The organism is Treponema sp. UBA6852 (assembly GCA_002449305.1).
Classification (GTDB): Bacteria; Spirochaetota; Spirochaetia; order Treponematales; family Treponemataceae; genus Treponema_D.
Window position 1 is genome coordinate 1 of the sequence record DKDI01000010.1, and the last position, 40643, is coordinate 40643.

35 protein-coding genes and 1 tRNA gene are annotated in these 40643 nt (G+C 38.6%); 22 read left to right on the forward strand and 14 right to left on the reverse strand.

The annotated features are described in order from the left end of the window. Window positions 1–350 precede the first annotated feature (350 nt). Together proB and proC are read left to right on the forward strand one after the other, a co-directional pair. The gene (gene proB, locus B3209_RS02665; protein ID WP_296689752.1) at window positions 351–1184 is read left to right on the forward strand and encodes a glutamate 5-kinase; all 834 of its coding nucleotides are present in this window, start codon (window positions 351–353) and stop codon (window positions 1182–1184) included. After that, window positions 1181–1960, forward strand: coding sequence for a pyrroline-5-carboxylate reductase (proC, locus tag B3209_RS02670; protein WP_296662264.1), 780 nt, complete (start codon window positions 1181–1183; stop codon window positions 1958–1960). Before proB ends, proC begins: the two co-directional genes overlap by 4 nt. 2 nt (window positions 1961–1962) lie before the next feature. On the opposite strand, the gene B3209_RS02675 is transcribed toward proC, so the two are convergent. Together B3209_RS02675 and B3209_RS02680 are read right to left on the reverse strand one after the other, a co-directional pair. Next, window positions 1963–2784, reverse strand: a complete 822-nt coding sequence (locus tag B3209_RS02675) for a GNAT family N-acetyltransferase (protein WP_296689755.1) — start codon at window positions 2782–2784, stop codon at window positions 1963–1965. A gap of 2 nt (window positions 2785–2786) precedes the next feature. Beyond that, window positions 2787–4169, reverse strand: a complete 1383-nt coding sequence (locus B3209_RS02680; RefSeq protein WP_296010750.1) for an MATE family efflux transporter — start codon at window positions 4167–4169, stop codon at window positions 2787–2789. A 55-nt stretch (window positions 4170–4224) separates the two neighbouring features. On the opposite strand from B3209_RS02680, the gene B3209_RS02685 reads away from it, so the two are divergent. The 6 genes from B3209_RS02685 to pdxT all read left to right on the forward strand — a co-directional run bounded on the left by B3209_RS02685 (window position 4225) and on the right by pdxT (window position 10184). After that, window positions 4225–5724 (forward strand): OmpA family protein, encoded by a 1500-nt coding sequence (locus B3209_RS02685; RefSeq protein WP_296662262.1) that lies wholly within the window; start codon window positions 4225–4227, stop codon window positions 5722–5724. A 5-nt stretch (window positions 5725–5729) separates the two neighbouring features. Next, complete coding sequence (locus B3209_RS02690) at window positions 5730–6200, forward strand: low molecular weight protein-tyrosine-phosphatase (protein WP_296662261.1); 471 nt, start codon at window positions 5730–5732, stop codon at window positions 6198–6200. A 78-nt stretch (window positions 6201–6278) separates the two neighbouring features. Further along, window positions 6279–7196, forward strand: coding sequence for a LysR family transcriptional regulator (locus tag B3209_RS02695; RefSeq protein WP_296662260.1), 918 nt, complete (start codon window positions 6279–6281; stop codon window positions 7194–7196). A 108-nt stretch (window positions 7197–7304) separates the two neighbouring features. Then, the gene (locus B3209_RS02700; RefSeq protein WP_296662259.1) at window positions 7305–8585 is read left to right on the forward strand and encodes an O-acetylhomoserine aminocarboxypropyltransferase/cysteine synthase family protein; all 1281 of its coding nucleotides are present in this window, start codon (window positions 7305–7307) and stop codon (window positions 8583–8585) included. 166 nt (window positions 8586–8751) lie between these two features. Beyond that, on the forward strand, window positions 8752–9630 hold the full coding sequence (gene pdxS, locus B3209_RS02705; protein WP_296662258.1) for a pyridoxal 5'-phosphate synthase lyase subunit PdxS: 879 nt from the start codon (window positions 8752–8754) through the stop codon (window positions 9628–9630). After that, a complete protein-coding gene (gene pdxT, locus B3209_RS02710) occupies window positions 9627–10184 on the forward strand; it encodes a pyridoxal 5'-phosphate synthase glutaminase subunit PdxT (RefSeq protein ID WP_296662257.1) in 558 nt (185 codons plus the stop codon). Before pdxS ends, pdxT begins: the two co-directional genes overlap by 4 nt. A 9-nt stretch (window positions 10185–10193) precedes the next feature. On the opposite strand, the gene B3209_RS02715 is transcribed toward pdxT, so the two are convergent. Next, window positions 10194–11738 (reverse strand): phospholipase D-like domain-containing protein, encoded by a 1545-nt coding sequence (locus B3209_RS02715; RefSeq protein ID WP_296662256.1) that lies wholly within the window; start codon window positions 11736–11738, stop codon window positions 10194–10196. Window positions 11739–11859: 121 nt separating this feature from the next. Here B3209_RS02715 and B3209_RS02720 point away from each other — a divergent pair, with 121 nt between their 5' ends. From B3209_RS02720 to B3209_RS02735, 4 genes are read left to right on the forward strand one after another with little or no spacing between them, the layout of a single operon-like run. Further along, on the forward strand, window positions 11860–15795 hold the full coding sequence (locus B3209_RS02720) for a phosphoribosylformylglycinamidine synthase (protein ID WP_296662255.1): 3936 nt from the start codon (window positions 11860–11862) through the stop codon (window positions 15793–15795). A gap of 15 nt (window positions 15796–15810) precedes the next feature. Next, complete coding sequence (locus tag B3209_RS02725; RefSeq protein WP_296662254.1) at window positions 15811–16794, forward strand: thioredoxin family protein; 984 nt, start codon at window positions 15811–15813, stop codon at window positions 16792–16794. After that, on the forward strand, window positions 16794–18068 hold the full coding sequence (locus tag B3209_RS02730; protein WP_296662253.1) for a hemolysin family protein: 1275 nt from the start codon (window positions 16794–16796) through the stop codon (window positions 18066–18068). Before B3209_RS02725 ends, B3209_RS02730 begins: the two co-directional genes overlap by 1 nt. Beyond that, complete coding sequence (locus B3209_RS02735; protein WP_296662252.1) at window positions 18065–19330, forward strand: hemolysin family protein; 1266 nt, start codon at window positions 18065–18067, stop codon at window positions 19328–19330. Before B3209_RS02730 ends, B3209_RS02735 begins: the two co-directional genes overlap by 4 nt. On the opposite strand, the gene B3209_RS02740 is transcribed toward B3209_RS02735, so the two are convergent. From B3209_RS02740 to B3209_RS02770, 7 genes are all read right to left on the reverse strand, one after another. After that, window positions 19325–19975, reverse strand: coding sequence for an AAA family ATPase (locus B3209_RS02740; protein ID WP_296662251.1), 651 nt, complete (start codon window positions 19973–19975; stop codon window positions 19325–19327). The two genes, B3209_RS02735 and B3209_RS02740, sit on opposite strands and share 6 nt — an antisense overlap. Before the next feature lie 70 nt (window positions 19976–20045). After that, window positions 20046–20792 carry an RluA family pseudouridine synthase gene (locus B3209_RS02745; protein ID WP_296662250.1) on the reverse strand — a complete coding sequence of 249 codons (747 nt, stop codon included), beginning with the start codon at window positions 20790–20792 and terminating at the stop codon, window positions 20046–20048. Between the two features lie 45 nt (window positions 20793–20837). Continuing rightward, window positions 20838–21608 carry an ABC transporter ATP-binding protein gene (locus tag B3209_RS02750; RefSeq protein ID WP_296662249.1) on the reverse strand — a complete coding sequence of 257 codons (771 nt, stop codon included), beginning with the start codon at window positions 21606–21608 and terminating at the stop codon, window positions 20838–20840. Further along, window positions 21596–22564, reverse strand: coding sequence for a FecCD family ABC transporter permease (locus B3209_RS02755; protein ID WP_296662248.1), 969 nt, complete (start codon window positions 22562–22564; stop codon window positions 21596–21598). The genes B3209_RS02750 and B3209_RS02755 overlap by 13 nt, the downstream gene beginning before the upstream one ends. A gap of 8 nt (window positions 22565–22572) precedes the next feature. Next, window positions 22573–23415: an ABC transporter substrate-binding protein gene (locus B3209_RS02760; RefSeq protein WP_296662247.1), complete on the reverse strand. Its 843-nt coding sequence runs from the start codon at window positions 23413–23415 to the stop codon at window positions 22573–22575. Further along, on the reverse strand, window positions 23412–24101 hold the full coding sequence (gene pyrE / locus B3209_RS02765; RefSeq protein ID WP_296662246.1) for an orotate phosphoribosyltransferase: 690 nt from the start codon (window positions 24099–24101) through the stop codon (window positions 23412–23414). Before pyrE ends, B3209_RS02760 begins: the two co-directional genes overlap by 4 nt. 85 nt (window positions 24102–24186) lie before the next feature. Next, entirely contained in the window at window positions 24187–26613 is a 2427-nt protein-coding gene (locus B3209_RS02770; protein ID WP_296662245.1) for a GH36-type glycosyl hydrolase domain-containing protein, read from the reverse strand. A 282-nt stretch (window positions 26614–26895) separates the two neighbouring features. On the opposite strand from B3209_RS02770, the gene B3209_RS02775 reads away from it, so the two are divergent. From B3209_RS02775 to B3209_RS02820, 10 genes are all read left to right on the forward strand, one after another. Then, window positions 26896–28200, forward strand: coding sequence for an ABC transporter substrate-binding protein (locus B3209_RS02775; RefSeq protein ID WP_295798647.1), 1305 nt, complete (start codon window positions 26896–26898; stop codon window positions 28198–28200). Window positions 28201–28357: 157 nt separating this feature from the next. Next, entirely contained in the window at window positions 28358–29317 is a 960-nt protein-coding gene (locus B3209_RS02780) for a carbohydrate ABC transporter permease (RefSeq protein WP_295798645.1), read from the forward strand. 15 nt (window positions 29318–29332) lie between these two features. After that, window positions 29333–30172, forward strand: coding sequence for a carbohydrate ABC transporter permease (locus B3209_RS02785; RefSeq protein ID WP_295798643.1), 840 nt, complete (start codon window positions 29333–29335; stop codon window positions 30170–30172). A gap of 24 nt (window positions 30173–30196) precedes the next feature. Beyond that, entirely contained in the window at window positions 30197–31792 is a 1596-nt protein-coding gene (locus B3209_RS02790; protein WP_296662243.1) for a glycoside hydrolase family 43 protein, read from the forward strand. A gap of 116 nt (window positions 31793–31908) precedes the next feature. Then, window positions 31909–32922, forward strand: a complete 1014-nt coding sequence (locus tag B3209_RS02795) for a LacI family DNA-binding transcriptional regulator (protein WP_296662242.1) — start codon at window positions 31909–31911, stop codon at window positions 32920–32922. Window positions 32923–32974: 52 nt separating this feature from the next. Beyond that, window positions 32975–33045 (forward strand) — tRNA-Gly (locus B3209_RS02800). A gap of 39 nt (window positions 33046–33084) precedes the next feature. Next, the gene (locus B3209_RS02805; protein ID WP_295798630.1) at window positions 33085–33396 is read left to right on the forward strand and encodes a YbaB/EbfC family nucleoid-associated protein; all 312 of its coding nucleotides are present in this window, start codon (window positions 33085–33087) and stop codon (window positions 33394–33396) included. Window positions 33397–33399: 3 nt separating this feature from the next. Next, the gene (recR, locus tag B3209_RS02810) at window positions 33400–33987 is read left to right on the forward strand and encodes a recombination mediator RecR (RefSeq protein ID WP_013700337.1); all 588 of its coding nucleotides are present in this window, start codon (window positions 33400–33402) and stop codon (window positions 33985–33987) included. A gap of 57 nt (window positions 33988–34044) precedes the next feature. Beyond that, on the forward strand, window positions 34045–35013 hold the full coding sequence (locus B3209_RS02815; protein ID WP_296662241.1) for a hypothetical protein: 969 nt from the start codon (window positions 34045–34047) through the stop codon (window positions 35011–35013). Then, window positions 35010–36914: a hypothetical protein gene (locus tag B3209_RS02820; protein ID WP_296662240.1), complete on the forward strand. Its 1905-nt coding sequence runs from the start codon at window positions 35010–35012 to the stop codon at window positions 36912–36914. Before B3209_RS02815 ends, B3209_RS02820 begins: the two co-directional genes overlap by 4 nt. Here the strand turns inward: B3209_RS02820 and B3209_RS02825 are convergent. Genes B3209_RS02825 through B3209_RS02840 form a run of 4 tightly spaced genes read right to left on the reverse strand, consistent with a single transcriptional unit; the run spans window position 36911 to window position 40527 of the window. Then, window positions 36911–38179 carry a M48 family metallopeptidase gene (locus B3209_RS02825; RefSeq protein ID WP_296662239.1) on the reverse strand — a complete coding sequence of 423 codons (1269 nt, stop codon included), beginning with the start codon at window positions 38177–38179 and terminating at the stop codon, window positions 36911–36913. The two genes, B3209_RS02820 and B3209_RS02825, sit on opposite strands and share 4 nt — an antisense overlap. Next, on the reverse strand, window positions 38176–38838 hold the full coding sequence (gene rsmG, locus B3209_RS02830) for a 16S rRNA (guanine(527)-N(7))-methyltransferase RsmG (RefSeq protein WP_296662238.1): 663 nt from the start codon (window positions 38836–38838) through the stop codon (window positions 38176–38178). The genes B3209_RS02825 and rsmG overlap by 4 nt, the downstream gene beginning before the upstream one ends. Before the next feature lie 2 nt (window positions 38839–38840). Further along, window positions 38841–39731, reverse strand: a complete 891-nt coding sequence (locus tag B3209_RS02835) for a hypothetical protein (protein WP_296662237.1) — start codon at window positions 39729–39731, stop codon at window positions 38841–38843. Further along, entirely contained in the window at window positions 39718–40527 is an 810-nt protein-coding gene (locus tag B3209_RS02840; RefSeq protein ID WP_295799510.1) for a hypothetical protein, read from the reverse strand. The genes B3209_RS02835 and B3209_RS02840 overlap by 14 nt, the downstream gene beginning before the upstream one ends. Window positions 40528–40643 lie beyond the last annotated feature (116 nt).

The window sequence follows — 40643 nt, forward strand, 5'->3', positions numbered from 1 at the left end:
CCAAGTGGAAAATACAATATTCTTGAGTTTTTTAACAAATTCCAGAAGAAAATCAAATATTCCTGAAGTTTTTAAAGGATTCCAGACAAAAATAAAATTTTCCTTAAAGAATTTTTCCCTTCTTTTATAAAATTCCCCGATGTGATATAAATTCTGTAAGATTGAATATTGAATTTGTTTTGTAAAAAGTAAATTGAATATGCGGAAAGAAAAAGAAAGCGGCAACCGAGCCGTTTTGAGCAATGTTGGCTGGTCCGATTCCATTTACGCTCAACTTGGCGAATTGACGTGCTTTTTCTTGCCGCATTTCAGTTTTTTTGTAATTCTTTAATCAATTTTAAGGAAGTTTTATGACACCGCAGGAAGTTATCGACAAGGCTAGGAAAATCGTAATAAAAATTGGAAGCAACACGCTTGCAAAGAACGACGGAACAATCAATGTGGATTTTATGGAAACATTTGCGTCGGAATGCGCGGCTTTGATTTCAAAGGGAAAGCAGATTATTGTTGTTTCTTCCGGGGCGCAGGTTGCAGGACTTTCCACGATAAGCGGCTGGGCGCATAAGGGCGACATTCATTACAGGCAGGCTTTGTGCGCGATTGGTCAGGTTGAGCTTATGGACAAGTGGCGTGAATCGTTCGGCAAGCAGAATCTTCATGCGGCTCAGCTTCTTCTTACAAAAGAGGACTTCATGGATTCTCACCGCACTTTGAATATAAGGAATACTTTGTTCACGCTTGTTGACGAAGGCGTTGTTCCGGTTATAAATGAAAATGACTCTGTCGCCACGGACGAGTTCTGCATTGGAGACAACGACAATCTTAGCGCGCTTACTGCTGTTCTTTGGAGCGCGGACTTGCTAATTCTTTTTAGCGACATCGACGGAATCTACACGGATAACCCAAAGACAAATGAAAACGCCGTTCTTGTTGAAACTGTTGAAAATATCAATGAGCTAAAAAATCAGATTACAATCAACGGAAAAAGCTCTTTTGGAACTGGCGGAATTTCTACAAAGATTGAGGCGGCAAAAAAAACAACAGCTTCTGGAATTCCTCTAATACTTGCAAATGGAAAAAAAGAAAAAGCCCTGGAAAAACTTTGCAATGGAGAGTTGAAGGCCACGGTTTTTACAGCTGATGAAAATGCTTTATTCAATGCGATAATGGGAGGAAGCAAATGAAAATTGGATTCATTGGAATGGGAAACATGGCGAAGGCGATTGCCTCTGGCTTTATAACTTCAAGAAAAATCCAGAAAGAAGATATTTTTGCCTTTGCTCCGAATCAAGAAAAGCTTAAAAAGAATGCCAGCGAGATTGGCTTTGTTCCGTGCGAAAGCATTTTGTCTTTGGCGGATTTATGCGATGTTTTTATAATGGCGTGCAAGCCTTACCAGATAGAAGGTGTTCTTGCTGAAATAAAGGAAAGTCTTTTTGGAAAAGTTTTGGTTTCTGTTGCCGCTGGCTGGAGCTATGAAAGATTCCACGGGATTCTTGGAGATGATGTCCGTGTTCAGTGCATAATGCCGAATACTCCTGCGATGGTTGGAGAAGGCGTGATGCTTTTTGAAAAGGAAAATTCTTTAAATGCAGGCGAGCTTGAAAAAATAAAAGATTTGTTTTCTTCGCTTGGAATTATAGAAGAACTTCCTTCAAATCTTATGGGAATTGGCGGCGCAATAAGCGGCTGCGGTCCTGCATTTATGGATTTGATAATTGAAGCCTATGCTGATGCCGCTGTCAAATATGGAATTTCAAGGCAGACAGCTTATAAAATTGTTTCACAGACAATGCTTGGCAGCGCGAAGCTTCAGCTTGAAACAGGAATTCATCCGGGAGCTTTAAAAGATGCGGTTTGTTCTCCAGGCGGGACTACAATTCGTGGCGTGGATTCTCTTGAAAAAAATGGTTTGCGCGGAATTTGCATTTCAAGCATTGACGCTATAATGAAAAAATAAATTTATTTGTAGTAAAGCATTTCGTATTTTGCAAACGATATAAAGCCGGCTTTCTTGTATGCGCAGATTGCCGGTTTATTTTTTTTGTTTACGAACAAGACTGATTTTTTATTTTCTTTCTGAAATTCTTCAGCGAGCTTTTTTACAAGAGTTGAAGCAAAGCCTTTTGAGCGGAATTCTTTTTGTGTGAAAACTCCGCCAATCTGAATAAAATTTTTTGAAATTGCGTTTGTCTGGGCTTTTGCGCAAAATGAATTTTCTTTTTTGACTGCAAGAACTTTTTGTGTGCGAAGAATTTTTTCAAGTTTAAGTCTTTCAAGCGCAAGATTTATTTTTTTCCATTCAGGCAAAACTTCTTCTTGAGTATATGAAATGTGCAGCGGAAAAAGTTTGTCGGCGTCTTGCAAGGAGCATTTTGTAATTTCCAGATTTTTTGCTGAAATATTTTTGCTTTGCGTGTATTCCATAAAAAGCATTTCTCTTATGTCGTCCGGTTGAATTTTTTTCAGCTTGAAAATTAGCTTTCTGATTTTTTCCGCTTCGTTTTTTTCTCCCATTATGCAGGAAATTTTCTTTTCATAAAAAAAATTGCAAAGTTCTTTTTCACTTTCTTTTGTGGGCTTTGGAATAAAGCTTGTAAGAATTCCGCCTTCTGAAAAATAAAAAACGCCTAAGATTTCAGTTTCAAAAATTATATAAAGCTCTTTGCTTTTTTGCATTGCCATTTGCATAAGCTGGCTGCAAATCTTTTCATGCGGCAAAAGAAAGTTTTCTGCTTTGACAAAAAATTCTTCGTTTTCTGCGGCTTGGATAATTTTTGGCATTTTTAGTTTGTAATGTCTCTGAGCCATTTTCCAGATTTAAGGCGCAAAAGTCCCGCAAACGTTTTGAGAAATCCTTCTGAAAGCAAGCACAAGTAAATAAAGTTTGGCGGCAGATTAAAAACAAAAGCTGCTATGTATCCTGCAGGAATTGCAACGCACCACATCCAGAAAATGTCATGGAACGCGGCATATTTTGTGTCTCCTCCGGCGCGGCAAAATCCTACAATAAAGAACATACAGAATGCGTTGAACGGATAAAAACAAATCAGTTCTATAAGCATTTTTTTTGCTTGCAAGAGAATTGAAGAATCCACATTAAAAATGTACGGAAGCATTGATGAAAGCGGATAAAGGAAAAGTCCGATTAAAGCTGCGCAAGATGGAAGAAACCAGGCGAATCTGTAAGTGTAAAGTTTAGCTTCTTCAAAATTTCCGGCTCCGATTTTTTTGCCAAGGATTATTCCGGCCGCGTTTCCCGTTCCTATAAAGAAAACCCAAGTAAGCTGCGAAATTGTTCCTGTTATATTGAATGCTGCGATTGCGTCTGTTCCTGTATGCGCGAAAATGGAGTTCTGAAATGTTATTCCCATCCCCCAAGCGGTTTCGTTTAGCAGTACTGGCAATGCGACTGAAATATATTTTAAAACGAATTTCTTACTGAAAGAAAAATAGTTTTTTAAAGATCCTAGGATTTCAAATTTTTTCACAGATGAATATATCAAAAGAACAGAAGTTCCGGCTGCTCTTGAAATTACAGTTCCGATTGCGGCTCCGGCAACTCCCATTGGCGCAATTATAAAAAATTCAGTTTTTAGTCCGAATATAAAAATATAGTTGAAAACCGCGTTCAAGATAATTGAAATTGTTGTGCATATCATCGGAAGGTATGCATGGTTTGTGCTTTTGAATGCGAATTCAAATGGAAAAGTTATTGCAAGAAAAATATAGCTTATTGCAACATATTTTAAATATTTTGCGCCATACTGAATTACAACTGGATCTTTTGAATAAAGGCTGATTAAAAATTCCGGGATAAACAAAGCCGCTATTGTAAAAGCAATGGAAACAAAAATTGAAAATCCGAGCATTATTCCTAGCGTTTTTTGAATTCCCTTTATATCATTTTTTCCCCAGAATTGAGAAATAAAAATCGCGCCGCCAGAAGATGTTCCAAAAAGAATCATGTTCAGTATAAAATAAATTTGATTTCCAAGTCCTACTGATGCGATTTCCGCGGCTCCAAGCTGGCCCACCATGATTGTGTCTAGCATGTTTACAAAAACTTGCATTAAGTTTTGAAGAGTAATTGGAAGTGCAAGTGAAAAAAGTGTTTTGTAAAATCCAGGAAGATGTGTTCTTATTAAAGCTGCATTTTTTTCTGACATAAATTCTATTCTATAAAAAATGAAAGATTGTGTCATTACTGCCGATAATTTAAATATGAAGAAAATTTTTTTGTCAGCAGTATTTTTTTTGTTTTTTCAAAATGCTTTTTGCCAGAATGTGCTTTTAAAATATAACGGAAGTGGAAGCTATGTTTATATTGAGCGTACCGATGTAAGACGCTACGATAATGGAAAATATACTGGACTTGTTAGCCGGGAAGTCCGCTCGTTTATTGCTCCAACTTCTGTTCCTTCCGGCGGAAAATTTTCAGACAGATATTATGACGGAAGTTTTTTTATAGATGAAGCTACAAAGAGAAATTCACGTGAAGTAAATCTTGGCATAAACGGAGCAGTTCCTTCAAGCTTTAAAATTTCTTCAGATGGAATGCTGACAATGCTTGTTGACAATGGCTATCCGTCTTTTAGAAGTTTTCCATCTTTTACAAATCAGCGCATAAGCATCGGAGACAAATGGCAGGCAAAAGCCGAGCGTGTTGTTGATCCGCTTAACAAAGGAATTTTTACAAAGCTTCCGATTTTAGTTGAATACACTTATCTTAAGGACGAGCTTTTTCACGGAGAAGAAGTTTATGTTTTTAGCGCGCAATGGGCAACTCGCTACGGAATTTCCTACTGGGATTTTGCAGGCGACAAGGATTTGAAATCAGCGCAAGGAAGCCACAAAGCTACAATGTACGTAAGCAAAAAAAGTGGAAATGCTCTTGTTGTGCGCGATATGGTTGACGAAACTTTTATTTACAATGACGGCAACAGCTATTCGTTTAAAGGCTCGATTTCCATGTTCACGGAATATCCGCCGGCTTACGACAAAAGCAAACTTATTCCGGCGTTGCAGCGTGTAGCTTCTGTTTCGGAAAAAGAGCTTAAAGAAATTCTTGAAAAACCTGCGAATGAAAGCAACTGGATTGAAGGTGAAAAAAAATCTATTGATTCAATGAAAAACAATGATTTTGAATCCGGCATAAATTCAGGAAAAAGTAATTCTTCTTCCGCTGAAAAGAAAATTGCAAAGGCAGGAAATCAAACTTCTGGAGCAAAAACAAATGGAAGTGGCTCTGGAAAAATGAAAAATCAGTCTCAGAAAAAAAAGAATTCTATGGATGAAATTCAGTCAAAAATTTCAGCTGGAAAAAATCCCGCTTCAAATTCAAAGTCAGAAAAAAAAGTTATTGTGGAAAATACGGCGGCAGGAATTCGACTCACAATGCAAAATTTGAATTTTAAGCCGGACAGCGCAGAGCTTTTGCCTGGAGAAAATGAGCGGCTGGATCAAATTGCGCAGGTTCTAAAAGAAGTTCCTGAGCAGATGTTTCTTGTAGAAGGACACACTGCAAGCGTTGGCTATGAAAAAGGCGAAATGAAGCTTTCTGTTGAGCGCGCAGATTCTGTTGCAACTGCTTTGATTCAAAGAGGAATTCCACGTGAAAAATTTATATGCAAAGGCTCAGGCGGAACAAAACCAATTGCGGACAACTCAACTTCTGAAGGAAAAGCAAAAAACCGCCGTGTAGAAATTACGATTTTGGAATAGAAGCTATGATAAAAATTCTTTTTGTTTGCCACGGAAATATTTGCCGTTCTCCAATGGCTGAATTTGTAATGAAATTTCTTGTAAAAAATGCTGGGCTTGAAAATAATTTTTTAATTGAATCAAAAGCTACAAGCACGGAAGAAATTGGAAATCCGCCGCATCCTAAAACTTTAAAAAAGCTTGCGCAGCAGGGAATTCCTGTTTTTCCGCATAAGGCTGTTCAAATGAAAAAATCTGATGCTGAAAAATACGATTTTATAATTGGAATGGATAATTTTAATTTAAAAAATATTCAGCGGATTTTGGGAAGCAACTTTAATAAAAATGTTTTTCTTTTGCTTGATTTTACTTCACGGCCCGGAAATATCGCAGATCCTTGGTATACAGGAAATTTTGATGAAACTTTTAACGACATTTGGGAAGGATGCTCTTGTTTTTTGCAAAAATTAACTAAAGGAAGTTTTGGAAAGGGTTAAAAATTGTTTTTAAACTACCGTTAGTTAACCAAGAATAACGATAGTTAGTTTCTATATTATTTATATTAGGATATTTTTATGACATTGCAGCAGCTTCATTACATTATAGGCGTTTCAGAATCTGGCTCTTTGAACAAGGCGGCGGAAAACCTTTATGTTTCGCAGCCTTCCCTTACATCCGCGATAAAGGAAGTTGAAAAGGAATTCAGTATTTCAATTTTCAACCGTTCAAGCAAGGGAATTTCTTTGACACAAGATGGAAAGGAATTTATTCAGTATGCCCGGCAGATTTATGCGCAGTATGAGAATCTTTTGGAAAAATTTGGAGAAGGATTTCAGCGTAAGAAAAAATTCAGCGTGTCGTGCCAACATTATTCTTTTGCCACAAAATCTTTTGTTGAACTTGTAAAAAAATTCGGAACTTCAGAATATGAATTTTCGATTTTTGAAACAAAGACTCTTGACGTAATCGAAAATGTTGCGACCCAAAAAAGTGAAGTAGGAATTCTTTATATGAGCGATTTCAACAGAAAGGCAATCAAGAAAATTTTAAATGCAAATGATCTTGTTTTTGAAAAGCTTATTGACTGCAAAGCTTATGTTTATCTTTGGAAAAATCATCCGCTGGCAAAAAAAACTTCAATTTCTCTTGAAGAGCTAAAAGATTATCCGTGCCTTTCTTTTGATCAGGGCGGAAACAGCTCATTTTATTTCGCAGAGGAAATTCTCACGGAAAACGAATATCCAAAAACAATCAAGACAAGCGACCGCGCCACAAATTTAAATCTTATGGTCGGCTTGAACGGATACACTCTTTGCTCGGGAATAATTTGCGAAGAACTAAATGGCTCTGATTTTGTTGCTGTTCCTTTTAAATCTGACAAGGAAAATCCGAACAGCATAATGGAAATCGGATACATTTTAAAGAAAAACATAATTCTTTCAAAGACAGGCGAAGAATATATTGAGCAGCTGAAGTCTTATTTAAAGGCATAGCTCGTTATAAAAGAAATCTATATCTCCGCATAAAAATTTAATATTATTCATGCCTTTTGAAATTTGCTATTCTTTCCTCAGAAAATAAAACTTTGCTTGGAGGAAAATATGAGCTACAAATTCGAAACGCTTCAACTTCATGTAGGACAGGAAAACGCTGACCCGGCCACAGATTCAAGGGCTGTTCCAATTTATCAGACAACGAGCTATGTATTTCATAATTCACAGCATGCGGCGGATCGCTTTGGACTAAAAGATGCTGGAAACATTTACGGACGCTTGACAAATTCAACACAAGATGTTCTTGAAAAAAGAATTGCGGCTCTTGAAGGCGGAGTTGCTTCTCTTGCAGTTTCTTCCGGCGCGACTTCTATAACTTATGCAATTCAGGCTTTGGCAAAACAAGGCGAACATATTGTTGCGCAAAAAACAATTTACGGTGGAAGTTATAATTTGCTTGCCCACACTTTGCCGCTTTACGGAATAACAACAACTTTTGTTGATGCCCATAATCTTTCTGAGCTTGAAAATGCGATTCAGCCTAACACAAAAGCTGTTTATATTGAAACTTTGGGAAATCCGAATTCTGATATTCCAAACATCGGCGCTATTGCAAAAATTGCGCACAAGCACGGACTTCCGCTTGTTATTGACAATACTTTTGGAACTCCGTATTTGATTCGCCCGATTGAGCATGGAGCGGACATTGTTGTGCATTCCGCAACAAAATTTATCGGTGGACACGGAACAACTCTTGGCGGAATTATAGTTGACTCTGGAAACTTTGACTGGGAAAAATCCGGTCGCTATCCATGGATTTCTGAGCCTAACCCAAGCTATCATGGAGTTTCGTTTTCTAAGGCTGCTGGAAAGGCTGCTTTTGCAACTTACATCCGCGCGATTTTGCTGCGTGATACAGGAGCTGCGATTTCTCCGTTTAACGCTTTCCTTCTTCTTCAAGGTGTAGAAACTTTGTCGCTTAGAATTGAACGCCATGTTGAAAATACCAAAAAGGTTGTCGAGTACTTGAAAAATAATCCGCTTGTTGAAAAAGTGAATCATCCTTCGTTGCCAGAGCATCCTGACCATATGCTTTATGAAAAATATTTTCCGAACGGCGGTGCCAGCATTTTTACTTTTAATATCAAGGGCGGAAAAGAAGAAGCATGGAAATTTATTGACAGCCTGAAAATTTTCAGTTTGCTTGCAAATGTTGCGGATGTAAAATCGCTTGTTATTCATCCGGCTTCAACAACTCACAGCCAGCTTTCTGATGCAGAGCTTGCAGACCAAGGAATTGCCCAGAATACAATCCGCCTTTCCATTGGAACTGAACATATCGATGATATAATTGCCGACTTGGAAAATGGATTCAATGCATTGAAATAATTTTCTTTAACTAAGGTTTCCCCGGTTTTCTTTTATAGATTTCCGGGGATTTTTTTTGCGAAAAATGAAATTTAACTGATATTATCAAAATTTAAGAAAACTGAATATTTATATCATACCAGATTTTTGTTAGTTTTTTTACAAATAAAATTATGCGAGGAAAAATATGGAATCAGGAAAACAGTACGAATTGAATAAAAATCTTGCCCAGATGCTTAAAGGTGGCGTGATTATGGACGTTACAACTCCAGAGCAGGCAAAGATTGCAGAAGAAGCTGGAGCTTGCGCGGTAATGGCTCTTGAGCGGATTCCGGCGGATATAAGAGCGGCTGGCGGCGTTTCCAGAATGAGTGATCCAAAAATGATAAAAGGAATTCAAGAAGCGGTTTCAATTCCTGTAATGGCAAAGTGCCGCATTGGACATTTTGTGGAAGCACAGATTTTGGAAGCAATTGAAATTGACTATATTGATGAAAGTGAAGTTCTTTCTCCTGCCGATGATGTTTATCACATCAACAAGAAAAATTTTAAAGTTCCGTTTGTATGCGGTGCAAAAGATTTGGGTGAAGCTTTAAGAAGAATTAGCGAAGGCGCGTCAATGATTAGAACAAAAGGCGAGCCTGGAACCGGAGATATAATTCAGGCTGTCCGCCACATGAGAAAAATGAATTCTGAAATTTCAAGAATCATTTCTATGCGTGAAGACGAGCTTTATGAAGAAGCAAAAAATCTTCAAGTTTCTTATGAGCTTGTAAAGTTTGTGCATGAAAACAAAAGATTGCCTGTTGTTAATTTTGCGGCTGGCGGTGTTGCAACTCCTGCCGATGCGGCTCTTATGATGCAGCTTGGTGCGGAAGGAGTTTTTGTTGGTTCTGGAATTTTCAAGTCAGGAAATCCAAAGAAAAGAGCGGCTTCAATTGTAAAGGCTGTTACAAATTTCAATGATGCAAAACTTATTGCCAAGCTTTCAGAAGATTTGGGCGAAGCTATGGTTGGAATCAATGAAAGTGAAATAGCTATTCTTATGGCAGAGCGCGGAAAATGAGAGTGGCAGTTCTTGCGCTTCAAGGTGCGTTTTTAGAACACGAGAAAATGCTTGAGTCTTTGAGCGTGCCTTGCTTTGAGCTTAGAAAAAAATCGGACTTGGAAAAAGACTTTGATGCTATTGTTCTTCCGGGCGGAGAAAGCACAGTGCAGGGAAAACTTTTGCATGAGCTTGAAATGTTCGAACCATTAAAGCAACGCATTGAATCTGGAATGAAAGTTCTTGCAACCTGCGCAGGTCTTATTCTTCTTGCTGAAAAAATCGAAAATGACTCAAGAATTCATTTTGGAACAATGCCGGTTTGCGTAAAAAGAAATGCTTACGGCCGCCAGCTTGGAAGTTTTTTTGCAGAGGAAACTTTCGGGAATCTTGGAAAAATTCCAATGACTTTTATCCGCGCGCCTTATATTGAAAGTACCCGGGAAGATGTTGAAATTCTTTCAAAAGTTGACGGAAAAATTGTTGCTGCAAAGTTTAAAAATCAAACTGCGCTTAGTTTTCATCCGGAACTTAACAGCGATACAAGGCTTTACGAATGGTGGATTAAAAGCTGAATGAAATTTCTAAACTAGCGGCGCGAAAATTCTAAAAATTCTTCCAAGCATTTTTACAATCAGCGGAAGTTTTTTATAGTCGTCCAATGTCATTTCTTTGCACGAAAGTTTTGTAAGCTCAATGTCTCGCTGGATTTTTTCTATAACGGATTTCTTGTAAATAAGAAGTCCGTCTTCAAAGTGATGGAAAAGGCTTCTGTAGTCAAGGTTTATTGAGCCTACAGTTGCTATTTTTCCATCGCTTGTAAAAAGTTTTGAATGTATAAATCCCGGCAAGTAAAGATAGACGTGGACTCCGTTTTCAACAAGTGTCTTTAAAAAAGTTTTTCCAATGCAAAATGTCAAAAAATGGTCAGGCTTGGAAGGAACGATAAGAGAAACGTTTATTCCTCTGCTTGCCGCAAAAATCAGCGCGCTTTTTAGCTGATTGTCGATTATGATATACGGAGTTGTTATGCAGACATTTTGTGTTGCCTTTGACGAAATGTAGAGGCAGATGTTTTCTGCGATGTCTTTTTCATTGTAAGCGTTATCGGCATAAGGAATCAAAAGTCCTTCGCTGAAATGTTTTTCCTGCGCTAATGGAAAAAACTTTTCGTAACTTTTGTTCTCTTTCTTTTCTGGAAATTTTGCGAGGTTCCACATTTGCAGAAAAAGCGCGGTGTAAGTTTTTGTTGCGTTTCCACGGATTTTTGCAGCGGAATCTTTCCAGTATGAAAACTTGTTTTGTCCAAAGTTAAAATATTCATTTGCAAGATTCAGTCCGCCTGTGTAAGAAATTTTTCCGTCGATTACTGCAATTTTTCTGTGGTCGCGGTTGTTCTGCTGCAAGTTGAAAACAGGAGTCAGCGGCATATAAATTTTTGATTTTATTCCAAGGCTTGCAAGGTATTTATGATAAATTTTAGTGGATGCAAGCACAGATCCGATTCCGTCGTAAAGAACTCTGACTTCCACTCCTTCGCTGACTTTTTGTTTTAGAACTTCAAGAATTTTCTGCCATGAGTCATCGGGCGTTATTATGAAAAATTCTAAAAAAATAAATTCCTTTGCGCTTTTAAGTTCCTGCATAAAATCCGGAAAGAAATCTTCCCCGCACGAAAAATATTCAACATCAGAGTCTGTGTATGCGGGAAAATTTCCGCTCTTGTAAAGATAAAATGCAAGGTCGGAAATTTCTGGAAATGATGTTTTTGTTTCCGCAGATTTTGGAACGAATTTCCAGGTTTGAAGCTCGCTTTGTTCAATTTTGTTTTTGAGCCTGAAGTTCCGCGTTGCCATTTTTGTATAGACATAAAGTGAAATTCCGAACAGTGGAAAAATCATCGTTGGAAGAAGCCACGCGATTTTGAATTCGTTTTTTCCTTCGCAGTTTGAGAGGTAAGCCATAAAAATAAAGCTTAAAAGCAAGTTGACTCCTGCAAAGTAAAAGAAGTATGGAGAAAACTTTATTATGAAAAACAGATACATGCAAATCTGCATTGCAAGCAACAAAAAGCAGAAAACCACACGGCTGTAAATAAAACGCTTAAAAAGCTTTAGTTTTTTCTTCATATAATAAATTTATTCAAACCGCATTTTATTTTCAACAGAATTTAATGGAAATTGTTTATTGCATTGCGCTTCAAAATTCAGTTACGTTGAACAAATGGCGGTTTTGCTATAAAATATGCGAATGTTTCGTATCTATGTTGAAAGAAAGGCCGGTTTTCAGAATGAAGCGGCGCGGATTTTTTCCGAGATTACAGGTTTTTTAGGAATTGGTGGAGTTACCGGCGTCCGTTATTTCAACCGGTATGACATAGAAAATGTCGCAGACGAAGTTGCAAAGGCTTCTGCTGTAAGAATTTTTTCCGAGCCTCAAAGCGATTTTGTTATTTACGATTCACTTGAAGTTCCTGCTGATGTTACTCAGATTATATGGGAATATCTTCCGGGGCAGTATGACCAGCGTGCGGACAGCGCAGAACAGTGTCTTACACTTTTGCGTGAAGGAATGAAGTCTGCCACAAAAGTCGGAACAGAGCCGCCTGCTGTAAGATGCGCAAAAATTGTTTTTCTTGAAGGAAGCGTTTGCGCAGATGACGTTTTAAAAATCCAAAAATATCTTATAAATCCGGTTGACAGCCGGCTTACAGACAGTTCAAAGCCTGCAACTCTTAAAATGTCTTCTATTATACCAGCTGATATTGCAGTTGTGTCTGGATTTATTTCAAAATCAGAAAGCGAACTTGATTCATATAGAAAAGAACTTGGTCTTGCCATGGATTTGGCTGATGTTAAATTTATGCAAGATTACTTTAAGTCAATAAACCGTGATCCGACCTTTACAGAAATCCGCGTTTTGGACACTTACTGGTCAGACCATTGCCGCCATACAACGTTCCTTACAGTTTTGGACGATGTAAAAATTGAAGACGGACCTTATGCTTCCGCATTAAAAAAATCGCTTGAAAATTATAAAGCTGTGCGAGCCGATTTGTATGCCGACCGCAAAGACAAGCCTGTTACTTTGATGGACATGGCCTGCATTGGAGCAAAGTATCTTCGCAAGCACGGAAAACTTGACGACCTTGAAGTTAGCGCGGAAATAAATGCCTGCTCTGTTTTTATAGATGTTCATTACACAAGCGGCGAGCCTGACGAACGCTGGCTTTTGCAGTTTAAAAATGAAACTCACAATCATCCTACAGAAATTGAACCTTTTGGTGGAGCGGCAACTTGTATTGGAGGGGCAATCCGTGATCCTCTTTCTGGACGTTCCTGGGTTTATCAGGCAATGCGTGTTACTGGAGCTGCTGACCCTACAGTTCCTTTAAGCCAGACGCTTCCTGGAAAACTTCCGCAGATGAAACTTACACGCGAAGCTGCCCAGGGGTTTTCTTCCTATGGAAATCAGATCGGCTTGACTACAGGACAAGTTTCTGAAGTTTATCATCCGGGCTACGTTGCTAAGCGCATGGAGCTTGGAGCGGTTATTGCTGCTGCTCCTTGTGATCAGGTTATGCGCGAAGAACCTGAAACAGGAGATGTTGTAATTCTTCTTGGCGGTGGAACTGGACGCGATGGAATTGGAGGCGCAACTGGTTCTTCAAAAGTTCACGATGTGAAGTCTGTTGCAACTGCTGCAGCCGAAGTTCAAAAAGGAAACGCTGTAGAAGAGCGTAAAATTCAACGCCTTTTTAGAAACAAAGATGTGTGCCGTATGATTCGCCGTTCAAACGATTTTGGCGCGGGCGGAGTTTCTGTTGCGGTTGGCGAGCTTGCTCCTGGGCTTGATATAAACCTTGATGCTGTTCCAAAAAAATATGAAGGTCTTGACGGAACAGAACTTGCAATTTCAGAAAGCCAGGAAAGAATGGCTGTTGTTGTACGCAAGGAAGACGCTCAGAAATTCATATTGGAATGCAATAAAGAGAATTTAAATGCGGTTGTAGTCGCAGTTGTTACAGATACAAACAAACTTGTAATGAAGTGGCGCGGAAAAACAATCGTAGACATTGACCGTTCTTTCCTTGATACAGCTGGAGCAGAACATCATGCGGTGGCTTCAATAGAAAGTCCTGCAGAACAGAAAAATTCCCCTTTGGTTCATCCTCTTGAATCAGTTGAAAAAATTCTTCTTGAAGATTCAGAAAATCCGGACATAAAAGAAGCGTGGCTTTGCAATATGAACGACTTGGCTTGTTGCAGTCAGCGCGGACTTGGCGAGCGGTTTGACGGTTCTATTGGAGCAAGTTCAGTTCTTATGCCTTACGGTGGAAAATATCAGGGAACGCCAGAAGCAGGAATGGCTGCAAAAATTCCAGTTGTTTCCCCGCGCGAAACTTCTACAGTCAGCCTTATGAGCTACGGTTTTGATCCTCGTGTTTCCCAGTGGTCGGCATGGCACGGCGCGCAGGTTGCAGTTCTTTCTAGCTTGGCAAAAATTGCCTGTATGGGCGGAAAAACCGACACTTGCCGTCTTACATTCCAGGAATTTTTCGGACGTGCTGTAACAGAAAAAACTTGGGGTTATCCTGCAGCCGCATTGCTTGGTTCTATTGATGCCCAGCTTGCAATGGGAACTGGCTCAATCGGCGGAAAAGACTCAATGTCTGGAACTTTTGAAAATCTTAATGTTCCGCACACATTGGTTTCTTTTGCCGTGAATGTTGATGATGTAAAAAATGTTGTGAGTGGTTCTTTCAAAAAAGCGGGAAGCAAAGTTTTCCTTGTGAGCGTTCCATATTCTGCGGAGCTTGTCCCAGATTTTGAAGTGTTCAAGAAAAACACTGCTGCGCTTTACAAGCTTAACAGCCAGAAAAAAATAAATACGATGTATCCGGTTTGCGCCGGCGGAATTGCAGAAGCATTGAGCAAAATGTCGCTTGGAAATAAAATCGGAGTTTCCTTGGACACAATTCCTTTAAGCTGCACAGCTGCCTCTGGAATAAAAGAAGCTGACGTTAGCGATTTGTTTACTCCGCTTTATGGTTCGATTTTAGTTGAGTCGGATTTTGACCTTGATTCAGAAAAAGATTTTGCTGAAGGAACTGTTTCTAAAATTGGAGAAACTATTTGCGAGCCTAGCATTGAACTTGAAGATGTAAAAATTTCTCTTGATGAAATTGAATCTGCATGGGAATCAAAGCTTGAAAAAGTTTTCCCTCCAGTTTCTGGCGCAGAGCTTCAGCCTTCATTGCCTTCTTTTGCATTGAAAGAACACGAGTCGCTTGAGGAAGCTAGGAAAAAATCTTCTTCCTTTGAATATTCTGCTGGAAAGACAAAGCCAAAAGTTGTAATTCCTGTTTTCCCTGGAACAAACTGCGAATACGACATGGCACGCGCATTTAACTTGAATGGCGGAGAAACAAAAATTGTTGTGTTCCGCAACAGAACTCCAAAAGATTTGGCTGAATCCTTAGATTTGTTTAAGGCGGAAATTGACAAGGCTCAAATTCTTGCTTTTGCAGGTGGATTCAGCGCAGGAGACGAGCCGGACGGTTCAGGAAAATATATAGCTAATGTAATCCGCGAGCATAGAATTGCAGACAGCATAATGGAGCTGCTTAAAAAGCGCGATGGCCTTGTGCTTGGAATTTGCAACGGTTTTCAGGCACTTATAAAAACAGGTCTTGTTCCTTATGGCGAAATAAAAGAGCCTTCCGCAGATATGCCGACACTTACTTACAATAAAATCGGACGGCACATAAGCAGAGTTGTGCGCACAAGGATGGTCAGCGCAAAAAGTCCATGGGCGCAAGATTTTAGTGTTTTGAATTCAAAGATTCACCTTATTCCAATAAGCCATGGAGAAGGACGCATTGTAATCAGCGAAGAACTTGCAAAAAAACTTTTTGAAAATGGGCAAGTCTTTACTCAATATGTTGACGAAAATGGAATTCCTTCAAGAACTGAGCCAGACAACCCTAATGGAAGCCTTTTTGCAATTGAAGGTCTTACAAGTCCAGATGGCCGTGTTCTTGGAAAAATGGGACACAATGAGCGAACAATGGGAACTGACAACGGCGGCTCAAGCATTGACCTTATAAAAAATATTGCGGGAATGGATTCAAATGAAAGTTCTTGCCAGAATATTTTTGCAGCAGGAATAAGATATTTTAACTAATTTGTGGAGAGAAAAATGAAAAGAAATGGAATTTTTATTGCAGCTTTTGCAACAGTATTTCTTCTTGCTTCATGCGGCGCGCCAAAGTGGTATTCAGATTTTGATTCTGCAAAGGAAGCTGCAAAAAAGCAAAAGAAGGATATTTACCTTTTGTTCAGCGGAGATGACTGGGCGGAAACAAGCAAGCCTTTTAAGGAAAATATTGTTTTAACAAAAGATTTTTCAAAGGAATTTGGAAAAGAATATGTTTTTGCAAATTTGGATTTTTCTCAGACTGAATATGCAAAGACAAATGTTCCAGAAAATGCTTCAGAAGAAGAACTAAAATCCGCCGCGAAAATCAAAAAGTCCTACGAAAAAAAGGAATTGCTTGCGCGCTATTATAATGTCCGCAAATGGCCATGCGCATATCTTGTTTCAAAAGACGGATATGTTTTGGCTTATGTTGATTTTGATGAAAAAAACGAAAGCACTTTTGAAGAGTACTCTGCAAAAATGAAAGATGCCGGACAGGAAGCTTTAAAGACAAAAGAGTTGATAGAAAAAGTTGAAAAATCTTCCGGCATAGAAAAAGCTCAGGCTATAAATGAGTTGGTTGAAAATACAAGGCAAGAACATTGTTTCCTTTTAAAAGATTTGATTCAGGAATTTATTGTGCTTGACTCGCAGGACTCAACAGGACTTTTGGGAGATTATGAAGTTCGCAACGCTTACAATAAATCGCTTGAAGCATTTGCGCAAGGAAAAGATCCCGCCGAGCCTTTCGAGCAGATTGCGGAAAAAAGTTCCCTTTCAGATTTGCAGCGTCAAGAAGCAATGTACATGGCGGCTTATGTTCTTGTAAATTTGCCGGATATTGATTTTGAGCGTGTTCAGCAGTGCTTGGAAAAAGCCTACAGCATAAAAACAGAAGGCGGATATTCAGAGGAAATCTTAAAGGCTTTGGAAACCGTGCGCAAATTTTCAGCAATAAAAGAAAATCAGGAGAGCAAAAAGTAGTGGATTCTCTGGCTGTTCCCTTGCCGGCACTTTTGGCAACTGCGGTAGTTCTTATTGTTCTTTCGACAATTTTTTCCGCCGCAGAAAGCGCTTTTTTTTCAGTTAACAAACTCCGTGTGCGCCTTTTGCGTGGAAAGCAAGACAAGCGCGCAATCCGTGTTTGGAATCTTCTTAAAAACAAAGACAGGCTTATAAATACTCTTCTTGTTGGAAACAATATCGTCAACATTGCCCTTTCAGCAGTTTTTACTTTTATAGCGGTCGGACTTTTTGGTTCGGCTGGAATCGGGCTTGCAACTTTTGCCGTAACAATTTTGCTTTTGGTTTTTGGTGAAATTACGCCTAAAATTATTGCAACGCATCATCCAGAAGCGGTCGCGTTTTTCTTTAGTTTTTTTGTTCAGGTTATTGAAACGCTTCTCTTTCCGCTTGTAATGGTTTTCACTTCTTTTTCAAGGCTTGTGCTGAAAGTTTTTAAAATCAATGTAAAGCCAAAAAAAGTTTCTTACACTGAAGAGGAAATAAAAACTTTCTTGGACGTTGGATGCGAGCAGGGAATTTTAAAAGTGAATGAAAAAAACATGATGTCTCAGGTTTTTAAGTTTACTGACCTTGAGGCAAAGGACATTATGATTCCCCGCAAGCAAATCAAAGCTGTGAGCGTAAATGATTCTTATTCCGACATTATTGAAAAAGCCCAGCGTTTTGGTTTTTCCCGCTTCCCAGTTTATAAAAAAGACATTGATGATATTGTGGGAATTATCTATATAAAAGATATGCTGTCGTTCAAAAACAGGACTTCAGAGTTTAGTGTGCAAAAGACAATGCGTCCTCCCCTTTTTATTCTTGAAACAAAAAAAATGTCCGGAGTTCAGCAGATGCTTTGGGAAAACCGGCAGAGCATGGCAGTTGTAATTGATGAATATTCTGGAACTTACGGAATTTTAACAAGAGAAGATATTGTCCGTGAAATTTTTGGTCCTGTTACAGATGGAAAAAATATCCGTGCGCATAAAGCAAATCTTATAATTGAAAATACTCACGAATGCGAAATTGACGGTTTTGCTCGTCTTATTGATTTGAATGAAAAGCTTGGAATAAATCTTTCCTCTGAAAATTGCGAAACTATAGGCGGCTTTATTTGCGAAAAACTTGGCTCAATTCCGCAGGAAGGAAATTTCGTTGTTGCGGAAGGATATAAATTCACCGTTATAAAAATGGAAGACAACCGTGTAAAAAAAATCAAAATGCAAAAAGACGGAGAGCAAAAATGAGCGCGTTTTATATTCTTTTGAATCTTTTTGCAATTGCATTCCTTTTGTTTTTAGGCGCATTTTTTTCAGCGACAGAAACAGCCTTTACCAGCATTTCAAGAATTTCTGTAAGGCAAATGCTCAAGGAAAATTCAAAGAATTCAATAAGAGTTTACAAAATAAAATCGGAACTTGACCAGCTTATTTCAACTGTTTTAATAGGAACAAATTTTGTAAATACCCTGAACTCTTCGATTGCTACGGCTTTTGCACTAAAAGTTTTCGGGGCGGAATATGTTTCGTTTGCCACTGCCGCAATTACGGTTTTGGTTATTGTTTTTGCTGAAATAATTCCAAAGACATTTGCAAGTTTTAATCAGAAATTTGTAACGCAGAATTCAGCTGTTCCAATTTTGATTATTCAAAAAGTATTTTTTCCTGTAATATGGCTTTTCTTTCAGTTTACAAAGCTTCTTGATTTTCTTGAAAAAAAACTTGTAAAGGCAAAACGCCCTTTGATTACAGAAGAAGAACTGAAGGCGCTTATTGCAATCGGGGAAAACGAAGGCACTCTGGAGCAGGACGAGCGTAAAATGCTTGAGCGGATATTTGAATTTTCAGACTTGAATGTTCACAATATAATGAGGCATCGTTCGCTTGTGCGCCATATTTATGCATCGGATTCTTTTGAAAATGTAATAAAAGTTTTTGAAGAAACCGGCTACTCAAGAATTCTGGTTTATGAAAATGGCAGTGAAGAAATTGTGGGCGTGCTTTATTTTAAAGATGTTCTTTTCGCTGATAAAAAAATTTGCTCTTGCAATGATTTTGTGCGCCAATGTATGCAGCCTGTTCTTTTTGTGCCGGAAACTTTGAGCGCGATTGAGCTTTTAAAGAAATTCAAATCTGAAAAAAACAATTTCGCAGTTGCTGTAAATGAATACGGTGAAATGACAGGAATTGTAACTTTGGATAATATTCTGCATGAAGTCTTTGGAAGAATTACAGATGAGCACGGCATGGCAGATGTTCCTCCAGAAAAGCGCATAACACTTGTTGGTGTGAATGAATTTCTTGTTCCTGGAGACATGAAGCTTGATGACTTGAACAATGTTCTTTACATGAATCTTTCAAGTGAAAATTTTGACACTTTAGGCGGATGGCTTCTTGAGCGGTTTGACGAGCTTCCGGCTGTAGGCTCTGTATATAAAAAAGACGGGACGCTTTTTATTGTTGAAGATCAAAGTGCCCGTCGTATTCAGACTGTAAGAATCAAGTTATGATTCCTTTGCAATTTGTGCAATCATTTTTGCGGTTTTTTCCATTCCAAGGAGGGAACTGTTTATAAGCATATCGTAGTGCGCTCTGTTTCCCCAAGTGCGCTCTGTGAAAGTGTTGTAATGGTTTGCTCTTCTTTTGTCTATGAGCTTTACATCGCGTTCCGCTGTTGCAGGATCAAGTCCTTTTGTTTTTATTGCGTACTGAACTTTGTCAGCAAGCGGCGCATAAATAAAAATATTCAAAATATCTTTTCTGTCAATTTCCTCGCAGTGGCGCAAAACATAATCCGAGCAGCGGCCGACAATAACACAAGGTCCTTTTTTTGCAAGCTGAATTATGGCGTTTCTTTGCGCATTGAAAACCTGATCGGCAAGAGGAGCTGTTGATGTTGCAGAGTTCATTCCAAGATGCATTGAGCCTGTTCCCGGTGTGGCATAACTTGCTCCAAGCAAAAGAGTGTAAAGCCATCCAGAAGAAATGTTCTGTTCGTTCTTTTTTATAAAATCAGGATGAAGTCCAGAATCCTTTGCTGCAAGGTCGATTATTTCGTTATCATAAAACGGAATTCCAAGTTCCTTTGCCACGATACTTCCGATTGTATGTCCGCCGCTGCCATATTCACGGCTTATAGTTATGTACTTTTTCATGTTTGTCCTCCAGTTTTTTTATATTTTATCACAGTTTTTTAGGAAGCGCATGAATTTTTTTTAAGATTTTTTATGCCAGAGGATCTACCTTGAAAATTTTTGCAAGCTGATTTCTTACTGCGTCCAGGTCTTTTGGATAAGGAGCTGTAAAAACAATTTGCTCGCCTGTTTTTGGATGCGCAATTTCAATTGAATAAGCATGAAGCGCAAGTCTGTTTAAAAGAGGTCGTTCTTCGTAAACATCTCCGTTCCATTTTCGTTTGATGTCGCTAAGTCGGACGGGTTTTTGATTTCCTGAATAAAGAGGATCGCATACAATTGGAAATCCCGTGGACTGAAGATGAGCGCGAATTTGATGTGTTCTTCCAGTTTTTGGAAATGCCTTTATCCAAGTGTAAGGTCCGCAGTTTCCTACGACTTCAAGATAAGTTACGGACGGCTTTCCAAATTTTTTGTTGATTACAGTTCTGTGCCTGTCATCTCCATCTGGAAGAAGCGGAAGGTCTACTGTAAAATTGTCCCAAGCCGGATGTCCGTTTACAAGGCAATGATATATTTTTTTTACAGTTCTTTCTGTAAACTGCATTGAAATGTTTCTATGGGCTTCTGGAGTTTTTGCGTAAATTACAATTCCGCTTGTGTCCTTGTCAATTCTATGCACTGCAAAAAGGCTTCCGAATTCCTTTTCTGCAAGAAGATCCAGTCGCGGAGCTTCAGCATCGTATCTATCTGCGGCAACTAAAAGTCCGCTTTTTTTATTTAGTACAACAATTTCATCGTCGCTGTAAATTACTGTGTAACTAGGAGTTGTTTTCATAAAGTTATTTTAGCGGATTTTCTGTTTTTTACCAAGAGCGTTTTTTTAGAAGACTGCCAATGGAGTTTTGTAAACTGGATGGGTACAGATTTCTATATTTGCATTGTATGCTGCACAAAGGTTTTCTTTTGTCATAATTTGTTCTGGAGTTCCATAAAGACAAGGTTTGAATTTTGGGAGAAGCGCGATTTTCTGTGCGAACCTGGCGGCTGTATTTATATCGTGAATTGAAATAAGAATTCCAGTATTTTTTTCTTTTGCAATTGATTTTAAAAGAGATAAAAGCTCTTCTTGGTAAGTAAAATCTAGTCCTGCTACAGGTTCATCTAAAAGCATAAATTCTGTTTCTTGCGCAACGGCTCTTGCAATTCTAGCTTTTTGAAATTCTCCGCCTGAAAGTTCCAGAATGCTTTTGTTTGCCAAATTTTCTACATTAAGCTGTTCTATTGCTTTTTCTGCCGCATAAAAATCAGCTTTTGAATAGAATCCAGTAAAGTTTGTGTGCGGAAATCTTCCTGTAAGCACAATGTCTTTTACGCTGTAATCCCATGTCGGAAACTCTTTTTGCTGCATATAGGATACAGTTTTTGCTCTTTGTTTTATGTTAAGGCAAGAAATGGGTACAGATTCCTTTATATTTCCAAAAACTGGCTCTGTCTGTACCCCTGCCATTATTGAAAGCAATGTTGATTTTCCGCTTCCGTTTGGCCCTGAAAGACAGATGAACTCTCCTTTTTTTATAGAAATGTTTATGTTAAAAAGAATTTGATTTTTGTTCCAGCCTGCGTTGAGGTTGCAAACTTTTAGTTCATCCATTCTGTACCTCTTTTTTGCGAAAACAAAAGTGAAATAAAAAATGGCGCACCGAGTATTGCTGTAACTGTACCCACTGGAAGTTCTGCCGGGGAAATTATAGTTCTGCAAATGGTGTCAGAAAGAAGCAAAATTGAAGCGCCTGTAACCATTGAAAGAGGAACTACAGTTTTTGCCTTTGCTCCAAAGATTTTTCGTGTGATATGTGGCGCAATCAAGCCTATAAATCCTATTGTGCCGCCGGCGCATACTGCAGCAGAAACTGCCAATGCTCCAGAAATTAAAATTATAAGCTGAAGTTTTTTTACAGAAAGTCCTAGTGAAATAGCGTTTGTTTCGCCGCAGGAAAGAATGTCTAGTTTGAATATGCAAAGGCAAAAAATTACAACTGCACCCAAAAATGGTGGCAGAATAAACAAGAGTTCTTCCCAGCCCCTTCCGCTGAAGCTGCCTAGCATCCACATATAAATAGAATGAAGCTGCCGGTCATTTATGGAAAGCAAAATTGAACTGAATGCGGAATATAATGTGCTAAGCGCAGTTCCGCAAAGCAAAAGTGTTGACGGCGTTTTTTTTCCGGCTATGGCTATTACAAGTGCTCCAGAAATCAGTGCGCCCAAAAAAGAGCCAAACTGCAAGGACGAAAAAAAAGTTGTATTGAAAATTCCTGCGCAAGAAGCTAAAACTGCTCCCAATGTTGCGCCGGAGGAAACTCCCATTATTCCTGGTTCTGCAAGCGGATTTCTAAAAAACAACTGGAACACAGAGCCACTTCCGGCTAAAGTTATGCCTGCGATAAGGCAAAGAATTGTGCGTGGAAGTCTTATGTTAAAAAAGACTATTTTTGAAAAACTGTCACCGTTGCAGAATACTTCTGAAATCTTTATTTGTTCAGCTCCCAGAATCAAAGAGAAAAATATGCTTGCTGCAAATATTATAAACAGTGATGCTTTTTTCATTTAATGCTTTAATTGGATAGTTTGCTTAATGCGAGCACAGCTTCTCCTATTCTAGGACCTGGCCTTGAAATTAAATCTGCATTAATGGTAAAAATTGAATTGTTTTTTACAGCCGGTATTTTGTTCCAGCCACGGCGCATTTTTATATCTTGCGGTTTTATGCCGTTTGCATCTGGCAAAATTATTATTTGCGGCTGGCTTGCTATAATTGACTCTTCGCTTACCATTGGATAGCTTTCTTTTACTGAAGCGAATACGTTTTTATAACCTGCGGCTTCTAAAAGTTCATTTATAAAAGAAGATTTTCCTGCTGTCATAAAAGGTTCAGCCCAAACTTCATAATAAACTGTTTTTATGGGTGCAGATTTGGGTACAGAATTTATCTGTTGTTCTATGTGCTCAATGATTTTTTTTCCTTCATTATGCTTTTCAAGAAGATTTGCAATATAAAGGATTTCTTGCTTTGTCTGGGAAATTCCGTTTGCGGCATTGCTTAAAAAAACTTTTATGCCAAGGTTTTCTAGCGGCTTTTTAAAAAAATCATGCATTCCTTGCGAGCCGTAAATAAAATCGGGGGAATATGAAAGTATTGTTTCTATGCTTAATGTTTTTCCGTCAAATCCGCCAACTGAAGGCAGGCTTTTTAATTTTTCCGGGTAGTCGCAGTAATCTGTTCTTGCTTTTATTTTGTCAAAACTGTCCAATGCGCATAATATTTCTGCACCCGAAGGCGAAAGGCATACTATTTTTTGCGGTGAAAATTTATCTTCTGCACCCAATGATAAAAGGGTACAGATTGAAATTACTGCGTAAAATGCAAAAAATTTTAATTTTTTAACTGGAAAATTCAATTATTTGCACCCCATTCACTGTAATATGCGTCAATTTCCTTTTTTATTTCGTCAGTGATGATTTTTTTCTCTCCGTTTGTGTATAAACTTTCAACAACATCTGCCATTGAAACTATTGCACGTGCAGGAAATCCGTACTTTTCTGTTATAACGTCAAGGGCGGCTTTTGTGCTGTCAGGGGCTTTTTCCATGCGGTTTAGGCTTACTATTTCGCCTACTATTTTTATTCCGCCAGGGATTGTTTCCTGCGCCTTGATTTTTGGGTAAGTTTCTTCAATTGATTTTCCGGAAGTTGTTACGTCTTCTATTATCACAACCCGGTCTCCGTCTTGAATTTTGTATCCTAGAAGAGAACCTTTGTCTGCGCCGTGATCTTTTTCTTCTTTTCTGTCTGAGCAATATTTGATTTCTTTTCCGTAGAGGTTATGGTATGCGATTGCTGTTGTTATGGCTAAAGGAATTCCTTTGTATGCAGGTCCAAACAAAACGTCAAAGTTGTCTCCAAAATTGTCATGGATTGCTTTTGCATAAAATTCTCCAAGACGTGCAAGCTGGCTTCCTGTTGTGTATGCTCCTGCGTTCATAAAAAATGGAGATTTTCTTCCGCTTTTGAGTGTAAATGAACCGAATTTTAGAACATTGCACTCAACCATAAAATCTATAAAGTCTTTTTTGTATTGTTCCATAAAGAAATTTCCTTAAATTGTTTAGTTTTAATGTAAAGGTGTAAACTAACGGTAGTTTTTAGAACTATCGTTAGTTAAGATGTTTTTACATACGCTCGTTTTCTACAGGAAGTGCATTTTTTCCCATTATGGCAATGATTGTGCTTCCGTCTTTTAAAAGTTCAGCTGGAATTGTTGAAGAGTCAATGCGTTTTCCGTCTACTTCAATATATTCAATTCCTTTTGAAACATGCGAAGGATTTTTTACTTCAATGTGAAGATTCATTTTTCTCCAGCGACGTTCAACTTTAAATCCGTCCCAGTCATGCTTAATGCACGGATCTATTAAAAGCCCTGTGTACTGCGGACGAATTCCAAGCATATACTGCGTGATTGAATAATAGTTCCAAGTTGCGGCTCCAGAAAGCCAAGAAACTCTTGTGTTGCCCGGACGTTTTGAATATGTGGAATAAGTTGTCTGTCCGATTACATAAGGTTCGCTCTGGCGGATTTCTGCCTTTGTGTTATATGCGGCTGGAAGAGCGGCTTTGCAATATTCGTAGGCTCTGTCTCCGTTTCTGTTCATGATTTCAGCAATAACGCCCCAACCTTGTGTATGATTGAAAATTCCGGCGTTTTCCTTGATTCCCGGAAGATATACAACTGAGCTCATTATGTCGCGGCTTGCGTAGATAAATGGCGGCGCGCAAAGCATAAGTCCGTAAGGAGTTGCAAGTTTTTCTTTTACAGACTCAAGGCAGGTTTTTACTTGTTCTGGAGTTGCAGCTCCTGAAAGAACTGACCAGACTTGTGTGTTGAAGTAAATCTGTCCTTCTTCAATTGACTGAGTTCCGTAGACTGTTCCGTCTTCTGCGATTGCCCAGATAAACCATTTTCCGTCCCAGCATTTTTTTTGGATGTTTTCATCAAGTTTTTTGCGCTCGCTCAATGCCCATTCAGCTTCGTCGTTTTTTCCGAGGCGTTTTGAAATATCTGCGTAAGTTGTAAGTCCGAGTCTAAGCTGGAATGCAACAAAAAGGCTTTCCCCGTGATAGCCAAGCTTAAGACAGTCGTTCCAGTCGGCAAGAAGGCCGCAAGGCAATCCGTCTTTTCCCATTCTCTCAAGGTTGAACAAAAGAGCCTGCTTTAAATGTCCGTAAACCGTAGCTTCGCCTTTGTCTGCATAAGGAACTATGCGGTTGAAGAAATCAAAGTTTCCAGTTTCTGCGACAAAACAAGGCACCGCGTTAAAGAACCACTGGCAGTCGTCTGAGCGGAATTCTTCTGCTGGAATCATTTTTTGTTTCCCAGCTTCAAAGTCCTTGCTTATTACAGGTAATGCGCCTCCGTTTGAAAACTGTCCGCTTAAAAGCCGAACAAGTCGTTCTTCTGCTTCCTGCGGAATTGCCGCGCTTACACCAAGAATGTCCTGAACTGAATCCCTGTAGCCAAGTCCGTCGCGTTCTCCGTTGTAAACCAAAGATGCGGCTCTTGACCAGGCGAAAGTTATAAGGCAGTTGTAAAGTCCCCACATATTCACTGTGTGGTTTATATCTTCGTCCGGCGTAACTGCTGAAAAACTGTCTAGTTTTGAATGCCAGTTTTTTACAAGCTTTTCAAATTCTTGATCTGCGCGTTCAAATGTTCCAAATTCTTCTACAGTTTTTTTGCCTTCAACATTTGCGTCTCCGATTCCAAGAAGAACCATTATTTCTTTTGTTTCTCCCGGATTTAATTCTATGTCAGCCTGAACTGTTCCGCAGGAATTGTCTCCGAACGCTTCTGAATTTGAGCATTCGCCTTTTAGAACTGCGGCAGGCTCTTTGTAGCTTCCGTAAGTTCCGATAAATGCTTCGCGGCTTGTGTCGAATCCTGTCATTGGCGCGCCGGCAAGAGCCATCCATTCGCTCATGTAGTCGTTAACGTTTGGATTTTTTTGATGCTGAATGTAAAGATTTTCGTGTATTGAATAACGCAGCATATTTGGCGCGGATTTTTCACCTTTTACGATGAAAATCGAATACTGCAAATTTACTTGGTCTTGCGTTGTGTTCCATTGGTTTGAAAATTCGCAGTAGCTGAATGCGCGGAGCTTGCGTTTTTTGCTGCCAGTATTTGTAACTTTTAGACGCCAGTATTCAAATGTCTGTCCGAGCGGAACATAGTATTTTGTTTCAGACTTGATTCCTTCGTATTCAGAAGTGATTTTTGTGTATGCAGTTCCGTGGCGGCATTCGCTTTTAAATTTGTCCAAAGGTTTTCCTACAGGTTGCCATGAAGCTGACCAGTAGTCGCCGGATTCCATGTCGCGCAGATAAAAATAGCGGCCAGGCTGATCCATTGGAATTGAATTGAATCTAAGGCGCATAAATCTTCCTTGCGCTCCAGATTTGTAAAATCCGTATCCACCTGCGTTGTTTGTTATTACAGCTCCATATTCAGTTGAGCCAAGATAGTTGCTCCAGGAAGTCGGTGTGTCTGGACGTGTAACAACATATTCTTTAGCTTCGTCATCAAAATATCCGTATTGCATTCTTTTCTCCGTAAAATTTACTTTTTCAAATCATAATGAATTTTTACATTTAGTAGAATAGAATTTTCTGCGGAATTATGGATTTTAGAAAAATTGTAAGAATTTATAAAAAAAATGAATTTTTTGTTTGACAAATAAAAGAAACGATGATAGCCTAATTTTTAGGAAACCGGTTGCCACGTGATTAAGTTCACACGTCCTTCTTGGCGGCCGGTATTTCTATTTAGGATGGCTGGATTTTTCCGGCTAATATTTTTCATAATGTTAAAATGGAGGAAACTTATGAAGAAAACTTTTGCAGTTATTTCTGCGGCAATGATTGGAGCTTTTGCTTTTATCGGGGGGGGGTGTTCTAAAGATAAAGCGCCTCAGGGAAAATCAGATGCAAACAACAAGCTTGTAGTCTGGTCTTTTACAGATGAATTGGACGGAATGATAAAAAATTATTTCCAGAAAGATTCTCGTTTTGCAGGAAAATATGAAATTTCATATTCACTTACACCTACAGACCAGTTTCCGAATAAGCTAGATCCTGTTTTGGCATCTGGCGCTGGCTGTCCTGATGTTTTTGCTTTGGAAGATGCTTTTGTGCGCAAATACATTGAATCAGGACTTTTGCTTGACATTACAGATATTTACAATGAAGTAAAAGACAAGGTTTATCCTTATCCTGTAGAAGTTGGAACTTACAACGGAAAAGTTTACGGAATGTCATGGCAAGTTACTCCAGGCGCAGTTTTCTATCGCCGCTCGCTTGCAAAAAAATATCTTGGAACAGATGATCCTGCTGAAGTTCAGAAACATCTTGCAAACTGGGACAAATTCCTTGAAACTGCAGAGCTTTTAAAGCAGAAATCAAGTGGCGACTGCTATATTGTTTCTTCTACAGGCGATATGTTCAAACCTTACAGCGCAGGCCGTGCATCTCCTTGGGTTGTAGATGACAAGCTTGTTATTGACCAGAAAATGTACGACTACATGGATATGTGCAAGACTTTGCATGACAAAGGATATGAAGGCCGTGTTGGTCAGTGGTCAGAAGGCTGGTTCGCAGGAATGAAAGGAACATTTAAAGATGAAGCAGGAAAAAACAAAGAAATATTCAGCTATTTCCTTCCAACTTGGGGACTTCACTATGTTCTTAAGACAAACGCTCCGGAATCTTCTGGAGACTGGGCAATGTGCGCAGGTCCTGTAGGCTATCGCTGGGGCGGAACTTGGGTTGGCGCATGGAAAGGAACAAAAAATCCTAACGCTGCAAAAGAACTTATAAAATACATTGCTACTGACGATGCATTCCTTGAGGCTTGGGCAAAAGATACAGGCGATGTTGTTTCAAACAAAAATGTTGTTGAAAAAATCAAAGACAGCTATGCAGATCCTTACCTTGCAGGACAGAATCACTATTCAGCTTTTGCACAGATGGCTGAATCTGTAAACGGAAAGCTTTCACAGGGAACTGACCAGGCTATTGAGTCAATTTTCTCTGAAGAAACAGCAGCTTATGTAAATGGTGAAAAGACAAAGCAGCAGGCTCTTGACGACTTCAAGGCTCAGGTTTCTTCAACACTTTCACTTTCTTTGTAAAAATATAATTTGTGCCTGATGCGGTTTTTACTGCATCGGGCTTTGCTTAGGATTTATCAAATCCTAAAACGGCTGAGTCAAGTTTTTTTGCGTAATTGTATCTTGACCAGACGTCTTTTGCCCGGTTTCTGCCGGAAAATTTTTTGGAGGTTTCAAGATGAAAAAAAAATCCGGAATAGAAACCAAGACAAATAGAAACGGATACTTTTTTGTTTTGCCTTTTATACTGGTTTATGCGGCTTTTCAGTTATGGCCGATTTTGTATACATTGATTTTAGGATTCAGCAATTTAAAAGGTCTTCGCTCTGACTTTAGTTTTGTCGGATTAAAGAATTTTCAGAAGCTTGTAAATGATAGATATTTCTGGGGAGCCGTAAAAAACACTTTTATAATGTGGGGCTGCAACTTTGTTCCTCAGCTTGGAATCGCATTGCTTTTTGCAATTTGGTTTACTGATGTAAGATTGAATTTAAAGGGAAAAGGCTTGTTCCGTGCGGTTTTCTATATGCCGAATCTTTTGACAACTGCATCTATTGCGATTCTTTTTAGAAGTCTTTTTGCTTATCCGGTTGGACCTGTAAATCAGTTTTTGACAGGAACTCTTGGAATCTGGTCTTCTGGAGTTGTTGACGGCGAAGTTGTAAAGCAAGGATTCAATTTTTTTAGAATGCCAAATGCTTCACGCTTGATTGTTTCTTTTATTCAGTGGTGGATGTGGTGCGGTCATACTTTGATTATGCTTATGGCTGGAATTACAAGTATTTCACCTTCTTTGTATGAGGCTGCTATTGTTGACGGAGCGAATAACCGCCAGCAGACTTTCTATATAACATTGCCGCTTTTGCGCCCGATGATGCTTTATATTCTTGTTACTTCAATGATTGGCGGAATGCAGCTTTTTGAAATTCCTTTCTTGCTTACAGGAATGCACGGCGAGCCTGACTTTAAGATTAGAACGATGTCAGTTTATCTTTACAACATGGGATTCCAAGGCGGAACAGATTATTCTTATGCCGCTGCAATTGCGATTGCTATATTTATTATCACAATTATTTTATCTCTTGGAATAAATGCTCTTGTAAAGGAGCGTCCTGCAAAATCCCGCAAGGAAGACTAATACAAGGAGCTTGCTATGAAATATAAGTATGAACTTTCATTTAAAAGAACTATTTTATATGTGATGATGGTTTTCTTTGCGCTGCTTGCTGTTGTTCCGATTTATCTTATGCTTGTGAACGCAACAAGAACGAATGCGCAGATTAACTCTGGAATTTCTCTTTTGCCAGGAACTAATACTTTGCAAAACTGGAAAAATCTTACAAGCCGTTCTTTTAAAATCTGGCGCGGATTTGGAAACAGCGCGGTTATTGCGATTTTTTCAACTGTGCTTGGAGTTTATTTTTCTACATTGACAGCTTATGGAATTCAAGTTTATAAATTTAAAGGAAGAAATTTGCTTTGGGGATTTATTCTTGTTGTAATTATGATTCCTGGAACTCTTTCGTTTATTGGATTCTATCAGTTTATGGCGAAAATTCATCTTACAAACAGCTTTATTCCGCTTATTGTTCCTTCAATTGCTTCGGCCGGAACTGTTCTGTTCTTGCGTCAATATATGGAATCAATTCTTTCATTTGAACTTATTGATGCTGGAAGAATAGATGGAGCTGGTGAATTTAGAATTTTCAACACGATAATGCTCCCGATTTTGACGCCGGCAATTGCGGCGCAGAGCATTTTCTCTTTTGTTGCTTCTTGGAACAATTTTATGACGCCGTTTGTTCTTCTTTCAGATCAAGATAAATATACTTTGCCAATGCTTGTTCAATCTTTGCGTGGCGATATTTACCGCACAGAATATGGTTCAATTTATCTTGGAGTCGCAGTTTCGTTGATTCCGATTCTTGTGTTCTATGCGTTTATGTCAAGGTATATTATTTCTGGAATTACAATGGGAAGCGTAAAAGAATAAAATAAAGACAGAGGTAAATTCATTATGAAAATTTATAATCCTATTCTTTCCGGGTTTCATGCCGATCCTTCAATTGTAAATGCGGCTGGTGAATGTTTTATTGCGAATTCTACATTTGAATGGTTTCCGGGAGTTGAGCTGCATCGTTCTAAAGATATGAAGACATGGACTTCTGTTCCTTCCCCGCTTTCTGAAAAACGTCTTTTGGATATGGCGGGAAACAAGGCTTCGTGTGGAATTTGGGCTCCATGTCTTTCTTATTCAGATGGAATTTTTTATCTTGTTTTTACAAATGTAAGAAGCTGGAACGATGGACCTTGGAAAGACTGCCCGAATTTTTTGACTACCGCTGAATCTATTGAAGGTCCGTGGTCTGATCCAATTTTTATGAACGCTTCTGGATTTGACGCTTCATTGTTCCATGATGACGACGGAAGAAAATGGTTTGTGAACATGGAATGGGATTATAGGCAGCAAGGTCCGCGCCAGTTTTCTGGAATTCTTGTTCAGGAATATGACTGCAAGGCAAAAAAACTTGTTGGAAAAGTTCATAAGATTTTTTTAGGAACAGACATTGGGCTTGTAGAAGGTCCGCATCTTTATAAGCGCGACGGATGGTATTATCTTGTTTGTGCAGAAGGCGGAACTAGCTATGAACACGCAATTACTTGCGCAAGGTCAAAAAATTTGTTCGGACCTTATGAAGTTCATCCTGCAAATCCGCTGATTACTTCCTATGGCTATGACTGCAAAATAAAAAGAGCCGGGCATGGTTCTTGGTGCAAGTCTCCAGACGGAAAAAAAGATTATTTGGTTTACCTTTGCGGCCGTCCTCTTGAAGGAACTGAACGTTGTGTTCTTGGGCGCGAAACTGGAATTGCAGAGCTTGAATGGAAAAATGGCTGGCCTTGGGTAAAGCAGCCTGATGGAACTTTAAAGAATTGTCCGCCTGATTATATAGAAATAAAAGGGCGCGGAATTATTGCTCCTGGATGTGGCGTTGTCCATGCTGCTGAAAAATATACGTTTAAAAATAAAGATTTTTTAGCGGATTTTAAAACCTTAAGAATTCCTTTTGATGATAAAAGATTTTCAATTTCAGAACGCTCAGGATTTTTAAGAATTCGTGGAGGGCAATCTCCTGTTTCTTGCTTTGAGCAAAGTCTTTTAGCGCGCCGGCAGACTGATTTTGATTTTGTCGCAGAAACTAAAATGGAATTCAGTCCGGAAAATTTTCAGCATTTTGCAGGAATGGTTTACCGTTATGATGAAAAGTCCCAGTATCTTTGTGTTGTAACGCAAAATGAGCAAAAAGGAAAAGTTATTCAGGCTATGTCTATTATGCCGGAAGGATTTTCTCGTGAAATGGAATGTCCGCTTGATGAAGAAAAACCTGTTTGGATAAGGCTTGAAGTTCACAAGAAAACTGGATTTTTTTATTGGTCTCAAGATGGAAAAAATTTCAGGCAGATTCGCCCGCTTCTTGATGCTAGCAAACTTTCTGATGAGTATGGAATGCAAGGATTTACAGGAGCGTTTGTGGGAATGTATTGTGCTGACTTGATTTCTTATAAGAAATTTGCAGACTTTGAATATTTTTCCTACAAGAAACTAGACTAAATATTTTTCCGCCTTTGTTTGAATTAGGATGAACAAAAATTTATTTTTAAAAATCTTGAAATTCTTGTTCATCCTAGATTAAGATTAGAAACAATTTAAATGGAGGCGGAAAATCAATGGTTACAATTTACGATATTGCTTCAAAAACAGGTTATTCTGCCCCTACAGTTTCAAAAGCTCTTAATAAAACGGGCGGCTTAAGCGATTCAACTAGAAAAAAAATTCTTGATGCGGCAAAAGAATTAGGCTATCGTCCAAATATAACAGCCCGCACCCTTACCACAAAAAAATCCTTTTTAATAGGAATAATTTATGAAGATGCCGACATGCAAAGAGGTTTTGATCACCCTTTGTTTGGAAAAATTCTTAATAAATTCAGGGACGGATTTGAACTTGCCGGATACGATTTGATTTTTATTTCCCATGCTCCAATTGGAGAAAAAAAGTCTTATGTTGAGCATTGCTATCACAGAAATGTAGATGCGGTCGGAATTATAAATCCAGTCAGCGCGGATAGTGAAATTATGGAGCTTGCAGAATCAGACATTCCTTGTGTTTCAACAAACTTTATAATTCCTGGAGTTCCAACTGTTGTAACTGCAAATGTAGATTCCGGATATAAAGCCGCTTCATATTTTATTGAAAATGGACACAAAAAAATTGCTTATATCGGCGGAACTTATTCGCAATATAATATGGCTGCAATTGATCGCTTGGAAGGATTAAAAAACGCCTTTAGAGATTTTGGTCTGAAATATGATAAATCTTATGTGAAATTTTGTCATAAATGGTCGCGGGCAGAAAGCCATGATGCTATGAAAGAGCTTCTTGAGCGGCATGACGATATTACCGCAGTTTTTGTTGCAAATGACAATATGGCGGTTGGTGCAATGGAATATGTAAAATCAATCGGAAAAAGAATACCAGAAGACATTTCTTTTATTGGTTTTGATGATGAAATGATTTCCGAATTTTATTCTCCGCCTTTGACAACATTCAGGCAAGATATAAAAACAATCGGCGAGCTTTCCGCAGAAATTCTTATGAACCGCCTTGTTGGAATTCCAGTGTGCGAATGTGTCCGTGTTCCAGCTGAATTTATAGAAAGAAAATCAGTGAAAAAACTTTAGCATTTGCCGGGTGTTGAAAAAATAGCGGAATAACATTATTCTTTTATGGCTTGCGGTTATCGTATATCGGTATTACACAGGCTTCCCAAGCCTGATAGGCGGGTTCGACTCCCGTTGACCGCTTGTTTTCAGCATATTCTAAAGACTTTTCTGGAGAAAACAATGAATCCTTTTGATATGGTAAAAAATCTTGCGGGAATGCAGAGCCAGCTTAAGGCAGCGCAGGAAAAGCTTGCAGAGATTGAAGCCGAAGGTTCTTCCGGCGGAAACATGGTGCAAGTTACAGTAAATGGAAAATTTGAACTTGTGGATATAAAACTTGATCCTATCTGCGTTGACAACAGAGATGTCCCTATGCTTCAGGATTTAATAAAAGCCGCTCATCATGCTGCCCTTGAAAAAATGCAGGATGAAATAAAAAATCAGCTTGGACCTATGATGGCAGGAATGAATATTCCGGGAATGGGCGCGTAAAAAATGAACGCTCTTGATGAGTTGACAGAAAGTTTTTCAAGGCTTCCTGGAATCGGAAAAAAATCTGCGGCTAGAATTGCAAGCCATCTTTTAAAAACCGACAGCTCTTTTAATATTCGTTTTTCAAATCAAATTTTATCGCTGCAGGAAAGAATAAAACCTTGTTCCATTTGCGGCGCCTGGACAGAAGAAGACCCCTGCCCTATTTGCTCTGACATTGCAAGGGATAAAACAATTCTTTGCGTTGTTGAGCAGCCTCAAGATGTTGCAACAATCGAAAGCTCGCATGAATTCCATGGATTGTTTCATGTTTTGGGTGGAGTCATTTCTCCTCTTGAAGGAATTACACCGGACAAACTTAGAATTTCCCAGTTGCTTGAACGTGTAAAGCTTGGCGTTATAAAAGAAGTTATTATTGCAACAAATCCGACTGTGGAAGGCGACACGACTGCTCTTTTTATTCAGCGTGTTTTACAGGACACTCAAGTTGTTGTTACGCGGCTTGCTTCAGGGCTTCCGGCTGGCGGCGACTTGGAATATGCGGACAGGCTCACATTGGCAAGAAGTTTTCAGGGACGCGTTAAAATTTAGCATTGCGGCTCTTCAGATTTGATTTTATCAGTTATCCGTGTTATTCTCTAAATATATATGAAATTTATTTGTTCCATAAAAATTTTTGCCGCCTACATCGCTATTGTTATGCTTGGTCTTTGCACTGGCGCGTTTCTTTATATGACTTATTCGCTTTGCACAATTCTTGTTGCCGGGCAGAAATTTTCCGCATTTAGTTCAGGATTTTTTTTACAGGGAATTTTTGAAGTTTTGCCGGCTGTGCTTTCGTTGTGTCCTGTTTTTATTTCTTTCTATTTAATCCGGCATAAAGAAATTCCTTGGTATTCAGTTCTTGTCTGCATGATTTTGCATTTGTGCCTTTGGATTTTTTTTATTCCGGCGTTAAAAGAAAAACTTGAAATTTCAGTTTATAAAAATAAGGAAATGCAAGCCGCGGTTTCTCTTTCGCCCGGATATTTTAGAACTTCGCAAGACAACCGCTATGTTTTGTATTATTCAGAAGTTGACTCAGAAAACAACGCTTCTGGAATTTGCATTGACAAGTCAAAGTCAAACGGCAACGTTTTTACATTCAGCTCGGAAAAGCCTGAAATTTTTCAAGATGAATTTTCAGATCCGCTTATAAAAAATACAGTTGAAGTGCCGGTTCTTCTAAGACAGATTTTAAAGTATTTTCAAAAATTTACGGAAGCTTCATATTCAAGATGCTCTGAAAATTTTGTTTCCTGGATAATTTTTTCTTCAATTATTTTGGCTTTTGCTTCTGTTGCCTGGATAAAAAATATTTCTGCTTGGCGACTTGTAAATGTGCTCTTTATTTTAATGGACTACATTTTTGTTTTCTTTTTGAACTTTTTTATTTTGGGCGCAAACGATTCTTTGTTTCAGAAAATTCCGGTATTGATAAAATCAGTTCCAGTAAAATCATTTTTAGTTTGCGTTATAAATATTTTTATTTTTGCTGCGGCATTTGTTTTGTGGCTGATTTCAAGACTTGTAAATGAAAATTCGCCAGAGCCAGCTTACTACGGAGATGACTTATGAAAAAAGTTATTTTTATTACCGGAATATACACGGCAATTATTTTCGGTCTTTGCCTTTTGATTTCTGTTTTTTTTATTCCGCGTCCTGAATCTTTGATAATCGGAACAGAAAAATCTTTTGTTTTTTATTACGGACTTTATATTTTTTTAGTTTGCCTTCCGGGAATTCTTTTAAGCGGATTTACGGTTTCTTGCGCGGTTCTTTGGCAGAAAAAAACTGGAAACAGTCGCTCTAGATTTTCTCCTGCGATGTTTTCAAGATTCAAACTTGTTTTGTTTTCATCGCTTGTTTTTATTCTTTTTCTTTCGCTTAATGAAGAAATTTTCAAGCTGTCTGCAAAACGTAAAATTGATTTTATAAAGGAAGCTCCGTCGGATTTTTCAGATGCAATTTCTATTGCCGGGCATTTTTTGGAGCAGAACCAGCCGATTCTTGCGCTTCAATATGCAAAAAAAGCAGTGGAACTTTCGCCAAAAGATACAGATGCAAAAAGAGTTTTAAAGCTTGCCGAGGATTCCGTTGATCTTCTTATTGACAGCGAAATTCATGGAAAGAAAAATTTGCCTGCTGCGGAAAAAGTGAAAAAGCCGCTTCATGTAAAAGACAAGGGACACACAATTCTTGAGCTTTTGGAAAAATCTGATTCTGCGGCGCAAAAAAAACAGTGGTTTGACGCTCATTATTGGGCGAGCCTTGCAGTTGAAGCTTGCGATGGAAAAAATACGAATCTTGATGCGGCAGTTGAAAAATCAAACTATGCCTGGAAAATGCTAAGCCTTCCAGTTGAATTTGACAATTCTGCTGAGCGTAATTATTACAAGATAAAAAAAGACGGTTATGTTGCTTTTTCCCGCGGAGATTTTTTAAAGGCGTATTACACTTTTCTTGGCTTAAAAAACAATTATGTTCAGGCTGCCAACGATCCTGACGTAAAGAAATTTCTTGCGCTTGCAGAAGAAGATTTGGAAAACCAGTATTTCTTTTTTGACGAAACAAAATATATAGAAGAGCTTTCAGACAGCCATAAAGTTTATTTTTCACTTGATTATCCTGACGGCTCAAAAAATGTTTTTTATATTTCGAATGCGATGGACATAAAAAAGGAAGGTAGCCTTGTCCGCTACATGGAAAATTTTAATGTTGTGCATTACGATGAAAACGGAAAATTTGTTTATTCATTTTTTGTTCCGTTTGCAAAAGCCGTTGCCCAGCCTGTTTCTGAATTCGGAGAGGAAAATCTTGCGCTTTTGGGAATTGAAAAAAAGTGGGAATATGTTCCGTTTGTTATTCTTCAGTCTGTAGATAGAAATACGGAAGGCTTGGTTTCGCGCCCGGTTTATTCTTATGAGCCAACTGGACTTTCTGAACTTGATGCGAAGAATCTTGGAATTAAAAATCCGCAGAAAAAAGAACATTCTGCAGAAAAAATTCCTTTGAACATAAAGAAGGCTTCATCAATGATTTTGCCGATGCAGTTTTCTGATTTCAACCTTATAAATGCGGCTGCTTCCGGGGCAAAAGAAATGCCTCTCCCTGTTTTATTTAAACTTTTGCCTAGGGCTTCTGGATATGGTTTTTCGCAGGAAGTTTTTGCACAGAATCTTGTTCAGCGCGGAACTTTTCCTTTTATAATGCTGATAATGTTTGTCTTTTGCGCATGTATTGGCTGGAACTACAGAATTGAAAATCCAGATGAAATTTTTAAATTCAAATGGACTCTTCTTATTCCGGTTTTTGGTTTTATTATGGTTGTTGCCTTTTACATTGCGCTTTACTTTTTTAATATGCTTAGCTACGTTTTGGTTGGACTTTTAGGAACAAATGCTGTTTTTGCGGCGGCGGCTTTTTATATTCTTATATTTTTTGCTGCTTCAGTTTTGTTCCTTTCGCGCAAAGCCTAGTTTTCCAAAGCTTTTATTCTTTCCATTAAAGGCGGATGGCTGTAGTTGAACACTGAATAAATTTTGGGCGGCTCAAGTTCAGAAAGATTTTCTTTGTTCAGCTTTATAAGCGCGCTGATTAACGGCTGTGAAGTTCCGCACATTTCTTTTGAATAAGCGTCCGCCTGAAACTCATCTTTTCTGCTAAAGAAATTAGAAACAAGAGAAACAATATTTCCGTAGCCTTCAAAAATTAATCCAATAAACAAAAGTCCCAAAGGCTGAATATAAGGCGCAACATTTTTTATTGGCTCGCATCCAAATGCTGAATAAAGAGAAGGTAATTTTGCAATTAAACTTGCCGCCAGCAACGAGACAAATACAAGCGGAATCATAACAATCATTCTTTTTGCAATGTGATGCTTTTTGCAGTGTCCAAGTTCATGCCCAAGAACTGCTTCAATTTCTGAAGGCTCAAGCTGTTTTATTAGCGTGTCGTACAGGACAATTCTCTTGTTTTTTCCAAAGCCTGTAAAATACGCGTTGCTGTGGTTGCTTCGTCTTGAAGCGTCCATTGTAAAAATTCCAGAGGTCTTGAATCCGGTTTTTGCAAAAAGCTTTTCAATCCGCTCTTTTATTTCGCCTTCCTCAAGAGGAGAAAATTTGTTGAAAATAGGCGCAATTAGAACTGGATATATGTAGCTTATTCCAAGTGAAAATGCAAGATAAACTATGGCAAACAAAAGCCACCATATTTTGTTAAAGCAAACTATAAGGGCAACAGCTGCGCACAGAATAGGAATTGTTATTACTGCGGATAAAACTGTAGACTTTACAAAGTCCAGAATCCACATTTTAAAATTCATGTTGCTGAATCCGAATTTTTTTTCTATGCGGAATTCTTTATAAAGGGAAAATGGCAAATTTATAATAAAAGACGGAATTCCAGAAACAATAGAAAAAAGAATCACTGTTGCAAAAACGTTTGCTGTAAAGCCGTAGAAATTTTCATAAAGAAAAACATAGAATCCCGACAGAACAAGAGCAAGCTTTAAAATAAAATTCAAAATGTTTGAAGGAATCCACAAAAAATATTTTGTATCTTCGTAAGCGCAGGTTTTTTCTAGCTCCTGGACATTTACAAAATCTTTTAGCCGCTCTGGAATTTGCTTTCCGTACTTTTTTCTGTAAAAGAAATCTGAAGCTTCAAGAAACTGATTTAATGCAAAATCAAAAACAGTTCCTGCTAGAAATAAAATAAAAAAAACAGACGAATTAAAAATCATTTTTCCACCACCACAAGATTTCTTTCGTGATCTTCAAGGAAAGGAACTTCCAGCTTTATTTTTTTATACGACGGAACAAGGAATTTTACAGACTCCATTTCTGCAGAAATTTTTTCTGCTCTTGCTTTGTATGCCACAAGAATTCCGCCTTTTTTGAGCATTCTTAAAAGAAGCTTTGTGTTTTTTGAGTCAAATGGATGAAACGCTCGGAACACTTCAATGTCAAAGGATTCGGGCTTTACTAAGTCAGCCTGAATGCAGTTTACTTTTACATTTGAAAGTTCCATTTTGCGAATTGCGTTTTCCAAAAATCCGCATCTTTTTTCCATCCGTTCAACAAGTGTAAAATTTTGCTCAGGAAATGCCACCGCCAAAGGAATTCCAGGGCATCCGCCGCCAGAACCTATGTCTGCAATTTGCAATGCGGCAATATTTTTTTTCTCTTGAATTTTATAAATAAAAGACGCGATGCTTGGAGACGCCGCAAGGCTGTCAAGAATATGGTTTACCGTAAGTTCGTCTGCGGAGTCTGCTTTCATAAGATTGTAAGTCTTGTTGAATTCAAGAACGCATGAAATGTAAGTTTCAATCTGGCTGATTTGATTTTGTGAAAATTCCAGTCCTAGTTTTTTTAAGCCCTCGTTAAGTTTTTCGTTCACGCTTATTTTTCTCCAAGATCAATTAAAAGTTCTAGTTTCCAGTTTGGCTCTTCTGTGCGCATTGAAACAAAATTTCCAACTCGCATTGCAGGAAGATTTTCAAATTTTGAAAGCTGATATAAAAATGAATTTTCATTCAGGAAGTCTTGCGTTACATTTGCTGCGGCCTTGTAGTTTGAACTTCCGCTTTCACTTGGAGAACTTTTAAATAAAATATGGAAAGTTTCCGTTCTGTTTTTTCCGTCGCTTGAATAAACTCTGTCGCCTGTAACTAAAAAAGTTCCGTCCAGCTGCACTTCCGAAATATAAATTTTGCGGCAAGTTCTTAAAATGTCGTAGCCGTTTACACTGAACCTAAGAAGCCGTGCCTTGGATTTTTCTGGCAGTTTTTCTTCTTTTGCAGAAGCGGCTGAAACTTCGAAAGTTTTTTTATTTTCGTTTTCTTTGCCTGACTCATCTTTGATTTTTTCAATTTCAGCAAGAATTTTATTTAAAAGAATTTTTGTTTCCTGTGAGTTGTCCGATGACGAAAGTGAAAATATCATGGAATTTATGTCGCTTGAAAACCCCTGTTCTTTTAAAAGCGAAATATCTTTTGCAGTCAGCGCGGATAAAATTTTCTTTTGCACTTCGTTTTTTGCATTTGAAGATTCTGCATTTTTATTTTCTGATTTTGCCTTTTCTGACTGGCTTGAATTGCTTTGGCTTGTGTTTTTGCTGTATTCAGGCTTTAAAACTGAGCCGGGAGAATAAAAGCCGTTGCCAATTTCCGGGGAAGAAACTGTTGGCATGGCAGGAGATGCAATGGAGCTGAACGATGTGCTTTGTGCTCTGGCATTAAAAACTGCGGCTGCGGTTAAAGCAAGAACAAAACTTTTTTTAGAGATTTGCAAGGCTTTCCTCCACAAATTCCAGGCGATGGGTAAGCTCGTTTATTGTCTTTGTGAGCCTGTCGCGCTCTTTTTCAAGCTTTTCTTTTGGGTCGATTTCTTTTGCCTTTTTCTTCATCATGGCAATTACGCTGTCCGGGCTTTTTCCGCTTTTAATTGCTTCCACAGCCTTTGCTTTTTCGTCAGGCTTTTTGCAAGCCGCTACAATTTTCATGTTGTCGAATCCGAGTGCAGAGTCTTCGTCCGGAAGCAAGCCGACTTTTGAAGCGCTCTTTGCCGTTGTCCGCGGAATCTGAAGAATTCTGTCCAAGTAGTCTTCGTAGCGGATGTTTGCCTGCTCGCAAAGCGCGTGGGCTTTTACAAGGCTTCTTCCAAGCTCATGCATTATGTGTCCGTTCGGCTCAATGTATTTTTCGCGGATTTCTTTTGTAAGCTGCTCAAGTTCCGGGGAAAGAGAAACGTCCAGTTTGTAGTAATTTTTTTCTTCCGCAATGTCCAAAAGCGCATGGAATTTTGCCCAGAAATAGTTTGTGTGGCTTTTTGATTTTATGGGAGGATTTTTTCCGCCTGAAAGCTCTATCTGCTCTTCGTTTATAAGATGATGGGTGTATTCGTGGATTGCTGTGTAAACAAGCTCGTTTTCTGTCTTGAAATTCTTGTTGTGAAGAAGAATTTCCCTTGTTTCCGGCTTGTAAAGTCCGTTTACCCGGCTGCTTTCCTTGCCTGTCATTGTTACAGTGAATTCAAGATTTGAAGGCTGAATGTCCAAAAGCATATTTTTAATTGATTCGTTGTCCATAGATTTTGTATTTTAATGCAAATGAGCCGTCAGTTCAATTCATAGGCTGAATGTCGAGTTTTATTTTTTCCTATCATTATCGGGCTTGCCCCTGCGATGTTTCTGAAAGAAACTCG

Bases quoted from the DNA above. Each gene is read 5' to 3' on its own strand.
- proB (WP_296689752.1), top strand. From the start codon at position 351: ATGACACCGCAGGAAGTTATCGACAAGGCTAGGAAAATCGTAATAAAA.
- proC (WP_296662264.1), top strand. From the start codon at position 1,181: ATGAAAATTGGATTCATTGGAATGGGAAACATGGCGAAGGCGATTGCC.
- B3209_RS02675 (WP_296689755.1), bottom strand. From the start codon at position 2,784: ATGCCAAAAATTATCCAAGCCGCAGAAAACGAAGAATTTTTTGTCAAA.
- B3209_RS02680 (WP_296010750.1), bottom strand. From the start codon at position 4,169: ATGTCAGAAAAAAATGCAGCTTTAATAAGAACACATCTTCCTGGATTT.
- B3209_RS02685 (WP_296662262.1), top strand. From the start codon at position 4,225: ATGAAGAAAATTTTTTTGTCAGCAGTATTTTTTTTGTTTTTTCAAAAT.
- B3209_RS02690 (WP_296662261.1), top strand. From the start codon at position 5,730: ATGATAAAAATTCTTTTTGTTTGCCACGGAAATATTTGCCGTTCTCCA.
- B3209_RS02695 (WP_296662260.1), top strand. From the start codon at position 6,279: ATGACATTGCAGCAGCTTCATTACATTATAGGCGTTTCAGAATCTGGC.
- B3209_RS02700 (WP_296662259.1), top strand. From the start codon at position 7,305: ATGAGCTACAAATTCGAAACGCTTCAACTTCATGTAGGACAGGAAAAC.
- pdxS (WP_296662258.1), top strand. From the start codon at position 8,752: ATGGAATCAGGAAAACAGTACGAATTGAATAAAAATCTTGCCCAGATG.
- pdxT (WP_296662257.1), top strand. From the start codon at position 9,627: ATGAGAGTGGCAGTTCTTGCGCTTCAAGGTGCGTTTTTAGAACACGAG.
- B3209_RS02715 (WP_296662256.1), bottom strand. From the start codon at position 11,738: ATGAAGAAAAAACTAAAGCTTTTTAAGCGTTTTATTTACAGCCGTGTG.
- B3209_RS02720 (WP_296662255.1), top strand. From the start codon at position 11,860: ATGTTTCGTATCTATGTTGAAAGAAAGGCCGGTTTTCAGAATGAAGCG.
- B3209_RS02725 (WP_296662254.1), top strand. From the start codon at position 15,811: ATGAAAAGAAATGGAATTTTTATTGCAGCTTTTGCAACAGTATTTCTT.
- B3209_RS02735 (WP_296662252.1), top strand. From the start codon at position 18,065: ATGAGCGCGTTTTATATTCTTTTGAATCTTTTTGCAATTGCATTCCTT.
- B3209_RS02740 (WP_296662251.1), bottom strand. From the start codon at position 19,975: ATGAAAAAGTACATAACTATAAGCCGTGAATATGGCAGCGGCGGACAT.
- B3209_RS02745 (WP_296662250.1), bottom strand. From the start codon at position 20,792: ATGAAAACAACTCCTAGTTACACAGTAATTTACAGCGACGATGAAATT.
- B3209_RS02750 (WP_296662249.1), bottom strand. From the start codon at position 21,608: ATGGATGAACTAAAAGTTTGCAACCTCAACGCAGGCTGGAACAAAAAT.
- B3209_RS02755 (WP_296662248.1), bottom strand. From the start codon at position 22,564: ATGAAAAAAGCATCACTGTTTATAATATTTGCAGCAAGCATATTTTTC.
- pyrE (WP_296662246.1), bottom strand. From the start codon at position 24,101: ATGGAACAATACAAAAAAGACTTTATAGATTTTATGGTTGAGTGCAAT.
- B3209_RS02770 (WP_296662245.1), bottom strand. From the start codon at position 26,613: ATGCAATACGGATATTTTGATGACGAAGCTAAAGAATATGTTGTTACA.
- B3209_RS02775 (WP_295798647.1), top strand. From the start codon at position 26,896: ATGAAGAAAACTTTTGCAGTTATTTCTGCGGCAATGATTGGAGCTTTT.
- B3209_RS02780 (WP_295798645.1), top strand. From the start codon at position 28,358: ATGAAAAAAAAATCCGGAATAGAAACCAAGACAAATAGAAACGGATAC.
- B3209_RS02785 (WP_295798643.1), top strand. From the start codon at position 29,333: ATGAAATATAAGTATGAACTTTCATTTAAAAGAACTATTTTATATGTG.
- B3209_RS02790 (WP_296662243.1), top strand. From the start codon at position 30,197: ATGAAAATTTATAATCCTATTCTTTCCGGGTTTCATGCCGATCCTTCA.
- B3209_RS02795 (WP_296662242.1), top strand. From the start codon at position 31,909: ATGGTTACAATTTACGATATTGCTTCAAAAACAGGTTATTCTGCCCCT.
- B3209_RS02805 (WP_295798630.1), top strand. From the start codon at position 33,085: ATGAATCCTTTTGATATGGTAAAAAATCTTGCGGGAATGCAGAGCCAG.
- recR (WP_013700337.1), top strand. From the start codon at position 33,400: ATGAACGCTCTTGATGAGTTGACAGAAAGTTTTTCAAGGCTTCCTGGA.
- B3209_RS02815 (WP_296662241.1), top strand. From the start codon at position 34,045: ATGAAATTTATTTGTTCCATAAAAATTTTTGCCGCCTACATCGCTATT.
- B3209_RS02820 (WP_296662240.1), top strand. From the start codon at position 35,010: ATGAAAAAAGTTATTTTTATTACCGGAATATACACGGCAATTATTTTC.
- B3209_RS02825 (WP_296662239.1), bottom strand. From the start codon at position 38,179: ATGATTTTTAATTCGTCTGTTTTTTTTATTTTATTTCTAGCAGGAACT.
- B3209_RS02840 (WP_295799510.1), bottom strand. From the start codon at position 40,527: ATGGACAACGAATCAATTAAAAATATGCTTTTGGACATTCAGCCTTCA.